Here is a 55,210-nt window from a genome sequence, read left to right on the forward strand (position 1 = left end):
TGGTAGCCCTGTTCGGCGCCTTCAACAAGCGGCTGGTGGAACACGGGGATCCGCTGACCGTGACCTGCATCGAGCTGGGCACCGGCACGCTGTTCCTGACCCTGCTCGCGCCGTTGCTACCCGGACCGGCCTTCGTGCTGCCCAGCCTGCATGACGGCATTTTGCTGCTGGTGCTGTCGTTCGGCTGCACGCTGTTGCCGTTCGCGCTGGCGCTGGTGGCGCTGCGCCACATGACGGCCTTCGGCACGCAGATGGTGACCAACCTGGAGCCGGTCTACGCCATCGTGCTGGCCATTCTGCTGCTGGGCGAACAGCGCCAGCTGGACGGCTGGTTTTACGGTGGCGTGGCGGTGATCCTCGCTGCCGTGTTCATCCATCCACTGCTGTCGCGCAAGCAGACCCCGCCCTCCCAGCCCGAATTGCTGGGCACCGCGGAAAGCCACAGTGTGATTGAATAAGCCACCGCCGCGACCGGGCACCATGCCCCGCGGCTTCGGCTGACTGATCCGCGACGGGATGCGTCGCTTCAGGATGGTTCGGGGAGGGACGGTCGATGACGTCGGGCGGTTTCCCAAGGCTCTTGCGGCGCGAATGGTTTCTTGCCATCAGCGTTGCCACGTCCATCGCATTCCTGCTGGCCGGTCCGCGCCTGCTTGAAGGCCTGGACCAGCCCGTATGGCTGACCATCCTGTTCGCGTGGCTGTTCGCGGTGATCCTGGGTTCCGCGCTTGCCGTGGTACGTCATGCGGAGCGCCTGGGCGAACGCCTGGGCGAGCCTTACGGCACGCTGGTGCTGACGCTGTCCATCACCGCCATCGAAGTGATCAGCATCACCGCGATCATGCTGCACGGTGACAACAACCCCACGCTGGCGCGCGACACGTTGTTCGCCGTCACCATGATCGTGCTCAACGGCATGGTCGGCCTCTCGCTGCTGGCCGGCGGCTGGCGGCATCGCGAGCAGAACTACAACCTGCAGGGCGCCAATGCGTACCTCGGCGTGGTGATTCCGCTGGGCATCCTCGCGCTGGTCATGCCCAATTTCGCCAGCCACGGGCTGAGCGTGCTCACCTTTGCGCAGGAAGTCTTCCTGGCGGTGATCTGCGCCGGGTTGTACGTCGCTTTCCTGGGATTGCAGACGCGACGTCACCGCGCCTATTTCGCCGCGGACGACAGCAGCGAGGACGAGGCCGCGCTGGTGGTGCGTGGCGGCACCGCGCGCAGCCTGCTGCACGCGGCACTGCTGCTGGCCTACATGGTGCCCGTGGTCTACCTGGCCGAAAAGCTCGCCCACCCGGTGGATTACGTGGTGGAGACGCTGCACAAGCCCGCCGCGCTGGCGGGACTGGTGATGGCCGTGCTGGTTGCCACGCCGGAAGGCATCGGCGCAGTGCGTGCAGCGCGCGGCAACCACATGCAGCGCTCGGTGAACATCTTCCTCGGTTCGGTACTGTCCACCATCGGGCTGACCATCCCGGCGATCCTGGTGATCAGCCATCTCACCGCACATCCCATTGAACTGGGGCTGCAGCACACCGACCTGGTGATGTTCCTGCTCACCCTCACGGTGAGCCTGGTGACGTTCTCCAGCGGCCACACCAACGTGCTGCAGGGTGGCGTGCACCTGATCCTGTTCGTGGCCTACCTGTTCTACATGTTCCAGGGCTGATGGCTCAGCCCTGCGCGGCGACCGTCGCGCGCATGTGGTCGATGAAGGCACGCACCTTGGCCGGCGGCTGGCGTCCCGGATACACCGCGTAAATCCCGCAGTCGGGCAGGCTGTACTGCGCCATCAGCACTACCAGTCGCCCCTCGCGGATATCGTCGGTCACCAGGTAATCCGGCAGCACGCTGACACCCGCGCCGTGCTGCACCAGCGCGTGCGTCGCCGTGACGTTGTTGGCCTGCGCAACCGGTCGCATGCGCACGGTGCGACGTGAACCATCAGGTGCCGTGAACGTCCAGCGCAATGGCGTCGCCAGCAAGGCCAGCGCCACCCAGTCGTGCGAGGCCAGATCGGTGATCACGCGCGGTGTTCCGCGGCGCGCCAGGTAATCGGGCGAGGCCACCATCAGCTGGCGAAAGCTCCCCAGCCGTGCCGAACGCAGATTGGAATCGCGCAGCCAGCCCATGCGGATGGCCATGTCGAACCGCTCGGCAATCAGGTCGCTCATGTGATCGGTGAGCACCAGATCGGCCTGGATGTCCGGATGCACGCGCAGGAACGCAGCGAGCGCCGGGGCCACCACCACCGTGCCGTAGTCGCCGGTGGCGGTAAGGCGCAGCGTGCCGCTGGGCTTTTCCTGGCCTTGCCCCACCTGCGCAATGGCCGCCTCCGCCTCCGCCAGGATGCGCACGCAGGCTGCGTGGAAAGTGGCACCGGCTTCGGTCAGCGTCATGCGTCGCGTACTGCGCGAGAGCAGCGTCACCCCCAGTTCGCTTTCCAGGCGCGCGATGTGCTGGCTCACCATCGCCTTGGTCATGCCCAGCACGTCGGCGGCCGCCGTGAACGAGCCCGCGCGCACCAGCGCCACGAACACGGACAAACGGTTGAGATTGACGTCGGCCATGCCGGTCCTCCTGACTGTCAAGTGAAACTTTACAGTGAATTACCTTTTGATGCGTTTATCCGCATCTATCGCAGGCGCATCATGGCGCCTGTTCCCACTGCAGGCGGATCGTTCACGCCCCGCGCGTCATCGTCCGCCGCACTCCCCTTTTCCCCGCTGGAGAGCACCATCCATGAAGATCGCCCTGTTCGGCGCGACCGGCCATGTCGGCCACGCCATCCTCGACGAAGCCCTGTCACGCGGCGACGACGTCACCGCCATCGTGCGCGACGCCTCGCGCCTGGCAAACCCCGACCCGCGCGTGAAGGTGGTGGTCGGCGACATCGCAGAGCCGAAAACCTGGCTGGATGCCGTGCGTGGCAGCGACGTTGTCGTGGTGAGCATCTCGGCCCGCCGCGACAATTCGAACGATGCCATCCCGGCCAAGGCCGCCGCCGTGCTCGAGGCACTGCCCCAGGCCGGCGTGAAGCGCCTGGTATGGGTGGGTGGCGCCGGTTCGCTGGAAGCCGCGCCGGGCGTGCTGGTGGTGGACGATCCGAACTTCCCCGAAGCGTGGAAGCCCGAAGCACTTGGCCAGGCCAAGGCACTGGACGTGTTCCGCCAGTACAAGGGTGACGTGGAGTGGACCTTCATCAGCCCGGCCGCCCTGCTCGAAGATGGCCCGCGCACCGGCAAGTATCGCGTGGGCGGCGACCAGCTGCTGGTGGACGCCAACGGCAAGAGCCACATCAGCGTGCCTGACTACGCCGTGGCCCTGCTCGACCGCGTCGCCAAGAACGATGCGCGCAAGCAGCGCATTACGGTGGCTTACTGATCGTCTGCGGCGGATGGCCTTGGGCTATCCGCCGTTCTTGTCGCGCTGTTCTGGTCGCGCTGTTCTTGTCGCGCTTTGGAGCTGCCAACAAAACACCGCTGGTCGGCGCTGGTCAGAGCCAGTTAGCGATCACCGTTCGGCTTCGCGGCAACGTGCGCTCATCCCTCACCGTCATCCCCGCGAAAGCGGGGATCCAGTGCCTTTGGGCACGCACAGGAAAGTCGAAAGTCGCTGGATCCCCGCTTTCGCGGGGATGACGGTGAGGTAGTTGCCATGCCGCCTCAAGATCGTGAGCAGCCTCTTGGATGTGCTCAGTGCATGTGCTCATGATCATGCTCGTCGGCGTGCTCATGATGATCGTCACCGCCCTGCGCGCCATCATCGTCATGGTGGTGCTCATGCCCACCATGACCATCATCCGCTGCCCTGCCCGCCGCAGCCTCGAACGCGGCCTGATCCATCGCCGGCAGCTTCCGCACGAAAGCCACCATGTCCCAGATGGCTGCATCGTCGTGGCTGCGGCCCCAGGCCGGCATGGCAGTGAGCTTCACGCCATGCTTGATCACCCAGAACGCTTCGGCGGGATCATGCACGCCGTGCTTCGACAGATCCGGCGGCTGCGGATAAAGCCCCTTGCGCAGCTCTGTCTGCGACAGGCCCGGCGCGAGATGGCAGGACGTGCACATCTCGGCGTAATGCTCCGCGCCTCGCTGGATACGCTGCGGATCATCCAGGTCGGGCACGCTGATGCCGTCGGCGTGACGCTCGATGGAGCGGTCACGCAAGGTGCCGATCACGCGCTCCGTCAACGCCCAATGGGGCTTGTCCGCCCCGATGTCGTAGCTACCCGACACCACGAAGGCCGCCAAACCCGCAAGAGCCAGAACCACCACCAGCACCACGATCGTCATGGTCTTTTTCATCGCCGTTTACCTCAAAGCCAGATGCGAACGCCAGCCACCCAGGTGGTTTCCCGCGCATGCACGTCAGGCACGCCAGGCTCGTTGTCGAAACTGCCGAAGCGGCGTGTCCAGTTCACGCCCACGTAGGGCGCGAACTTGCGGCTGATCTCGTAACGCAGACGCAGCCCTGCTTCCACGTTCGACAACCCGGAGGCAATGCCTCGCCGCGGGTCGTCCTTGCCGTAGAAGTTGAGCTCCACCTGGGGCGTCAGGATCAGGCGTTGCGTGAAGCGCATGTCGTAGCTGGTCTCCAGCCGCAGCGCGGTGCGCCCTTCTTCGCCAACATAGAACGTTGCCTGCGTTTCGAACCAGTAAGGCGCAAGCCCTTCCACTCCGGCAGCAAGCCACTGGCGATCCGGCCCCTGCCCGAAGTCGTGGCGCGCACCGAGCTGCCAGTCCCAGAAGCTCGCAAAGGCATGGCTCCACAGCGCCTCGACGCGCCCATCCTGCGTACCGCTGTCATCGCGCTCGCCTTCGGTCTTCAGCCACAGCCGGTTGATGGCATTGCCGTACCAGCCTTCGGCCTCCCAGCGGGTGGCGTAGTCGCCCGAGGTACTGCGGCTGCGCTCGAGCCGATCGAGCGTGAACATGCCCAGCGATGCGTTGTCGTCCATCTGCATCATGGCGTTCATCTGCGCCGGGGTCATGTCATGCGGCACCGATTGCGGCGGCGGTGGCGGCATGTGGTCGTTCGGCGGCAAGGCCTTTGCATCCATGCCTTGCATGTCATGCCCGGACATATCGTGGCCTTGCATGGCCTGCATGCCCGTCATGTCATGGCCCGTGTGATCCATGGCGGCAGGCTGCGCATCGGTTTTCTCCGGTGCGGCGACGTGATGCTGGTGCGCCGGTGCATGGCTGTCCTGTGGCGGTGACATCGCCATGCCCGGCATGTCCTGCATAGCCACGGCCTGCGCAAAGCCTGCCACCGGCAGCACGCCAAGGCTGGCGACAATCCAGCGCGAAAGTGTGCTGCTCATGCCACCACCACTTCGCGGAACATGCCCGCTTCCATGTGATAAAGCAGGTGGCAGTGGTAAGCCCAGCGTCCCACCGCATCTGCACTCACGCGATAGGCCAGGCGCTGCGCCGGCTGCACCATCACGGTGTGCTTGCGCACCTGGAACGTGCCATTGGGCGCTTCGAGTTCGCTCCACATGCCGTGCAAATGGATGGGATGCGTCATCATGGTGTCGTTCACCAGCACAATGCGCACATGCTCGCCATGGCGCAGGCGCAGCGGCTCCGCACCCGAGTAGCGCTTGCCGTCGAACGACCACAGATAGCGCTCCATGTTGCCGGTAAGGCGCAGGGTCAGCTCGCGATCCACACTGGGCGAGATGGGCGCGTCCACGGCATGCAGGTCGGCGTAGGTGAGCACGCGGCGGCCGTTATCGCGCAAGCCCACGCCAGGATCGTCGAGGTTGGTACGCGGCATTGGCACGCGCATGTCCACCTCGGGGCCGGTCTTCAATGACGGATCCTGCATGCCCGCATGCGACATCGCCATGCCGGGCATCGCCATCATGTCCATGCCGGCCATATCGTGCCCCATGCTGGCGTGATCCATGCCGCCATGATCCATCTGCCCCATCATGTCGCCCATGCTGAGCAGCGGACGGCGATCCAGCGCCGGTACGTCTGCCGTCATGCCGGCGCGCGGCGCCAGCGTGGCACGTGCATAACCGGTACGGTCCATGCTCTGCGCGAAGATGGTCCATGCGCGATCCGCCGACGGCTGCACGATCACGTCATAAGTTTCGGCCGTGCCGATGCGGAACTCGTCCACCGTAACCGGCTCGATGGCCTGACCGTCGGCGGCGACCACCGTCATCTTCAGGCCAGGAATGCGCACGTCGAAGAACGTCATGGACGAGCCGTTGATGAAACGCAGGCGGATCTTTTCCCCCGCGTTGAACAGGCCCGTCCAGTTGCCCGCGGGCGTGCAGCCATTCACCAGATGGGTATAGGCCACCGCCGAGACATCGGCCAGATCCGTGGGATCCATGCGCATCTGGTTCCACATGCGCCGGTCAGCCAGCGCCTTGGCGATGCCTTCGCTGCCGGCATCGTGCGCGAAATCGCCCACGGTGCGCTTGCCGACGTTGTAGTAGGCGCTCTGCTTCTTGAGATTGGCGTAGATGGTTTCCGGATCAAGATCGGTCCAGTCGTTGAGCATCACCACATAGTCGCGATCCGCCGGATGGCCCTCGCCGTCGCGCGGCTCGACCACGATGGGGCCATACAGGCCGGTCTGTTCCTGGAAGCGCGAATGACTGTGGTACCAGTAGGTGCCCGACTGGTTCACGGTGAACCGATAGGTGTACTCGCCGCCTGCCGGAATGCCATCGAAACTCAGGCCCGGCACGCCATCCATATCCGCCGGCAACACGATGCCGTGCCAGTGGATGGAGCTGGCCACCTTGAGGCGGTTGCGCACGCGCAACGTCACCGTGTCGCCCTGCTTCCAGCGCAACAGCGGCGCCGGCAGCTGGCCATTCACCACGGTCGCCACGCGACGCGTTCCGGTGAAATCCACCGGCAGCTCGCCGATCTCCAGGTCGAAGTGATTGCCGCGCAATTCCGCTCGCGGAGCGGCCGCTTGCGCCAGCGCATTGCCGCGCCACAAGCCCAACCCGGCAGCCACTCCGCCGAGCGCCAATCCTTGTACGAAACGCCGACGCGGCAGCTGAAAGCCGCGCGGTTCCTGCTTGTTCATTGCCTTGACTCCGTCAGGTGCGCCCACGACGCAGGCGCATCGAATCGGCCGGTACACGCCGGCCCGTTGCGATCAACGGGAGATCAGACGACCGGTGGCCGCAGCGGCGGCTCGTAGACGGGTTGCGGGGCAGCTTCGCGGCGCGCCTGCCAGAGGGAACCTGCCGCCTGCACGTGCAGCACGTGCGGCACCGCCGACGCGGGCACCGAGGCCGGCACGTGGGTGCAGCAGCTGTCGGAGGCGAGCGTCGACGCATGGCCTGCGGCGTGATCCGGCGCGACATGCTGCATGGCCATCACGCCCATGGCCCCTGACGAGGGACAGCAATCGTCATGCCGGGGCATGGCCCAGGCCACGCTGGACAGCGTCAGCCACGCGCACAGGGCCAGCACCAGCAAGGCGCGGCAACGGCGTAGATGACGGAACAGGTGGCGGGTCATGGGGCCGAGGATAGTCGCGCCGGAGCGGTGCCTCAACTCTGGAGCAGGCTCCAGGCGGCCTGACGCCGATGTCTCCTGCAGGAGCGCACTGGTGCGCGACCGCCATGCCTTGTGGCCGACGCTTTGCAGGATCTCGCGCACAAGTGCGCTCCTACAGGGGAATCGCCCCACCCGGTCACCTATAATGACCCACCCTACGGCGCGTCCCCTTGCCATGAACTATCGCCACGCCTATCACGCCGGCAACTTCGCCGATGTCCTCAAGCACACCGTGCTGCTCGCGTTGATCGAGGCGCTGCAGGCGAAGTCCACGCCGTTCGCCTTCGTCGACACGCACGCCGGCAGCGGCTGCTATGCGCTGGACAGCGCCGAGGCCGGCAAGACCGGCGAATACAAGGACGGCATCGCGCGCCTGCTGTTCCCCGACCTGCACCAGGGCAACGCCAACGCCGGCACCCTGCCCCCGCTGCTGCGGCGCTGGCTGGACGCCATCCTGCGCCTGCCCGGCAACGAACACGGCCTGAAGCTCTACCCCGGTTCGCCGCTGCAGGTGGCGAACGCCATGCGGGACACCGACAGCGCGCAGCTGTGCGAGCTGCACCCGGAAGAGGCAACGCGCCTGAAGGAACTGTTCCATCACGACCACCGCGTGCACGTGCATCATCGAAACGGTTACGAAGCGCTCAAGGCGCTGCTGCCGCCGAAGGAAAAGCGCGGTCTGGTGTTGATCGATCCGCCGTACGAGGCACAGGAATCCGAGTACCGCGTGATCGAGCAGTCGATCAAGGCCGCGCTGGAGCGCTGGCCCACCGGCGTTTACGCGGTGTGGTACCCGATCAAGCTGCGCAGCCAGGTGCAGCCGTTCCACCGCTGGCTGCAGCGCTGCGGCGCGCGTCGCGTGCTGCGTGCCGAGCTGCTGGTGCATCCGGATGACTCGCCGCTGCGCCTCAACGGTTCGGGCATGGTCATCCTCAATGCGCCTTGGAAGCTGGACGATGCCCTGCGTGACTCTCTGCGCGCCATGGCACCGCTGCTGTCGCAGGAACGTCCGGCGCAGTGGCGCCTGGACTGGCTGGTGGAAGAAAGCGCCAGCTGAACACCGCGGCCCGCGTCCACCTGCCGAACACCTTCTGCCCGGCCAGCCCGCTAAGGTGACACCGACCAGGGTTCGCCTTAGGCTCGAACCAACATTCGGGGAAACCGGCCATGAACCAGCACCTCACTCACATTCTCCTGCGCGGCGCCGCCGCCTTTGGCCTGCTGGCGCTGGCCGCCTGTGCGCCGGCACCGATCTACAAGCCTTCGCCCACCACGGTGGTCACCTCGCCGGACATCGTGTCGCAATCGCCCGGCCAGTTCGCCAACGCCGACGTGATCTGGGGCGGCCAGGTGGTGGAGGTGCACAACCTGGCCGACCACAGCGAAGTGGAAATCGTGGGCTACCCGCTGGACAGCTCGCAACGTCCCAAGGTGGCCAACCACGGTGGCTGGGGCCGTTTCATCGCCGTGTTGCCGGGCTACGTGGAATCGTTCGATTACCCGACCGGTTCGCTGGTCACCCTCACCGGCCACATCGCCGGCTCGCGTGACGGCAAGGTCGGCGAAGCCAACTACGTCTACCCGCTGGTCAGCGTGGCCCAGTCGCATCGCTGGACCCCCGACGAAATGAACGCCGGCAAGTCGAACGTGAGTTTCGGCGTGGGTGTGGGCGCCGTCATTCACTGAGGGAAATTGGCCGGCTAAACTGCTTTCCCTCGTCCAAAGGATGGAACGATGTCCGGCCAAGCCAATTCACTGAGGGCCATCCTGCTTGCCCTCGGCGCCAATTTCGCCATTTTCGTGAGCAAGCTCGTTGCCGCGTTGATCACCGGCTCGGGCGCCATGCTGGCCGAGGCCGTGCACTCACTGGCCGATTGCGGCAATCAGGGCTTGTTGCTGCTGGGCATGCGCCAGGCGCATCGTCCGGCCTCCGACGAATACCCGCTGGGCTGGGGCCGCGCCCTGTACTTCTGGTCGTTCCTCGTGGCCATACTGCTGTTCAGCGTGGGCGGCATGTTTTCGATCTACGAGGGCATCCACAAGCTCAACCACCCCGAGCCGCTGAAGTGGCCGTGGCTGGCCATCGGTGTGCTGGCCTTCGGCGTGGTGGCCGAATCCATTTCCATGCGCGGCTGCCTGACGGAAGTGAACAAGGCCCGGGACGGCCGCAGCCTGTGGCGCTGGTTCCATGAAACGCGCTCCAGCGAATTGCTGGTGATCTTCGGCGAAGACCTCGCCGCCTTGTTCGGCCTGTGCGTGGCGCTGGTGGCCGTGCTGGCCACGATGATCACCGGTAACCTGCTCTACGACGCCATCGGCACCATCGTCATCGGTGCACTGCTGATGGTGGTGTCCATCGCCGTGGCCAGCGAGGTGAAGGACCTGCTGATTGGCCAGGGCGTGGAACCCAAGCGCCGCGAAGCACTGATCGCCTTCATCAATGCGCGCCCGGAAGTGGATGTGGTGCTCAACCTGATCACCCTGCAGATGGGTCCGGACGTGATGGTGGCGGTGAAGGCGCGCATGGCACCCGCACCTGACCAGAGCTCGCTGATCCAGGCGATCAACAGCGTCGAACACGCCATGAAAACGCAGTTCCCCGATATCCGCTGGAGCTTCTTCGAGCCGGATATCGCTGACTGAAGCCGCCACTGATTTTCTGTAGGAGCGCACTGGTGCGCGACCAGCCAGCGAGGCGTGGAAGCCGCTGCGTTCCGGTCGCGCACCAGTGCGCTCCTGCAGTGGGAACTTCCGTATCAATCCTGCTTCAACTGCAGCAGATCCCACTTGTTGCCATACAGATCCTGGAACACCACCACCGTGCCGTAAGCCTCATCGCGCGGCGCTTCGCAGAAGGTGACGCCAGCGGCGTCCATGCGACGGTAGTCGCGCCAGAAGTCGTCGGTGTGCAGCAGCAGGAACACGCGACCGCCGGTCTGGTCACCCACTCGCGACGATTGCCCGGCGTTGGTGGCCTTGGCCAGCAACAGGCGCGTTTCGCTGGAGCCCGGCGGCGCCACCACCACCCAGCGCTTGCCGCCGCCCATGTCGGTGTCCTCCACCAGGGTGAAGCCGAGTACGCGGGTATACCAGTCGATGGCCTCGTCGTAGTCGGCCACGACGAGGGCGATGCTGCCGATGTATTGCTTCACGTGTGTTTTTCCTCAGGGAGCGGCCACTCGCCCAGCTCCGCCTGCAGCTTCTTGGTGAGCTTGCGGCGGATCAGTCCATAAGCCGTGCGGATGAGCTCGGACAGTTCCTTCGTGGCGAAACGCTGTGGCTCCACCACCTGGATCCAGCGGGCACGGGCGAGATAGGGGGCGGCGATCATACCCGGCTGGTCGCTGAGCTCGAGGAAACGTTCGTCCTCGACCTTGAAGGCCAGCCGGCCTCCGTTCTCGGGCATGACCAGGAACATCTTGCCGCCCACGCTGAAAACCAGCTCGGCGCCCCACTTGATGTCCGTGGTGACGCCCGGCCACGCGGCGCAAAGCCGCTCCGCCTGCCGAGGGGTGATGCCTTTGGACGCAGCTGCCATGGATTTCACCGTCCTTCAACGCCGCCCGATCCGGGAAGGCGCATTCTGCCCCGGCGCGGCGAGCCGTCCCAACCGGATCGGGTCGGAAAGCCGTGCGGTGCGACAAGACGCCACGAAAATCCTTTATGGATAAGACCCTTTGTTCATGTTGCGGTGCACACAATACGGTAAAGTACGGATATGAGCCCAGCCATCGACTACTTGAACAGCCGCCACGCACTGGTTCCCGCGCGGAGCAATGAGCGGTTCGTGCGCCCTCGTCTGGTGGAAGTGGCCAAGCCGAGGGGCGAGCGGGTGCAGGCCCACGATGGTCGCGAGCTGTACCTGCGCGGCATCGAACCCGACGACGTTGCCGCGCTCAAGCGCCAGTTCGCCCGGCTGTCACCGGAGGACATCCGTCGGCGTTTCCTCCATTCCATGGGGGAACTGCCTGATTCGCTGGCTTACCGCCTGACCCACATCGACCCCGCCCTGGAAACGGCCTACGTGCTGATGGACGAGACGGTGCGTCCGGCAGAATTGCGTGGCGTGGGCCGCATCTTCGTGGACCGCTCGGCCAACAACGCCGAGTTCTCGGTGCTGGTGGAGCCGGAATGGACCCGCCAGGGCCTGGGCGCCCTGCTCATGCAGCGTCTGGTGGACGACTGCCGCCGCCGTGGCCTGAGCGAGATCTGGGGCTACGTGCTGCTGGAAAACCGTCCCATGCTGCACCTGTGCAAGGAACTGGGCTTCGTGCGCCGCCTGTCGCCGGACGAACCCGGCACCACGCTGATCTCGCTGCAGCTCTGACCCCTGCTACGGTCGTTTCCCTGTGGAAGCGCACCCTGTGCGCGACTGCACACGGCGACACGGCCGATGCCCCCGAGGGGTTGTTGCGCACACGAGGCGCTCCCACATCGAAAGACATGAAACCGCCCCGGCCCTGTCCGGGGCGGCCGCGTTACACTTGCCCGCTTTCCGGGCGAGGCCGGACGCCACGCCATCGATAGCCGGGTTCGCATGACCAAGTCGATTCCCCACCCTTCCCTGCCCACCAGCCCCAAGCAACGCCGTTACTGGACGTCGCCGCACGGCTCATCGCGCGCCCTGCTGGTCGCCGAAGCCGCACGCACGCACCAGGGCCTGCTGGTGGCCGTCACGCGCGACACCCAGCGGGCAAGCGCACTGGAAGACGAGCTGCGCGTATTCGCGGGCAATCTCCCCGTGCTGCATTTCCCCGACTGGGAAACGCTGCCCTACGACGTGTTCAGCCCGCACCCGGAGATCGTCTCCCAGCGCATCTCCACGCTGTACCAGCTGCCCAACGTGCAGCGCGGCGTGCTGGTGGTGCCCATCGCCACGCTGATGCAGCGCATCGCCCCGCGCAGCCACATCACCGGCGCCGGCCTGGTGGTGAAGAAGGGACAGAAGCTCGACCTTGCCGCCGAACAACGACGCCTGGAAGCCGCCGGCTACCGCAACGTGCCGCAAGTGGGTGAACCGGGTGACTTCGCGGTGCGCGGTGCGTTGATCGACATTTTCCCGATGGGCTCGGTGGAACCGTACCGCATCGAGCTGTTCGACGACGAAGTGGAATCCATCCGCAGCTTCGACCCGGAAACGCAGCTCTCGCAACAGCAGGTGGAGCGCATCGAACTGCTGCCTGCGCGCGAGTTCCCGTTGACCGAGAACGCCGCCAAGGACTTCCGCACGCGCCTGCGCGAACGCTTCCCCATCGACGTGCGTCGCTGTCCGCTCTACCAGGACATGAAGGAAGGCGTGACGCCCGGAGGCATCGAGTACTACCTGCCGATGTTCTTCGAGCAGACCGCCACCTTGTTCGACTATCTCGCCGACAACGCCGTGTTCCTGCTGGGCGAAGGCTCGATGGAATCGGCCGACCAGTTCTGGACACAGACTGGCGAGCGCTACGACCAGCGTGCGCACGACATCGAACGCCCGGTGCTGCCGCCGGCAGAACTCTACCTGCCGCCGGATCTGCTGCGCGAGCAGCTCAACAAACGCCTGCGCGTGGAGCTGGTGGAAAGCGGCCACGAGCACGCCCTGCCCAGCGGCACGCAGCCCGCACCCGAGCTGCCGCTCAACCGCAAGGGCGAGGAACCCGGCACCTCGCTGCGCCATTTCCTGTCGAGCTACCCCGGGCGCGTACTGATCGCCGCGGATTCGGCCGGCCGTCGCGAGGCTCTGATTGAACAGCTCGCCAGCGCCGGCCTCAAGCCGGACACCGTGGACGGCTGGCAGGCATTCATCGGCGGCGCGGACAAGCTGCGCCTGGCCATCACCATCGCCGGTCTCGAGCAGGGCTTCGCGCTCAACGAACCCGCCTTCACCGTACTCACCGAACGCGAACTGTTCGGCGAGCGCGTGCGCACGGAACGCAAGCGTCGCCGTGGCGCGGCGCGCGATCCGGAAAGCATCATCCGTGACCTCACCGAGCTGACCATCGGTGCGCCCATCGTCCACGTCGACCACGGTGTAGGCCGCTACCAGGGCCTGGTCTCCATGGAACTGGGCGGCATGGAGGGCGAGTTCCTCACCATCGAGTACGCCAAGGGCGACAAGCTTTATGTGCCCGTGGCGCAGCTCGGCCTGGTCAGCCGCTACACCGGCACCGCACCCGAACTCGCGCCACTGCACTCGCTGGGCGGCGACGCCTGGGAGCGCGCGCGCCGCAAGGCGGCGGAAAAAGTGCGCGACGTGGCCGCCGAACTGCTGGCCATCTACGCACAGCGCGAGGCGCGTGGCGGCGAGTCCATGCCGATCGACCGCCAGATGGTGGAGGAATTCGGCGCCAGCTTCCCGTTCGAGGAAACACCCGACCAGGAACAGGCCATCGATTCGGTGCTGAAGGATCTGGCCGCGCCGCGCGCCATGGATCGTGTCATCTGCGGCGACGTGGGTTTCGGCAAGACCGAAGTCGCGCTGCGCGCCGCCTTTGCTGCCGCCACGGCGGGCAGGCAAGTGGCCGTGCTGGTGCCCACCACCCTGCTCGCCCAGCAGCACTATCGCAACTTCGCCGACCGTTTCGCCGACTGGCCGGTGAAAGTAGACGTACTTTCTCGCTTCAAGTCGTCCAAGGAAGTGAACGACGCGCTCAAGCGCCTGGGCGAAGGCCAGATCGACGTGATCGTCGGCACGCACAAACTGCTTGCGCCGGAGATCAAGTTCAAGAACCTCGGCCTGGTCATCGTGGACGAAGAGCAGCGCTTTGGCGTGCGCCAGAAGGAACAGCTGAAGAAGCTGCGCGCCGAAGTGGACCTGCTCACCATGACGGCCACGCCGATTCCGCGCACGCTCAACATGGCGATGAGCGGCCTGCGCGATCTATCCCTGATCGCCACGCCGCCGGCACATCGCATGGCCGTGCGCACCTTCATCGCGCAGTGGGAACCGGCGCTGGTCCGCGAGGCGTTCCAGCGCGAGCTGGCGCGTGGCGGCCAGGTCTACTTCCTGCACAACGAGGTGGACACCATCGAACGCGCCGCGCGCGAACTCGAAGAGTTGATCCCCGAAGCCCGTATCGGCGTCGCCCACGGCCAGATGGCCGAGCGCGAACTGGAACGCGTGATGGCGGATTTCCACCGCCAGCGTTTCAACGTGCTGGTGTGCACCACCATCATCGAAACCGGCATCGATATTCCGACCGCCAACACCATCATCATCAACCGCGCCGACCGCTTCGGCCTGGCGCAGTTGCACCAGCTGCGCGGTCGCGTGGGCCGTTCGCACCACCGCGCGTACGCGTACCTGGTGGTGCCGGATCGCAAGGCCATGACGGCCGACGCGGAAAAGCGCCTGGAAGCCATCGCCTCGCTGGAAGAGCTCGGCGCGGGCTTCACCCTGGCCACGCACGACCTTGAGATCCGAGGCGCGGGCGAGCTGTTGGGCGATGAGCAATCCGGCCAGATCCAGGAAATCGGTTTCGGCCTCTACACCGAACTGCTGGAACGCGCAGTGCGCGCACTGAAGTCCGGCAAGCTGCCCGACTTCGACCTCAGCAGCGAGCACGAGACGGAAGTCGAACTGCATCTCCCTGCGCTTATCCCAGACGATTACCTGCCCGACGTGCACACGCGACTGACGCTGTACAAGCGCATCGCCAGCGCACGCAACCACGACCATCTGCGTGACCTGCAGGTGGAAATGATCGACCGCTTCGGCCTGCTGCCTGATGCCGCCAAGCAGTTGTTCGCCGTGGCGCAGCTGAAGCTGATGGCCACGCCGCTGGGCATCCGCAAGCTCGACTTCGGCGCCAATGGCGGGCGCATCACTTTCCGCGACAAGCCGGAACTCGATCCGATGGCGATCATCCGCCTGATCCAGGGCCAGCCGCGCGTGTACAAGCTGGATGGGCAGGACAAGCTCAAGGTGAACCTGGAGTTGCCTGGGGCTTCGGAGAGGATTCGCGCGGCGCAGGAAGTGTTGGTGCAGTTGGGGGCGCGGCGGCCGGGGTGATCCTTCGCCTTGGATTTCCCCCTCTTCCCTTCGGGGGACGGGCTGGGGAGGCGCTCCGAAGAGGGGCGAAGGTCGTGGGATCGCCTCACCGCTTCGACATCGTCATCCCGGCGCAGGCCGGGATCCAGTGACTCGGTTGTTGGTTTTTTACCTCACCGTTCCATCGCTTTTGCCCGTCATCCCAGCGAAAGCTGGAGGCGCTTTTCAACAGCCGTAGGGCTGGTCATCCAGTGCCTTGGCTCTTGGCCTACGGTCTCGCGCGCTGCCGCGACCTGGCCGCTTACGCCGCGGGGGCGTTTCGACCTTCTGCCGAAGGCCGAGTCACTTTTCTTTGCTGGCCCAAAGAAAAGTAACCCAAAGAAATGGCCTTAAAGGCTGGCAGCATTCCGATGGGATAAGCCAGAACGGTTGAGGACCGTTGCTGCGTGGCAACCTCCGCCTCTACACAGCGGGTACTTCCAAGCGCTTCGCAACGCGCCGATGCGAAGAGGACTTAACGCGGAGCGTCGTGCCGCTGCGCGGCACATCCTTCCTTGCCACTCGGGTGTTCACATTGAACATCACCTGCCGCTCGTCCTCTCCCGTTCGGGAGAGGACTGGGGTGAGCACGGAGGTGAGAGAGAAACAGCCTTCACACGGTGCGAGACACCCCTGTAGGAGCGCACCTTGTGCGCGACCGCAGCGCCATGTCGATACCGCTCCGTCAGGTGGTCGCGCACAGGGTGCGCTCCTACAGACAAGCTAAGCCGGCGCTAAACAGGCCGTCGCCCTGCGACGCGATGTGCAGCGCAGCTGCACGAGCCGTCTGCTTTTGACCTACCCGCCCCCTTGAGCGGCAGTGAGGGGCGGACGAGAAGGCCCGCAGGGGGATCGGCAAGGATGCCGATCCCTTTTCGACAGGACACGGAGGTCCTGTCGAAAAGCCCGGCCGACCCTCACGCACTGGCCGGCTTCACCGGCCAGCGCTGCGATGGGGTGCCCCTTTCTTTTGGTTACTTTTGACGCGCAGCTAATCCCCGTGGGACTTTGGGCAAGCAAAGAAAAGTAACCCGGCCTCCGGCAGGAGGTCGGAACGCCCGCTGCGTAAGCGGCCAGGTAACGGGAACCTTTGAGGCGAAGACCCAAGGCAAAGTCACTGGATTCCTGCCTTCGCAGGAATGACGGCGCTTATGAAGCCATGAGGCGAGGTTGCCCCTCACCTTAACGCCCTCCCCGCCCATCAAAGCCGCCGCGATTCAGGGCGGCTCTCCGAGCACCCCGAAAGGGCCCGGTGGAAAAAGCAGCCCCCTACCCCCGTGACAACCAACATCACCCACCAAGCACACCCCAAGGCGCATCTTCCCGCCATTCCAAAGACACCACCGGCGATCCCCCATGATCACCAACCGCTCCATGCCCCCCGGCATCATCATCCCCGAGCTCGCCTACCCGGACGTCCTCGTGGCCTCTGCCTGGCTATGTCGCGCACTGGGCTTCCGCGAACGCCTGCGCATCGCCGATCACCGCGTCCAGCTCATCTACGAAGGCAGCTCCATCGTGGTCACTGAACTGATGCACGAGGATCGGTCAGTCGATCACGCACACGCGGTTATGATGCATGTCGACGATGTGGACCAGCACCATGCACGAGCCGTGGCGGCGGATGCAAAGGTGCTGCAGCCGCCCACCGATTACCCTTATGGTGAACGCCAGTATTCCCTCGAGGACATCGGCGGCCACCACTGGAAGTTTTCCCAATCCATCGCCGATGTCGACCCTGCGCAATGGGGTGGCGAGCTGATGACAGACACCCCCTGAGCCGGAGTAACCATGACCCTCGACTCACCGCGCCCCGAAGGGCAGCCGATGTTCAATCCCAGGATGTTGATACGTCCCGCCGCAGCGTGGGCCACGGTGGCGTTGTTCCTGATTTTCGGCTCGGACTGGATGGCGCACCTGAGTCGCCATGAGATCGGCCTGTCGCTGTTCGCCTGGTTGTTCTTCGTGATCGTCTGGGGTTCGTTCGGCGTAGTGCACGAGGCCGAAGAACTGGCCGGCCTGCTGGGCGAGCCGGTCGGCACGCTGGTGCTCACCTTGTCCATCGTACTCATCGAGGTGGTGCTGATCTCCGCGGTCATGCTCGGCGCGGGCGATACCGCCACGCTGGCGCGCGACACCATGTTCGCGGTGTTGATGATCGTGTTGAACGGCGTGGTGGGACTGGGCTTGTTGATCGGCGGCATCCGCCATCATGAGCAGGCCTATAACCTGCACGGCGCGTCGGCCTTCCTGGCGGTCATCATTCCGCTCGCCACCATCGCGCTGGTGCTGCCCAACTTCACCACCTCGACATCCGACGGCTCGCTCACCGCGGTGCAGGCGGTGGCCTTCTCCCTCCTCACCATCGGCCTGTACGGCCTGTTCCTGTGGCTGCAGACCGGACGCCACAAGGGTTATTTCGTCGAGCCGCGCTCCGATTCCGACGAGAACATCCCGGCCGATCCGCCGGCGCCGCCGCGTCGACCGCGCAAGGGTGAAATGCTGTTTCACCTGCTCATGTTGCTGATCAACATCCTGCCCATCGTGATCCTGTCCAAGAGCCTGGCCAAGGTGCTGGACTACGGCATCGCCGCCACCGGCGCGCCGCATTCGCTGGGCGGCATCATCATCGCCATGCTGGTGTTCACGCCGGAAGGCATTTCCGCGCTGATCGCCATCCGCCGCGACCAGCTCACCCGCGCGATCAACCTGTGTCTGGGTGGCGCGGCGTCCACCGTGGGCCTTACCGTACCTGCCGTGCTCGCCATCGGCCTGTTCACCGGCAAGCCGGTGGTGCTTGGGTTGCCGGCCGCCAGCATCGTGCTGCTCACCTCCACGCTGGTGCTGAGCACGCTGACGTTCTCGGGTTGGCGCACCACCATGCTCGAAGGCGCGGTGCACCTGTCGATGTTCGTGGTGTTCCTGGTGCTGGTGTTCAGCCCGTAGCGACGGGCACGGACGTCAGGCCGGCCGGGCGCCGGCCCTGACGAGGTAATACACGGCGAACATGCCGGCCGGGTCACGCCATCCCTGGGCCACGGCCAGGCCGGCCTTTCCGGCCAGCGCAGCGAAATCCTCCGGCGAATATTTGCAGCTGTATTCCACCTGCATGGCCTCTTCCGCCGCAAAGTTCACCTGCTGCTTGCCGACGCGCACCTTCTGGTCACGCGCACTGACCAGGAAGGTTTCGATGCGGCCGGCCATCGCGTTGTAGTGCGCGCGGTGGCGGAAGCCGGAGAGATCGAAATCGCTGCCGATTTCCCGATTGAGGCGCACCAGCATGTTGAGCGTGAACTCGGCGGTGACGCCGGCCTTGTCGTTGTAGGCCGCCTCGATGGTGGCGGTGTCCTTCTTCAGGTCGGCACCGATCAGGATGCCGCCGTTGTCGCCCATCTCGTTGCGCATCTTGCGCAGCAGCTCGGCCGCGTCGCGCGCCTCGAAGTTGCCGATGGTGGAGCCCGGGAAATAGATCACCGTACGACGCGGCGCGCGCGGCGGAATCGGCAGGCGCAAGGGACGGGTGAAGTCCGCATGCAAGGGCTGCACGGGAACGTTCGGGAAACGCTCGCTCAACACCTGCGTGCTGATGCGCAGCGGCTCGTGGGAAATCTCCACCGGCACATAGGACACCGGCGCATGGAGATGCTCCAGCAGCATGCGCGTCTTGATCGCGTTGCCGCTGCCGTATTCCACCAGGCGAACGTCCTCGCCCAGCACCTCGGCGATGTCACCGGCGTGCCCGTCCATCAGCGCGATCTCGCTGCGCGTGAGGTAATACTCGGGCTGTTCGCAGATCTCTTCGAACAGCCGTGAGCCGCGCTCGTCATAGAACAGCCATGAGGGCAGGCGCTTGGGTCGTGCGCGCAGGCCGCGCTGCACGATGCCGAGCAGATCGTCGACAGGTGGGCGGCGGTCGTCGTCGCGGATCTCGAAAGCTTGCACACTCATCGGTCTTGTCCCAAACGGATCCCCATGAACTGCCAGCGCGCATGGGGAGGAAAGAAATTCCGGTAGGTCGCGCGCAGATGCTCGCGTGGCGTCGCACAGGAACCACCGCGCAACACCCACTGCCCGCACATGAATTTGCCGTTGTACTCGCCCAGGGCGCCGGCCAGCGGCTTGAAGCCCGGGTAGCTGACGTAGGGCGAAGCCGTCCACTCCCACACGTCACCGAACATCTGCAGCATGCCGGCGCCTGTCGCCGCGGCCTGCGGATGCAGGGTCATCGCGTCGAGCAGGTTGCCCTGCACCGGCAAGGCCGCGGCCGCGCTCTCCCACTCCGCTTCGGTGGGCAGGCGCGCGCCGGCCCAGCGGGCAAACGCGTCGGCTTCGAAGTAGCTCACGTGGCTTACCGGCGCATCCGGATGGATCGGTTGCACGCCGGCGAGGGTGAATTCGCTGGCGAGATCGTCCTGCCAGTAGAACGGCCGCCGCCACTGCTCACGGCACACGGTGTCCCAGCCTTCGGACAGCCACAGCGATGGCTCTTCGTATCCGCCGTCGTGCACGAAGGCGGCAAACTCGGCGTTGGTAACCAGTCGGTTCGCCAACGCATGCGGCTGCAGCAGCGTGCGGTGACGCGGCGACTCGTTGTCGAACGAGAAGCCGCTGCCCTGATGTCCGATCGCCACGATGCCTTCGCGGCCCGTGACGAACGTCATCGGCACGGGCGCCGCGGCAGGCGACGACGCCAGCACATCGGTATACACCGGCAGCAACGGGTTGCTGAAGAACGCATGCTTGATGTCGGTGAGCAACAGCTCCTGATGCTGCTGCTCATGCTCCAGGCCCAGTTCGATGATGTTCGCCGTGGTGGCATCGACGCCACGCGACAACCACTCGCAGATTTCCTCATCCACCTGTTCGCGGTAGCCGCGGATCTGCGCGACGCTCGGACGCGAGAGCAACCCGCGTCGCGGACGCGAATGCATCGGTCCTACCGTCTGGTAGTAAGAGTTGAGCAGGAAGTGCCATTCCGGATGCGCCGGGCGGTACGCCGCGTTGCGCTCCAGCACGAAGCGTTCGAAGAACCAGGTGGTGTGCGCAAGATGCCACTTGGCCGGACTTGCGTCCGGCATCGACTGCACCATCATGTCTTCCGGTGTCAGCGGTGCGCACAGGGCCATGCTGCGGGAGCGGATCCTCCGGAATCGCAGCATCAGCGCCTCAGCCTGCACGGCCGTTTGCGCCAGCGTCACTGCCGCCCCCAACGTGGGTTCGCGGGGTCGGCCAGACTGTTCCATTCGTAGTGACTCATACCGCGATCAGTGCGCCATGACATTCACGCACCATGCCGGAGCATGCGTTCAAAAGGTGTGATGCGAAGATGGCGAATGGCTGACAACGCCAACGCCGTCACGTGCTGCAGCGCAGCATCCACCGCGCAAAAACAAAGCCCGGCACAAGGCCGGGCTTTGTCATTGCCACAAGGGCAAGGGTTTGCTTAGTGACCGTAGTGACGGTAACCATCGCGATAGTAGTAACCGCCGCCGTGGCGGTAGTAGCCCGGATGGCCGCCAACGATGACCGTGGCACCCACCGCAGCCGGATAGACCACCGGGGCCGGCGCGTAATAGACCGGCGGCGGGGGCGGGGCGTACACCACGGGTGCCGGTGCATAGACCACCGGGGCCGGCGCGTAATAACCGCCAACCACCGGCAGACCCACGCCGATGTTCAAGCTCACGTGGCCCGCGAACGCCGGTGCGACGGCTGCACAGCCGATCAGCATGACGGAGGCCAGGGCTGCGCGCTTGATGATGGAGGTCTTGTTCGTGTTCATGTGTTTGTCTCCCAAGGGAGGCTTGATTCCGACGGAAGGACTCAGGCTGCCTTCCATCGCTCTTTGCCGTGGTTAATGCTCTGACTTTCGCGCTGAATCCGGACTGAGTAGAAAGCGTGAAAAGCCTTAACGACGACCCTGATTCCGGACGTGGTTCACACTGCCGCCCCAGGGCGACTCCCCGGTCGATTCGGTCGTGTGCAGGCGCAGCAGCCAGCACCCGTGGATATCTGACCGGCGGGTAAAGTCGAAGGGGATGCTGGGTGCGCTCCAGTCCTCGATCCTGAACCGTTCGGCCAGCGCCTCATGGTCCAGTTTGAAGCGGCGGAAGTTGTTGGAGAACACGATGACGCCGTCGCTGTTGAGACGCTCCGCGCAGGCCAGCAGCAGTTGGACATGGTCGCGCTGGACGTCGAAATCCTCCGCCCGCTTGGAATTGGAGAACGTCGGCGGGTCGACGTAGATCAGCCCGTAGCGGTCGCGCTCCTGGCGCAGGAAGGCCATGGCATCGGCCTGCATCAGCCGGTGCTTGCCGCCGGTGAAGCCGTTAAGCGACAGGTTGCGCGAAGCCCAGTCCAGGTAGGTACCCGACAGGTCGACGCTGGTGGTGTCTCGGGCGCCACCGGCGGCGGCATAGACGCTGGCCGTGGCCGTATAGGCGAACAGGTTCAGGAAGCGCTTGCCCGACGCCAGCTCGCGCACCTTGGCGCGCACCAGGCGATGGTCGATGAACAGGCCGGTGTCGAGGTAATCGGTGAGGTTCACCAGGAAGCGCAGACCGCCCTCGTCCACCTCGACGAACTCGCCGCGCTGGTCGAACTGTCCATACTTGGAGCCACCCTTGCCGCGTTCGCGCGTCTTCAGGGCGATGCGGTCGCGGGGCACGCCGAGCACCTCGCCCGCCACGCGCACGATCTCGCGAAGACGCACGCGAGCCGTCTCCACCGGAATGTCGGCGGGAGCGCGGTACTCCTGGATATGCAGCCACTGCTTGCCGCCTTCGTCGCCGTAGACATCCACGGCGGCGGCGTACTCGGGCAAGTCCTGGTCGTAGGCGCGCCAGCAATGGATGCCTTCGCGCTCAAGCCGCTTGCGCAGATGGCGCAGGTTCTTCTCCAGCCGGTTGCGCAGCATCTGCGCGCCTTCGGAGAGCGGCTTGGCTTCGCGCGGGGTTTCGCTACGCGCATGAAGCTCGAAGACCAGCAGCACGGTTTCCAGTGCGCCGTTATAGAGGGCGTATTTCTTTTCCGCACGCAGCGGGATCGCCTGGCCCAGCTCGGCATCGCCCGCCAGCACGGCGGCGCGCCAGCCAGCGAAGCGTTCGCGCAGGGTTTCGCCGATCGCGCGATAGAGCTTGGGCATCTCCACGCGATCACCCAGACGCTCGCCGTACGGCGGATTGGTGATCACCAGGCCACGGGTGTAACCCGGCGGCGGGGCCACGTGCGTGGCGTCGTGCTTGTCCAGCGTCAGGAAGCCGGAGACGCCGGCTTCCTGCGCGTTGCGCTTGGCCGTCTGCACCATGCGCGGGTCGGCATCGCTGCCGAAGAAGCAGGCGCGCAAGGCGCGCAGGCCGGTTTCCGCACGCTGGCGCGCTTCGTCCAGCAGGCTGCGCCACAGCGCGATGTCGTGCTGTGCCCAGCCCAGGAAACCGTAGTACTCGCGATGCAGGCCGGGGGCGACATCCGCCGCCATCCAGGCGCCTTCGATCAGCAAAGTGCCGGAACCGCACATGGGATCGAGCAGCGCGCCACCTTCGGCGTAGATCTCCGGCCAGCGCGCACGCAACAGCATGGCGGCGGCCAGGTTTTCCTTCAGCGGGGCCTCGCCCTGCAGCTCACGCCAGCCGCGGCGATGCAGCGGTGCGCCGGCCAGGTCGATGGACAGCGTGGCGCGGTCGCGGCGCAGGCGCAGGTTGATGCGTACATCCGGCTCATCGGTATCCACGTCCGGGCGCGAACCATCGCGCTGGCGGAACTGATCAACCACGGCATCCTTCACGCGCTGGGCGATGTACTGGCTGTGGGTGAGCTTGCTCTGCGCCGAGTTGGCGTCCACCGCCAGCGTGGCGCGGGCGCCCAGGTGCGTCGACCAGTCGATGGATTGCACGCCGGCGTAAAGCGCGTCGTCGGTGGCGGCGTCGAACTCGGCCAGCGGCATCAGCACGCGGCTGGCCAGGCGGGACCACAGGCAGGCGCGGTAGGCGGTTTCCAGCGAACCGGAGAAATGCACGCCGGCCAGCGCCTCGCGCACATCGGCGGCGCCCAGGGCCACCAGTTCGTCGCGCAGCAGATATTCCAGGCCCTTCGGGCAAGTGGCGAAGAACGTGCTCATGCGGAAAGCCCCGCAAGGAACAGGCCGAACTGCTCCACGATGCGGTCCACGCTGTCGCTCAGCCGATGGTCATCGTCCACTACCACCAGCGGCAGGCGGCGGCGACCGGCGAAGGCCAGCACGCCCGCCGGCGGGCAGATGTCGTCGCGCCAGCCGTGATAGAGCAGCGTGGGCACGCCCTCGGCCACGTCGAAGGCCTGGCGGTAACCCGGGATCTCGCTGGGCGTGGCGAGCAGGAACAGCCCCGCCACCGGGCGTTGCAGGGAGGCCAGGCCGGACACGAACGAACCCATGCTGGAGCCGACCAGTACCGGCGGTGCGTCCAGCGTGTCGATGGCGGCCAGCAGGCGCTGGATGCGCGGATCCACCGAGCCGGCGTAGCCCGGCAGGTCGTCCGACCGGTAATCCGGGCGCTGGGTTTTCCAGCCCAGCGATTCGGCGAAAGCAGCCAGCACGCTGACCTTGGTGGCGTCCGGACCGGAGTCCGAGCCATGCGAAAGAATGATCTGGCCGCGCATCGCGGTCTCCGAAACAACGTCTGTATGGCTGCGAATGGTAACAGGCGACGTCTCAAGGCATCCGGGAATACACTCCCGGACATGCCCCTGACCATCGTCGACCAGCCCCTGCCCTACGTCTCCCTCCTGCCGGAGCGACCCGCCAGCGCGGTGGAAATGGTGGTGATCCACTGCACCGAGCTGCCGGATCTGGCCGTAGCCCGCGAATACGGCGAGCGCGTGCTTTATGACAGCGGCGCCGGCGCCAGCGGGCATTTCTATATCGACCGCGACGGCAGCATCCATCAGTACGTGCCGGGCACCCGGGTGGCCAACCACGTGCGCGGGCACAACCCCCATTCCATCGGTATCGAGCTGGTGAACCTGGGGCGTTACCCGCACTGGTGGGATTCCCGCCACCAGACCATGACCGAGCCCTATGCCCCGGCCCAGCTTGCCGCCCTGCGCGCCCTGCTGGCCCAGCTGAGGCTCCAATACCCGAACCTGCGCCAGATCGCCGGCCATGAGGACCTGGACACGGCCCGGCTGCCCGCCAGCAATGATCCGTCGCTGGAGGTTGCGCGCAAGCTGGATCCGGGCCCGCTGTTCCCCTGGCCCGAGGTACTGGAAGACAGCGGGCTGGAACGCATCACCACCCCCGGCCGCTGAAGCCGGGCCGGGGCGCCGGCTATAATCGCCGGCCTCTTACCTTCTCCGCCGAGCTTTTCTCCCATGACGGAAACCAACGTCCGCGAACTCGTCGATCTGCTCGAACTCGAGCGACTCGAGGACAACCTTTTCCGCGGCCAGAGCCGCGACATCGGGACCCATTTCGTCTTCGGCGGACAGGTACTTGGCCAGGCGTTGTCGGCGGCCCAGCGCACGGTGGATTCCGAGCGTGAAGCTCATTCGCTGCACGCCTACTTCCTGCGTGCTGGCGATATCAACGCCCCCATCGTCTACAGCGTGGAGCGCACGCGTGACGGCGGTACGTTCTCTTCGCGCCGGGTGGTCGCCATCCAGCACGGCCAGCCCATCCTCAACGGCTCCATTTCTTTCCAGGTGCCGGAGACCGGCTTCGAGCACCAGTCCTCGATGCCTGACGTACCGATGCCCGAGGACATCGAGCCGATGCAGCCGTTGCCGCCGGAACAGCTGGCCAAGCTGCCGGAAAAGCTGCAGCGCTGGCTGGGCGTGGACGCCCCGTTCGAGTTCCGCCATGTGTGGCCGCAGGACAAGCTCCACCCGGTGAAGCGCCCGCCGCTCCAGCACATCTGGTTCCGGCTGACCGCGCCTGTGGGCGACTCGCCTGAACTGCACCGCTCGCTGCTGGCCTACGCCTCCGACTTCAACCTGATCGGCACGGCCACCCTGCCGCACGGCATCTCGTACTACACGCACAACGTGCAGATGGCGAGCCTGGATCATGCGCTGTGGTTCCACCGTCCGTTCCGCACCGACGAATGGCTGCTGTACTCCTTTGACAGTCCGACGGCGCAGGGCGCCCGCGGCCTGGCCCGTGGCCAGATCTTCACCCGCGACGGCCGCCTGGTGGCCTCGACCGCCCAGGAAGGCCTGATCCGCCTGCGCGGCTGACCCGCCCGGACCACGTAGTACCATCCGGGCAGGCCGGCCCCACGGCCCGCCCCGTGCTCGCCCGCCCCGGCGACGAACCAAGGTTGCTCCATGCGTCAGCTCTATACCTCGCCCCGCCAGGAAAACATCGACCGCGTCGCGACCATGCTCACCGAGCAGGGTATCGAGTGCACCATCGAGAACCGCTCCAATTACCGGCGCCCCAGCTACCAGCGCTTCAGCTATACGCAGCGCAACGAGGACCGTGACAGCTGGGCCCAGGTCTGGGTGACCCGGGCGGACGATTACACCCGCGCCCGTGCCCTGCTGAAGGAACTGGGCATCGAGCCGGTGATCCGTCACGGCGAGGAGTTGGCCCTGGCCCGCAACCCCACCCCGGACATGCGACGCCAGAGCACCGCCACCCGCATCCGCAGGATCGTGCTGCTGGCCGTGGCCGGTGCCTTCGTGGTGCTGATGCTGCGGTATATGGGCGTCATCTGAACGGCCGAGGGCCGGATCAGCCCTAGCAGATCTGGCCTATCGACACAGTGAGCCAGACCAGACATAGAATCAGGCCATGCGCTCTGACCGTGTCCGCCTCTTCCAAACCCTGCCGCACGCCTGCGGCTACTTTGCCGAGCGCACGGCACAGAACCTGGTGATCGATCCGGCGGCCCCGCAGCTGGACCAGTTGTACGGTCCGGCGCTGGAACGCGGCTTCCGACGCGCCGGCGGGCACCTCTACTATCCCTATTGCACCAGCTGCCGGGCCTGCACGCCCTGCCGCATCGACGTGCAGCGCTTCGAGCCGGACCGCAGCCAGCGCCGTTGCCTGAAGCGCAACGATGACCTGCAGGTCATCGAATCCATGGCCGGCTACAACGCCGAGCGCCATGCGCTGTATGAACGCTACCTGCGCCAGCGCCACCCCGGCGGTGGCATGGACGAGGCCGACGCCAGTGACTTCCGCCGGTTCCTGACCGCACCGTGGAGCCCCACGATGTTCCTGGAGTTCCGCAAGGGCTCGCGCCTGCTCGGCGTGGCGGTCACCGATGTCTGCCTGCAGGGGCTTTCGGCCGTCTATACGTTCTACGACCCGGACGAAACGGCACGCGGCCTGGGCACGTTCGCCATTCTCCAGCAGGTGGCCCTGGCCAAGCGCCGCGGCCTGCCGTGGATCTACCTGGGCTTCTGGATCGCCGGTCACCCGAAGATGGATTACAAGCGCAAGTTCCGACCGATGCAGATCCGCACCAGCGAAGGCTGGGTGGAGATGACCGAGCCCTGAGGCTCGGCGGCCAAACCCTGGGCTCCCCACCAGGGCATGACCAAAGAACATGATTCAGGGCGTGCCGATATCCAGCACCACGCGCCCCTGGATGTTTCCATCGCGCAATCCCTGCAGCACGTCGTTCACGTCTTCCAGTTTGCGCCGCTCGATGGTCGGCACGATCTTCCCTTCCGTTGCGAAAGCCACGGCTTCGGCAAGATCCTTGCGCGTGCCCACGATGGAGCCGCGGATGGTGAGTCGTTTCAGCACTACGTCGAAAATCGGCGTGGCGAAATCACCGGGCGGCAGTCCCACCAGGCTCATGGTTCCGCGTCGGCGGGTAAAGCCCAGCGCCTGCGAGAACGCCGGCGGCGATACGGCCGTCACCAGCACGCCGTGCGCACCGCCGCCGGTGACGTCGAGCACCTCCTCCACCGCCTTGGGCTGGCGCGCATCCACCGTTGCGGATGCACCCAGCTTGCGCGCAAGGGCGAGCTTGTCTTCGGCCACATCCACCGCGACCACCTGCAGGCCCATCGCCGTCGCATATTGGATGGCCAGATGGCCCAGGCCACCGATGCCGGAGATGGCGAGCCATTCGCCCGGCCGCGCCTCCGTTTCACGGATGCCCTTGTAGGTCGTCACGCCGGCACAGAGGATCGGCGCCATCGCCGCGAAGTCCACGTCCTGGGGAAGGCGCGCCACATAGGCGGCATTGCCGATGGCGTATTCGGCGAAGCTGCCGTCCACGCTGTAGCCACTGTCGTGCTGCGTTTCGCACAGCGTTTCCCAACCGGTGATGCAGTACTCGCAGTGACCGCAGGCGTCGTGCAGCCAGGCGATGCCCACGGCGTCGCCCACCTTGAGGTTCTCCACGCCCTCGCCCAGCGCCGCCACCACACCGACGCCCTCATGACCAGGGATGAAAGGAGGGTTCGGCTTGGCTGGCCAATCGCCATCGACCGCGTGCACGTCGGTATGGCAGACGCCAGTGCAAACGATCTTCACCAGCACCTCGCCGCGCGACGGCACCGGCACGGGCACTTCCTCGATGCGCAAGGGTTCACCGAAGCGGTGCGCCACGGCAGCTTTCATCGTCCTGGGGGTCATGCAGTGCTCCTCGAGTCGTGAGACGCCACGGCCGTGCCACTTCGTGTAGCCAACGTCGCCGTGCACATCGGGTGTGACCTCGAAAAGATGCCGTGCGCAGCGTGATGGCAGGGTGACCAGCATGCGGGCCAGTGCGGCATGGTGGCGCTGCGCTTCGGCGCACGCGTACGGTCAATGACGAAGCACTCTGCCGGCTTTTGCGTGCCTGGCACGATTCGCAGCATGGCGGCGTGCACCAAAAAAAAGCCGGCATGATGCCGGCCTTTTTCCGATACGGATGACGATCAGCCCCGTGGCGACGGCGCCTGTGGCACTACCGGATACGGATACAGTTTCACCAACGGCACCGACAGGCCATCGTCGCCCACCACGCGGCAGTGCGTGCGGTTGAGCTGGCGTGGCTCGTCCACGCCACAGCTGTGCGCGATGATGCCCACTTCCTTCATCACGTTGGTGGCGTAGTGCGCCACGCGCTCGCTCTTGTCCGCCACCACCAGGCCGCGCTGCAACTTGGGATTCTGCGTGGTGATGCCGGTGGGACAGGTGTTGCGGTTGCACTGCAACGACTGGATGCACCCCAGCGCCAGCATGAAGCCGCGCGCCGAGTTGACGAAATCCGCGCCCATCGAAAGTGCCCATGCCACGTCGTAGGCGGTGATGCACTTGCCGGAGCAGATCACCTTGACGCGATCGCGCAGGCCCTGCACCACCAGCATGTCGACCAGCGCCGGCAAGGCCTCGTGCAGCGGCAGGCCCACGCCTTCCATGAGCGTTTGCGGGGCCGCGCCCGTGCCGCCTTCCGAACCGTCCACGATGATGAAGTCGGGAGCGCTTTCGATGCCGCGCTTCTTCACTTCCTGGCAAAGGTCGGCGATCCAGTCGACACCACCGAATACCGCCTTGAAGCCCACCGGCTTGCCGGTGAGTTCGCGGATGTGATGGATGGAATCCATCAGCTCCTGCACGTTGCCGATATCCAGGTGACGGTTGGGGCTCTGCGAATCCTCACCCACGGGAATGCCGCGGATGGCGGCGATTTCCGGCGTGACCTTGGCCGCCGGCAGCAGCCCGCCCATGCCGGGCTTGGCGCCCTGGCCGAGCTTGATGCTGACCATCTTCACCTGCTCATGCGCGCAGATGGCGAGCAGCTTGTTGTCATCCAGCTTGCCATCGGGCGTGCGCACGCCGTACTTGGCAGTGCCGATCTCGAAAATGATGTCGCAGCCGCCTTCGAGGTGGTACGGCGCCAGGCCGCCCTCACCCGTATCCATCCAGATACCGGCCTTTTTCGCGCCGTGCGACAACGCGCGCACCGCCGGCGCGGACAGCGCGCCGAAGCTCATTGCCGAGATGTTGAAGAAAGCGGAATGCGTGTAGGGCTGACGCGAGTACGGGCCCAGCGTCACCGGCAACGGCGTCACATGCTTCTCGCCCAGTGCGGGGAACGGCGCATTGACGAAGAACGGCACGCCTTCGCCACGCAGGTCGCGGGTGGAACCGAACGCGTTGGTGTTCTCTGCGTTCTTCGCCGCGCGGTAAACCCACATGCGCTGCGCACGGTTGAACGGCAGCTCTTCACGGTCGCTGGAATACAAGTACTGGCGAAAGAATTCGCCCAGGTGCAGGAACCAGTAACGGAAGTGGCCGATGACCGGAAAGTTGCGCAGCACGGAGTTGCTGGTCTGGTTGCGGTCGACCAGCCAGACCACGCCCACTACCACCACCAGCAGGGCCAGCAACAACAGGAACAGGGCGGCGAACGTCTCGACGACGACGACCAGCCAATGCGCGAATCCCGATGATTCCATCACTCTCTCCGGTGGTTAGCTGTGTACTCCGCCCCTCCGGGCGGATGATTGATTCTGCGACGATGCCGTTTCAAATGCAGCGGCACGCGTCCATGCCCCAACCAGGGGGTGGGGCATCCGCCCTCAGAGCTCGATGCGCAGTGCCTTGGCCGCGCGGATCGCCTTGGCCTTGGCCGCTTCGATAGTCTCGTCGCGCGCCAGAGTGACGGCCATGCGGCGGCGGCCCTTCACCGTCGGCTTGCCGAAGATGCGCAACTGCGTATCTGCTTCCAGCAATGCATCGGCAACGCCATGGTAACGGGGCGCAGTACCCTCGCCTTCCACCAATACCGCGCAGGACGCCGACGGTCCCCACTGGCGGATCACGGGAATCGGCAGGCCCAGGATGGCGCGCGCGTGCAGCGCGAATTCCGAAAGGTCCTGCGACACCAGCGTCACCAGGCCAGTGTCATGCGGGCGCGGGCTCACTTCCGAGAAGATCACGGCGTCGCCTTTCACGAAGAACTCCACGCCAAACACGCCCCAGCCGCCCAGCGCACCGGTGATGGCCTCCGCCTGGCGCTGTGCCTCGGCCCATGCCACCGGGCTCATCGGCTGCGGCTGCCATGATTCGCGATAGTCGCCGTCTTCCTGGCGATGACCGATCGGCGCGCAGAAGCTGACACCGTCCTTGTGGCGCACGGTAAGCAGGGTGATCTCGTAATCGAAATCGACGAAACCTTCGACGATCACCCGGCCCTTGCCGGCACGACCGCCGGACTGTGCGTAGTCCCAGGCATGCCGCAATTCGCCTTCGTCCCGGACCACGCTTTGCCCCTTGCCGGACGAGCTCATCACCGGCTTGATGACGAACGGCAGGCCGATCGATGCGGCCGCGTCACGGTACTCCGCTTCGGTATCGCAGAAGCGGTAGCGTGAGGTCGGCAGGTTCAGCTCTTCAGCAGCCAGGCGGCGGATGCCTTCGCGATCCATGGTCAGCCACGCCGCGCGGGCGGTAGGGATCACGCGCAGGCCCGCCTTTTCCAGCTCCACCAGCGTGGGCGTGTGGATGGCCTCGATCTCCGGCACCACCAGATCCGGCTGCTCCTTCTCGATCACCGCGCGCAGGGCCGCGCCGTCCAGCATGTCGATGACATGGCTGCGATGCGCCACCTGCATGGCCGGCGCGTCCGGGTAGCGGTCCACCGCGATGACTTCCACGGCATAGCGCTGCAGCTCGATGGCCACCTCTTTGCCCAGCTCCCCCGACCCCAGCAGCAGCACGCGCAACGCATGGTCGGAATAAGGCGTGCCAAAGGGCTTCATGGGTCTCTCCGGAGGTGACAAAGCGCCATTGTAAGCGGGCCATTGATGGATCGCGCCACACGCGCCCGGTCATCACGCAGATTCCATTGACGAACGTCACGGACCGGCGTTCACTGCAACCGTCGCCGTCCCCACGGATAGACCCATGCGCAAGTGGCTTGCCACGCTGCCATTGGTGCTCGCACTGAGCCCTGCCCCCGCGGTTCTTGCACGGGCCGTGGAAGCTGCGCCCGGAACCACCACCACGTGGATGACGGTGATGCTGGCCGGCCAGCGCATCGGCCACCTGCGCCTGGACCGCAGCCTGGGCGGAAACGTGGTGACCACCACGCAGGACCTGAAGATTGAGCTCAACCGTAACGGCAGCGTCGTGCCCATGGAGGTGCTGACGCGCAGCGTGGAAACGCTGGACGGCCAACCGCTGGGCTTCTATTCCCGCAGCACTCTTTCAAATGCCGACAGCATCGTCGATGGCCAACGCCAGGCTGACGGCAGCTATGCAGTCACTTCCACCGTTGCCGGACTGGCCACCCACACCTCCCTGGTGTGGCCAACGGGCGCATTGCTCAGTGACGGCCAACGAAAGGCCATGGCCAGCGCCATCGACCGCACCGGACAGTACACGCTGAGCCTGTTCGACCCTTCCACCCGGGCCGTAGCCTCGGTGGAGGTGGAAGTGCTCGGCAACGAGTGGATCACCCTTCCGGACGGCCCGGAGTGGCTCAACCACCAGCGCGAGGTGTTGCAGACCTCGCGCGACGTGCAGCGCATGGACCTGTGGATCAACGCACGCGGCGAAACCCGCAAGGGCGAGCTGCAGATGCTCGGCCACCAGTTGGATATGCTGGCTTGCAGCGAGACGTGCGCGCTGGCCCCGGTGCAGGAGATCGACATGCTCCGTGCCGCCATGGTGGATTCGCCCTCTCCCGTCACGGCATCCATGCGCCGTGGTGGACTGCGCTATCTCATCCACAGCGGGGACGAGAACATCCAGCCGCTGATCGCCACGGACGAGCAGCGCATCACGCCCCTTGGGCATGGCGACTGGCTGGTGGAGGTGGGTGATGCTTTGCCCGGCGGGCAACCACCACCGAGTGCGGAGGACGCCCTTCCAAACGCCTGGCTGCAATCCGATGCGCCGGAAGTGCGCGTGCTGGCGGTCAGGGCGGCAGGCCGTGACGGCAGCGACCTGCAGAAGATGGCCCGGCTGCGCGATTTCGTCAGCAGCTACATCATCGAACGCGGCAAGGATGTCGGGTATGCCTCCGCCGTCGAGGTCGTGCGGACGCGCAAGGGCGACTGCAAGGAATCAGCGGTGCTGCTGGCTGCGCTGGCCCGGGCCGAGGGCATTCCGGCCCGCGTGGTGTCCGGCATGGTCTACGCCAACCGCTACGGCGGCAGCTCGCAGGTTTTCGTGCCACACGCCTGGGTGCAGGCCTGGGTCGATGGTCGCTGGCAGAGCTATGACGCCGCCCTTGGCCATTTCGACAGCAGCCACATCGCCCTGGACAGCGGTGACGGTAATCCGTGGCACTTCACCAACCTGGCCAACCTGTTCGGCCAGATGCACATCGCCCAGATCAGCCCGGCGCCGGAGTTGGCCCACTCCGTGCCGCGAGGCGCTGCGGTGGCCACCCGTGACTGGTGACCCCCCTCCCTTGAAATTAGATATCACTTTGATATCTAATTCAGTCCTCCCAGGGAGGACTCCCCATGAACGAACAGCAAGGCTTTTCGACCGCCGGCATTCCGACCGTCTTCGTTGTCTTTGTTCTTTTCCTGCTCGGCCTGGCCTGCGAGGGCTATGGCCTGGCGAGCCAGCATCTGGGCTATGCCGGACTGGGTGTCTTCATCCACGTCATCGCCGTGTTCATGACCAAGGGCTTCTTCCAGGTGGCGCCCAATGAAGGCCAGGTGCTGCAACTGTTCGGCAAGTACCACGGCACCGTTCGCGAGGAAGGCCTGCGCTGGACCAACCCCTTCTGCAGCCGTCGCCGCGTATCGCTGCGCGTGCGCAATTTCGAAAGCAGCAAACTCAAGGTCAACGACAGCGACGGCAACCCCATCGAGATCGCCGCGGTGGTGGTGTGGCAGGTCATCGACACTGCAGAAGCGGTGTTCTGCGTGGACGACTACGAGAACTTCGTGACCATCCAGAGCGAGTCGGCCGTACGCCAGATGGCGCAGAACTACCCTTATGACGCCCACGACGACGGCAAGCCTGCACTGCGCAGCCACGGCGAAGTGATCAACAATCACATGCGCGACGAGATCCAGGCGCGACTGGACAAGGCCGGCGTGCGCGTCGTCGAAGCCCGCATCAGTCACCTCGCCTACGCGCAGGAAATCGCCCAGGCGATGCTGCAGCGCCAGCAGGCAAGCGCCATCGTGGCGGCGCGCGAGCGCATCGTGGACGGCGCGGTGGGCATGGTGGCCATGGCGCTTGATCGTCTGAAGACGCAGGGCGTGGTGGAGCTGGACGAAGAGCGCAAGGCCGCCATGGTCAGCAACCTGCTGGTGGTGCTGTGCGGCGACCGTTCCACACAACCGGTGGTGAACGCCGGCACGCTCTATGGCGGCTGAGAAGAAGGCCTACCCCTTACGCATCAGCGCTGCCGTGCTCGAAGCCATGCAGCGCTGGGCCGACGACGATCTGCGCAGCGTCAACGCGCAGATCGAGTTCGTTCTGCGCGAGGCGTTGCGCAAGCAGGGGCGGCTCAAGCGCGAGACCTCAGACCCGGTGCCCGACGACAACACCGACTGACGCCCCGGCGGGACCGCGTTGACTCCGATTCGACGCGACTTGCACGACGCGGGGACTAGCTTTTTCCACCGCCCGTCACGCCTGCGGAGAACGCCATGACCAGCAACGAAACCTATCCCGCGCTGCCGGAAGGCCCCGTATTTTGCGAAGACTGTTCGCGGCCCGGCGCCAAGGTAGAGATGGAACCCCATCGCACGCTGCCCCGGGAAGCCCGCCAGTGGGCCGAGGAACAGGGTGTGGAACTGCGGAGTTACCGCTGCCCCGATTGCGAAGCCATCCAGGTGTTCCGCGTCAGCTGACGGCGGCGCAAGAACCGGATATTCACCGCAGGTATCAGGCGCCACGATGGGATCATCAACCCCACGGAGTACCTGCCATGCGCTTTCGCATTTCCGGCCTGCCGGCCGAACCGTTTGCCGAACTGTTCGCGCTTTCCGATGAAGCCCTGGCGGAGCGTCGCGCTGTGCGCGTGATCGCCGACACCGCCCACGGTTATCCCTGCCGCATCAGCCTCACCGACGCCCAGGCCGGGCAAGCACTGATCCTGCTCAACTACGAGCACCAGCCGGCGAATTCTCCTTTCCGCTCAACTCACGCCATCTACATCCGCCAAGGCGAAGAGCAGTTCGATCGCGTGGACGAGGTACCTGAGCAGTTGCGTCGACGCCTGTTGTCCGTGCGCGGGTTCGATGCCCAGGGCATGCTGCGGGATGCGGATGTCGCCCAGGGCACGGCATTGGAACCGCTGATCGAGCGCCTGTTCGCGGACGAAAAGGTGGCCTACCTGCACATCCACATGGCCAGGCCCGGTTGCTACGCTGCTCGCGTGGACCGCGCCTGACAGCCGTCAGCGCGCAGTGCGATCCACCCTGGCCGCCAGCGCCATGCCAAGGGCGATCCAGCCGACGATGAAGGCCACGCCGCCCAGCGGCGTGATTGCCCCGAACCAGCGCGGCGCACCCAGCGCGAGCGCGTAGAGGCTGCCACTGAAAAGCACGATGCCGATGGCATACGCAGCCGTGGCGACGCGAGCCGCGCGCCCTGTTGGCGCCGTCGCGGCGAACACCAGCGCGAGCGCGTGCCAGAAGTGGTAGTTCACCGCCGTGTGCCACAGCTCCACGCCGCGATCGTCCAGCACGCCGCGCAGCGCGTGTGCGCCAAACGCGCCGAGGACCACGGCACTGGCGCCGGCCAGGCCGACCAGCAGCCCTGTCGGGAAGGCAGGTTGTCGCATGGTTGTCGCTCCTGGGCGTGCCGGGCTCCGGCAAGGCGGGCAGTGTCGTATGCTGGCGAAATGATTCCCATCGATTCTCGCATGAAGCTTTGTCGCACCCGTCGCTGGCTGATGCTGTTGATGCTGGCCTTTGGCGTCGTGATCCTTGCCGGCTGCCATCGCGACAACGGGATCGACTGGCGACTCACCAATGTCACCGGCCACATGCCCGACCTGGACTTCCGCCTGCTCGACGACCACGGCAAGAACGTCAGTGGCCAGGACTATCGCGGCAAGGTGGTGCTGCTCTACTTCGGCTACACGCACTGCCCGGATGTGTGCCCGCTGACCCTCGCCCAACTGCATGTGGTGATGCAGCGACTGGGGCCACTTGCCGATGGCGCGCGCATCCTGTTCGTCAGCGTCGATCCGGCGCGTGACACGCCAGAAGTCATGCACGCCTACGTCAATGCCTTCGATCCGCGAGCGGTCGGGTTGTCGGGCTCGCCCCGTGACGTCGAGGCGCTGAGCAAGCGCTACCGTTCCGCATTCACGCGGGAACCCGATCGCGCGGGCGGCCAGTACGAAGTGACCCACAGCTCCGCCATCTATCTGTTCGACGGCGAAGGCAAGGCACGCCTGCTCGCCACGCCCAACAACTCGCAGGACGACCTGGTCCACGACCTGCACCTGCTGCTGAGCCTGGGAACCCAGTCATGAGTCTTCGCACTGCCCTCGCCCTGCCCCTGCTTGCTGCAGGCCTGATGTTTGGCACCACGGCGCAGGCCAGCGAGGCCGACCATATCCGTGCCAGCCAGGCGTGGATACGCGTGCTGCCTGGCGATCTTCCGGCGGGCGCCTACGTCACCCTGGAGAACACCGGTGACCAGCCCGCGAGCCTGCGCGGCGCGCACACCGCGAGCTACGCAGGCGCCATGCTGCACCAGAGCAGCGGCGAAGGCGGTGTCAGTCGCATGTCGATGGTCGATGCGCTGGCCATTCCCGCGCACGGCAAGGCGGAACTCTCGCCCGGCGCGTATCACCTGATGCTGATGAACGCCAAAACGCCGGTCAAGGTGGGCGACAAGATCAAGGTGACGCTCAGCTTCGGCGACGGCAGCACGCTCGATGCCGACTTCATCGCCCGGCCAGCCAACGCCACTGGCGCCAGCGGCTAACCCGCCAGCGACCCGCCCCACTGTAGGAGCGCACTGGTGCGCGACCGCAGCGTTGCGGGTCAATGCCAGGGGTCGGCTTTAGCGATACGCATCAAGGCATGGTCGATGCAAACGCCTTAGCCTCGGCAAGGCGGCAACGCTGCGGTCGCGCACCAGTGCGCTCCTACAGCTGGTTGCAGGTCTATTGCCGTGCTGTCGCCGGCGCGCGCCGCGTCGGCCACGGCTTGCGGCGGATGCGGCCGCTGCGCGACAGGCGCAACCACTGGCGCATGGCCAGCAGACCGCCCACCGATTCGATCAGCGCCGCGGGTACCCACATGATCACGCCGCCCACCAGCTGCGCGGTGAGCACGTTGAAGGTGAAGGCGCGACCGCAGATCTCGAAGATGGGATAGAGGTCTGCCTTGGAGAACGTGACGATGGCACCGGCGATGATCTGCGGTGTCATGGTAATGCCCGGCGACAACACGCGGACGCCCGGCGTCATGCGACCAGGCGGACGCGGACGGTGGTCCAGCACCAGCCACCAGTAGGTGAAGCCACTGGCTAGCATCGACCAGTTCATGAAGCGATAGATGCGCCAGTCCAGCATGGCGAGCGTCTGCATGGACGGCACCAGCCACATCAGGATGAAGGCGACGAACACCACCGTGGCCACGGCCGGGTTGCACCATACGGCGCTGGCGGCGCGCCACGGCCATGAACGTCGCACGGGCCGCAGCAGGCGCAGGCGCCAGCGGAACGGCAGCCCCTTGTGCAGCACGGTGCCGGGATACGAGGCGATGATCAGCAGCGGCGCCAGGTGATGCAGCAGGATCTGCTGGATGCGATGCATGAAGAACTCATGCTCGAAGTAGTAATCCAGATAGGTATGCAGCGATGCGTAGATCAGCAGCATGCCGAGCCAGAATGACAGGCGGCGCCCCACACTCACATGCAAACGACGGCAACCGCGCACGTAGAGCACGGCGGTGGCGACGAAGGCCAGCAGGAAAACCCAGGAGAACTCCCAGGGCACGATCCACTTGAGCACGCTTGCCATCATCGATCGAACCCGGCCCTGATCAGCGGCGACCCGGCATCATACGCCCGGCCACCGCATCCACGGCACGAGGCTGCGACACATCGCCGCCAGCACTCATGCGCGCCACCGGCGACTGCGCCGCGAACGGCGCCAGCCATAAAGCAGGCCGAACAGCGTGACCAGGGCCGGGATCAGCACGATGTTGAGGAATTTCAAGCGCAGCCCAAGCGCATCGATCTCTGCATTGAACTGATGCTGCACGTCACGCAGCTGCTTGTTGATGGCCAGCTGGCGCTGCAGGAACTGTTCGATCTCCGCGCGCTGCTCCGGCGTGGTGGTGTCACCACGCCCGGCCGATTTGGCCGGCTGCAACTCGCTGAGGCGCGAGCGCGTCACCGCCAGTTCGCGCTGCAGCTCCTGCTTCTTGGCCAGGAACTTCTGGTCGGCCGCGCTCTGCAATGCCAGCACGCGGGTAAACGGACGCTGCGAGCTGACCCGCCCATGGATCGACAGCAGTGCCGACGAACCACTCAGGTTGTCAGCAATATTGGTGATCAGGTCGCCGTTGTTGGCGATGGCACTCAGCTGCTGCTGGCCCAGCAGGCTCTGCGCGTACGACACCCACAGGCGATCACTGAGCAGGTCGGTGTCGCCCACGAGGATCACCTCCGCACTGCCCTTGGCGGCCGCCAGATGGCCCTGCCCGCTCGAGCGCTCCGGGAAGGCGCTGGCAAACGTGCCGCGCACGCGGGCCGCGATGACGTAATGGATGTTGTCGGGCTTGTAGTTGTCCAGCAGCGCGGCCGGGTTGTTGAGCGATTCGCGCACGCGCTGGCTCGACACCACTTCGGCATCGGTGGTGGATTGCATCAGCGGCACCAGCCGCGACGTGGTGCCCGGCTCCAGGTCGAAGTAACCCACGCTGGATACGTTGATGCGCTGCAGACTCGCCGTGGTGACGTCATCGTGGTTGAGCTCCTGCTGGCCCAGGCCAAGCATGGCCGGATGGCTCATGGAGCTGTTGTCGGCCAGCTCGATGCGCAGCGCGCGTGAGCGATCCAGCACGACCTTCTGCGGGTCGTACTGCACGCCCCACGCGGTGAACAGGCGCGACAAGTTGGAGTTGTGGTCGTCGGTGACGCCGTTGCTGTCGACGAACGGAGTGCTATCCATCTCCGCCACGGGGTCGACAAACACCACCAGGTGCCCACCGTTCAGCACGTACTGGTCGATGGCGTACAGCGCATCGGCCGGCAGGTGCTTGGGATGGATCACCAGCAGGGCCTTGATGTCACTGTCGACGCTCTTGATTTTCGCCGGGTCCAGCATCTTCACGTCGAACTGCTGCGCCAGCTGGCGCATCACCGTCCACGGCTCTTCGCCGATCACCGGATTACCCTGTACCGGCAGGCTGCTGATCAGGCCGACATGCGGCTTGGACGGCTGGTCCAGTTCGTACAACAGCTTGGCAATGTCGTACTCGAGGAAGGTTTCACGCGACGGATCGAACAGCGGAATGGCCTGCACTTTCCTGGGCAAGCGATCCTCGCCTTCGACATCGAAATCGCCATCAGCGCCCTTCGACACGGTGCTGCCCACCAGACCGAAGAACACGCGCTCGCCATTGGTGCCGCCGTTGATCGGCGACAGGCCGTAGCCCTCGGCGCTGGCCTCGTCATCCGAGTACGGCACGGGGTCGACGATCTGCAGGCGGATCCGGCCACGCGAGCGCGCCACCATCTCCTGCAGCATTTCGGCCACGCGTTGCTCGTAACTGCGCAGCTGCGGCAGGTCGCGGGTGGCGTGGCTGGAGAAGTAAAGCCGCAGGCGCAGCGGCGCATGCAGGCCTTCCACGATGTGCACGGTGCCCGGCGTCAGCGTGTAGAGCTTGTCGGAGGTAAGGTCCACGCGTCCCATGCGCCAGCGGCTGCTGGCAAGCACGAACACCACGAACAGAATGGCCAGCAGCGCCAGGGCGACGAGCAGCGCGGCACGACGACTGAAGTAAAGACGCCTCATGTTCAAGGCGTCCGCTTCAGGTCGAGCGTAAGTACGCCCGCAGTGAGCCAGGCGGCCATGCTCGCCACGAAGTACAGCAGGTCACGCAGGTCCAGCACGCCGCGCGAAATCGCCTCGAAGTGACGCACCATGCTCAGGTGCGCCAGGGCATTCACCAGCTTACGCGGCATCGCGCCCTGGAAGAACTCCATCACCTGCGGCTGGCCTACCAGGATCAGCAGGAAGCACACCACCAGGGTGAGCACGAATGCCACCACCTGGCTCTGCGTCACCGCCGACAGGCAGGCGCCGATGGCGAGGAAGGCGCCGGCCATCAGCCAGCTGCCGATATAACCGGCGAGGATCACGCCGTTGTCGGGCGAGCCGAGGTAGTTCACCGTGATCCAGATCGGGAAGGTCAGTACCAGGGCCAGCCCGATGAAGATCCACGCCGCCAGGAATTTACCGAGCATGGCCTGGGCCAGGGTGAGCGGCAGGCTCATCAGCAGCTCCAGGGTGCCGCCCTTGGCCTCTTCCGCCCACATGCGCATGGACACCGCCGGCACCAACACCAGGTAGAGCCAGGGGTGCATCACGAAGAATGGCTGCAGGTCCGCCTGTTTGCGCTCGTAGAAATCGCCCGCGTAGAACGTGAGGATGCCCGACAACACCAGGAAGATCACCAGGAACACGTACGCCACCGGCGTCACGAAGTAGCTGCGCAGTTCGCGGCGCGTCACCGCGGCAATGGGGCTCATTCCCGGTTCTCCGCGCCCGCGGTGATCTGGCGGAACACTTCGTCCAGGCGTCCGCGTTCCAGCTGGATTTCCGACACTTCAAGCCCCTGTTGGCGCAGCAAGGTTTCCACCGGCTCCAGGATGCGCTCGCCCGGTCGTGGGAATACCGTGATGCGACCGTCCATCGGATCCACCTCGATCGATGCCACCTGCGGCAGTCGGCCCAGCATTTCCTGCGACACGCCACTGCCCGGCGCACTGAACGACACCGCGCCGTGGTAACGCGAACGCGACTCCAGTTCTGCAGGCGTGGCATCGACCAGCAGGCGTCCGTTGGCAATGATCACCACGCGGTTGCACAGCGCGTGCACTTCTTCCAGCAGATGCGTGGAAATGAGGATGGTGCGGTCGCGCGCCATCTGGTCGATCAGCTGGCGCACCGTGTGTTTCTGGTTCGGATCGAGACCATCGGTGGGCTCATCGAGCATCAGCACCTGGGGGTTGTGCACGATGGCCTGCGCCAGGCCCACGCGGCGCTTGAGGCCTTTCGACAAGGTATCGATACACTGGTCGAGCACACCTTCCAGTTGCAGCCCGCCAACGACGCGCTCAAAGCGCCGGTAACCCTCGTCACGCTGCAGGCCACGCATGCGCATGATGAAGGTAAGGAATTCACGCACCGTCAATTCGCCGTAGCTCGGCGCACCTTCAGGCAGATATCCCAGCGCGCGCTTGGCCTTCAGCGGCTCCTTGCGCACGTCGTAGCCGCAAACGCGGGCGGTGCCCGAACTGGGCGCCAGGAAGCCGGCAATCATGCGCATGGCGGTGGTCTTGCCGGCGCCATTGGGCCCCAACAGACCCAGCACCTGGCCGGGCTCGGCGCGGAAACTCAGCGAGTCCACTGCGGTAAGGGTGCCGTAGCGGCGTGTGAGCTGTTCGGTTTCGATCATGTCCTGAGTCGTCAGTGGCGTGCGTCTGCCGCACGCGTGTCGCGGGCCCCACCAGCGACGTCGACCCGCAATGTACCTGAAAAGTTCTCGGGAACCGGAGCCTGTGCGCCACGAAAATGAAAAGGCCCTCCACCAGGGAGGGCCTCTTCAATGCTTTACAGCGACGGCGACTTACTTGCCGGTGCTGGAGTCGCTGGCCGGAGCGGCAGCGGTGCTGGACGAGGCCGGAGCCTGGTCGGCGCTGTCGTCAAGCGACGGCGGCTTGATGCCGGCAGCCTGTTCCGGGGTCTGGTCCGGAGCCCAGCTCAGCGGCAGGTACACGTCGTATTCGGCGTACTGCTTCACGTCGTCGCCCTGCTTCACTTCCGGCTTGGCTTCGATGTCATAGAAGCGGTTGACCACTTCGTCGAACTTGTAGCCGTGCGTCTGGGCATAGGCCTTCATCAGGTCGCGGGTCTGCGGCACGCCAGCGGCGGTACCGTTCCACACGGCCTTGAGGGCCGGGCCGCCGAAGGCGAGGTAAGCACGCACGTCGTTGTCGACGATCAGGCGACCGAAGCGGTCATGGCCACCCGGGGTGGTGTCGCCACCGGCGTTGGCATCGGCAGCGGTGCTGGCGGTTGCCGGGTTCAGGTCGGGCGACTTGGCAGCGGTCAGTTCCACCGTCTGGCCGGCAACGTTCAGGCTGGTCGCGCTGATCGGCATGGCCACGTCGAAGGTGTAGTTCTGGTCGCCGTAGTTGGTCGTGTAGATGATGCGCGGACCGGTGGTGGTCACGCCCAGCTTCTTGGCAGCCGCCTGGATCTGGCCGATGGCCTTGTTGGTGGCGTCATCAAGGGCCTCGAGGCCGCCCTTGCGCTCGATCGAGGTCGACACCGCCAGCACGGCCGTCGGCTGGGTCTGCTCGATGTACGGGATCAGCTTGGTGTAGTCGACGTTCTGGACCGAAGCCAGCACGTTCTGCAGGTTGTTCAGGGTGGACTGGACGAACACGTCCGGGTCACCGTGAATGTACAGGCTGGAGTAACGGTTGATCAGGTTGAAGCCGTAGTCGACGTCATACGACCAGGTCACCTTGGTCAGCTGACCGCGGCTGCCGTTGCGTTCCAGGTCAAGCGTGAAGTGCTTGTCGTTGCCGCGCCAGTCGTTGTCGATGTTCCAGATCACGGTGGCCTTCTTGGCGGTACCGTCGACCTTGTCGAAACTCGGGTCGGCCGAAGCAATGGTGAACTTGCCATTGCCGATCTTGCCGTCTTCGCTGGCCCAGCTGATCTCGGCGCCCGGACCATAGGCCTTGCCGGAGAAGTCGAACTTGATGTTGCGGTCAGCATCGCGCTGCTCGGAGTACTCCGGGAAGCGGCGGAAGTTGTTCAGCACGTCATAGACCTGACGCATGTCCTTGCCGATCACCAGCTGTCGTTCGATATGACCACTGCTGGGCATCACCACACCCACCACCACCGCCGCGACGACGACAATGATCAGGGCCACAATAAATTCAAGAACACGCATCATTCCGGGGTTCTCCGCACGTCACTCTGTATCTGTATACGGCACACAAGGGCAGTCGCCGGAGACCGGCCCGCCACGGGCGATTCCCGAGGAATCACTGCATGAACGAGGGGTCGGCCAGCGCCGAAGCCACCGATACTACTTGCTCGCGCGCCTGAACGCCATCCGGCCGTAAAGACTGCCCGACAGGGGCCCTCCGGACGCCCGCGAATGGCGTCAGACCGGGCCCCGCGAGGGGTCGGGCGATCAGACGATCCCCAGCTCCAGCGCCTTCAGCACGGCACGGGTGCGGTCGCGCACCCCCAGCTTGGAGAGGATGTTGGAAACGTGGTTCTTCACCGTTCCCTCCGCCACCTTCAGGGAGTTGGCGATCTCCTTGTTGCTGTAGCCACCGGACAGCAGGCGCAGGATTTCCGTCTCGCGCTCGGTCAGAGGATCGGGCTGCTCCAGGCTGGTGAACTGGTTCTGCATGCGGCCCACGCCGGCCAGCAGGCGCTGGGTGACCATGGGTGCCACCAGCGAGCCACCGGCGGCGACGGTGCGCACGGCCTCCACCAGCTGCTCCAGCGACACGTCCTTCAGCAGGTAGCCGCGGGCGCCGGCCTTCAGGCCCTGCAGCACGAGCTGATCGTCGTCGAAGGTGGTGAGGATGATGGTGGGCGGCAGTTCGTTGCGGGCGGACAGCGCCTGCAACACTTCCAGGCCACTCATGTTGGGCATGCGCAGGTCCAGCAACACCACGTCGGGCTTTACCCGCGGGATGTCCTGCACGGCCTGGGCGCCGTCGGCGCATTCGGCCACCACGCGGATGTCCTCCGCCAGGTCCAGCAGTGAACGGACGCCCTGTCGAACAAGGTTCTGGTCGTCAACGAGACAGACGGAAATCATCGCGAATCCTCGAAACGTTTGTGGTCGGCGTGCGATGCCCGCGACCAACGGGGAAGAACGATGCTGCTATCCAAGCAGCACATTTTGGCACGACCTTCACACAAGGCTACAGCATGCCCAGCGCGGGAGGCTCGAACCGTGACGGCGTGTGCGCCAGCTCCGGGACTTCGCCCAACGGCAGCCTGACGGTCAACGCAAACCCTTGATTCAATGCGGTGTCCACCGTGACGCTGCCATCGAACTCCACCAGCCGCTCACGCATGCCCGACATGCCGTTGCCCGGCCGGAAATTCGCCACGCCGCGGCCATCGTCCCGCGCATAGAGCTCCAGCAGGTTGGCGTTGACGTAGTCAAAGCGCAGCCACAGGTTGCGCGCGCCGGCATGGCGCGCCGTATTGGTGATGATTTCCTGCGCACAGCGCAGCAGCACCTGGGCGCGGCGCGGGTCTTCCACGCTGAAACGCGGCGGCGTCTGCATGTGCACGCTGAGGCCGGGCACGCCCTCGGTGAGGCTGCGCAAAGCCACGGTCAGGTCGATGGCGTCGTCCTGACGCAGTTCGCTCACCACCTCGCGCACGTCCGACAACAGGTGCTTGGCCGTGACCTGGGCCTTCTGCACATGCTCGGCCGCCTGCGCGTTCACCAGGTGGCTGGCCACTTCCAGGTTCAGGCTCAGCGCGGTCAGGTGATGGCCCACCAGGTCGTGCAGGTCGCGGGCAATGCGCATGCGCTCGGCGATGCGGGTGGATTCGGCCAGCAAGGCGCGGGTGGCGCGCAGTTCGGAATTGAGCCGGCGCTGCACCTCGCGCTCCTCGGCCTGCAGGCTGGCGATCATCGAGGTGAAGAACACCAGCGCCGAGATGCCCAGGTACATGACCACCTGCAGCAGCGCCGTCACGATGGTCCAGCCCATGTAGCTGGCAATGATGGGGATCAGCATCAGGTTCTGCAGCAGCATCCAGGCCAGCCCTGCCCCCACCGGCAGCTGCCAGGGCAGCACCACCGCGATCACCAGCATGAGCATGGCGGACAGGCCACTCTGGCTGAACCAGCCCATGGCCACCGCCGAGCCGGTGAGCACCACCAGCCCCAGCAGCTGGATCACCGACGGGTAGCCGGTCTGCCGGGTCATGGCCGACCGCCGGGTCAGCAGCAGGTAGGTCACGCCGAAGATCAGGTAGGAAAGGATCCAGCCCGTGATGTTCGGGTTGCTCCACCACGCACTGACCTCCGCCAGGCCACCGGGGCCCGACAGCAGCGGCAGCGCGATGCACAGGTACGTGAACAGACCAGCGTACCGGAGCAGCCGGATGTGATTAATGTTTGACCAGGCCATGTACGCATCATCAGCTGCGGGCAGGCGTGGTGCAATGCGTGAGAAGTCACTCCCCCACCCCTGCCATAAGGCACGACCGCTCGGGCTTTACAAAGGTTTTACATGGTGCGCCGTGTTATGTGCGGCCGCCGAACGCATGTCATAATGCGCGCCGATAACGGGGGCCGATCCAACGGTCTTATCACTCGAACCACATAGAGCGGAGCAACGAATGGCCCTTGCCATCCGCGACGTGCGCGAGCACGACCTGGATGCCGTACTGGCGCTCAACAACGCCGCCGGCCGCACCATCCTCGCCCTTGACGCGGCTCAGCTGCGCTACTTCTACGAACACGCGGATTATTTCCGCGTGGCCGAGATCGATGGCCACCTGGCCGGGTTCCTGATCGCCCTGCGCGAAGGTCGCAACTACGACAGCCCGAACTATCTGTGGTTTGCCGAGCATTACCCGCAGTTCGCCTACATCGATCGCATCGTCATCGCCAACGCCTACCGTCGCCACGGCCTGGGTCGCATCTTCTATTGCGACGTGACCAGCTTTGCCGAGGTGCGCGTGCCGCTGCTGACCTGCGAGGTGTTCCTGGAGCCGCGCGACGACGTGGTGGTGCTGTTCCACGGCACCTATGGCTTCCAGGAAGTGGGCCAGCAACGCATGGGCGAAGACGGTCCGCAGGTGAGCCTGCTCGCCAAGGACCTGCCGAGCTATGCTTTCGTGCGTGAAACCTACCTGGACCACGACGGCCTGCCCGATGTGCCGTGGCTGGCCGAGCGCCAGCGCCCCGTCCATCCCGATACCCCCCAGCGCCGCCTCGCGGGAGAGCGGCGCCCGTGAATGCAAGAATGGATACTCAAGACGCCTGTGACCTGCGCTTTGGCCAGGTCGGCATAGCCAATGTGCGCATCAAGCGCGTGGACGCCGCTGCACTCTGCGAAGAGCTGGAACGCCGCGTTCGCACCGCCCCCCAGTTGTTCGCCCGCGCCGCCGTGGTGCTGGACCTTAGCCACCTGCTGAACCTGCCCGATGACGGCACGGTCGACGCCCTGCTGGAAGCCGTGCGCAGCGCCGGCATGCTGCCGGTGGGCCTGGCTTACGGCACCAGCGAAGTCGACGCGCTGGCCCAGCGCATGGGCCTGCCCCTGATCGCCAAGTTCCGCGCCGCCTATGAGCCGGCCGACGGCGGCAGCATCGCCCCGCCGGCGCCTGCCGCCGTGGCGCCGGAACCGCCGCGCCGCGCCGAACCCGTGCGGCACGAACCGGAGCCGGTACCGGCCGGCCCCGTGCTCGGGGCGCAGCATGTCGACGGCACCGTGCGTTCGGGCCAGCAGGTCTACGCGCGCGATCGCGACCTGGTCGTTACCGGCACCATCGCCAACGCCGCAGAAGTGATTGCCGACGGCAGCATCCACATCTACGGCAGCCTGCGCGGCCGTGCGATGGCCGGCGCACAGGGCGATGAGAAAGCACGCATATACATTTCGAACTTCCACGCGGAACTGGTGGCCATTGCCGGCCACTACCGCGTGTTCGAACAAATTCCCAAGGACCTGGAAGGCCAGTCTGTGCGATGCTGGCTCGAAGGTGAAAAACTGCTGATCGCCAAGCTGTGACGATCACTACTACTACAACAAAGCATTACGCGGAGATGAGCCTTGACTGCTGAGATTATCGTTGTCACCTCGGGCAAGGGCGGCGTGGGCAAGACCACGACCAGCGCCTCGCTTGCCACGGGCCTTGCCATGTCCGGCAAGAAAGTCGCGGTGATCGATTTCGACGTCGGCCTGCGCAACCTCGACCTGATCATGGGCTGCGAGCGTCGCGTGGTGTACGACTTCGTCAACGTCGTGCACGGCGAAGCCACGCTCAAGCAGGCGCTGATCAAGGACAAGCGCTACGAGAGCCTGTACGTGCTGGCCGCCAGCCAGACGCGTGACAAGGACGCCCTCACCCAGGAAGGCGTCGAGAAGGTGCTCGAAGAGCTGGGCAAGGAAGGCTTCGATTACGTCGTCTGCGATTCGCCGGCCGGTATCGAAAAGGGTGCACACCTGGCGATGTACTTCGCCGACCACGCCGTGGTGGTGGTGAACCCGGAAGTGTCTTCCGTGCGCGACTCGGACCGCATCCTGGGCCTGCTTTCCAGCAAGACCCGCCGCGCCGAACGTGGCGACGGCGCCATCAAGCAGCACCTGCTGCTGACCCGTTACAACCCGGCTCGCGTGGCCGTGGGCGAGATGCTGAGCGTGAAGGACGTCGAGGAAATCCTCGGCATCAACGTGGTCGGCGTCATCCCCGAATCCGAGAACGTGCTGGCCGCGTCGAATGCGGGCGTGCCGGTGATCCTGGACGACAACTCCTTCGCCGGTCAGGCCTATAGCGACACGGTGGCCCGCATCCTCGGCGAGGAACGCGTCATGCGCTTCCTCGACGCGCCCAAGAAGGGCTTCTTCCAGCGCGTATTCGGAGGCTGATCTCGATGGGTATTCTTGATTTCCTGAAGCGCAAGCCGGAACCCACCGCTGCCGTCGCCAAGGAGCGTCTTCGCATCATCGTGGCCCAGGAGCGCTCCACCCGTGGCGCGCCTGACTACCTGCCGTTGCTGCGCAACGAGCTGCTCGAAGTGATCAAGAAATACGTCCACGTCGACCTCGAAGCCATCAACATCAACGTCGAGCGCGACAGCGGACACGAGATCCTCGAGCTTTCGGTAGCACTGCCCGAACACGCCGAAGCCAAGTCCGGCTGATGTCGTGGCGCGGCCTGGCCGCGCCACCTTGCCATGCCATCGCCGCCGCGAACCGGCGGCGATTTTTATTCCCATGTCAGCACCCTCCTCTCCCAACGAAGCAAGCGTGATGCGCCTGGCCGAAATCGGCTTCGAGGCACCTGCCCGCCTGCTCGCCCGCTACGGGCTCACGCTGGAGCGCGTGGCCGCCGGCACGGCCATTCCCGGCAGTTTCTGGGGGGACGAGGAAGCCGGCATCATCGGCAGCACGGTGTATGCCCGCGACGACACGCCGGTGCACTCGCTGTTGCACGAGGCCGGCCACCTGATCGTGCTGCCGCCCGAGCGGCGCGCCTTCGTGCATACCGACGCCACCGATTCCATCGCCGAAGAAGACGCCACCTGCTATCTGGAGATCGTCCTTGCCGACGAACTGCCGGGGGTCGGACGCAGGCGCCTGATGACCGACATGGATGCCTGGGGCTATACGTTCCGGCTCGGCTCGGCGCAGGCATGGTTCGAACAGGATGCGGACAACGCGCGACAGTGGCTGGTCGAACACGGTTTGCTGGATCAGGACGGGCAGCCGGTTTACAGCTGAGCCGCGGCCTGGGCACGGCCGCGGTAGCCTGGCTGCGCCACACCTCACGCCAACAGAACATCCTCCGGCGCAATGTGTCCGCGCGCCCTCCAAGGAGGCATGGCGTGACACGAACGCTCGCGATATGGGCCAGCGCGCTGTTGACGATCATGTTGGCCGCCAGCACGACGGCGCAGGACGCCGCCGGCAACGTGCCGCGCTCCAACGACTTCGTGGCGCGCATCGATCTATCCGGCCCCATCGGCCCGGCCGCGGCGGAATACGTTGACGACAGCCTGCGCCGCGCCACCCGTGACGGCGCAACCGCCATCGTGCTGCAGCTGGATACCCCGGGCGGCCTGTCCGACTCGATGCGAGAGATCATCGCCAGCATCCTGGCCAGTCCGCGGCCGGTGATCGGTTATGTCGCGCCCAGTGGTGCGCGCGCTGCCTCCGCTGGCACGTACATCCTCTATGCCTGCCCGGTGGCGGCGATGGCACCGGCTACGCATGTCGGCGCGGCAACGCCAGTGTCGCTGGACGGCAGCGGTTCGCTGCCGTCGATGAACCCGCCAGCCACACCGGGCAGCACCACGCCGCCGCCCTCTTCCGACGCCGAATCGACCAAGGTGCTCAACGACGCCGTCGCCTCGATCCGCTCGCTGGCGCAGCTCAACGGCCGCAATGCCGACTGGGCGGCCAAGGCCGTGCAGGGCGCAGCCACGCTGACCGCCGACGAAGCCGTGCAGCTGCACGTGGCCGATCTGATCGCACCGGACGTTGCCACCCTGTTGTTGCGGCTTCAGGGACGGCACGTGCATGTCGGTGGGCAGGACCTGACCCTGCACCTCGCCGGCCTTTCCGTGCGCGATTACGCGCCCAACTGGCGCACCCATCTGCTCGCCCTGGTGACCCATCCCACCATCGCTTACCTGCTGCTGCTCGCCGGCATGTACGGCCTGGTGCTGGAAGCCTTCCATCCCGGCGTGTTCGTGCCGGGCGTGGCGGGAGCCATCTGCCTGCTGGTCGGTCTGTATGCGCTGCAATTGCTGCCGGTCAATTACGCAGGCCTTGCGCTGATGCTGCTGGGCATCGGGCTGGTGCTTGCCGAGGCGTTGATGCCCTCGGTAGGCGCCATCGGTATCGGCGGCGTCATCGCCTTCGTCATCGGCTCGATCATGTTGTTCGATACCGGCGTGCCCGGTTATTCGGTGAATCTCGGTGTGATCGCCGGCATGGCACTGGGCGCGGTAGCGGTGCTGGCGGTGCTGCTGCGGCTGGTGGCGCGGTCGCGGCGCACGCGCACCTTCAACGGCGACGCGCAGATGCTGCTCGCCACCGGCGAACTGACCCAGCCCACGGACGCGCACGGCGACGGCTGGGCGCGCATCAGTGGCGAACAATGGCGCGTGCATAGCGAAACCGCCCTGCCGGCGGGAACGCGTGTACGCGTGGTGGGACGCGAAGGCCTGCTGCTGCGGGTCACCCGCGCCTGATCCTGACAACCCAAGGAGATGCACATGTTCGGCTTTGTCGGCGTCATCGTGATCTGGTGCATAGCGTTGCTGTTCCTTTCCATCAAGGTACTGCCCGAATACCAGCGTGGCGTGGTGCTGACGCTGGGCCGCTACACGGGCACCAAGGGGCCGGGACTGTTCGTGCTGGTGCCCATGGTGCAGCGGATGATCCGCGTGGACCTGCGCGTGACGGTGATGGATGTGCCGCCGCAGGATGTGATTTCGCGCGACAACGTTTCCGTGCGGGTGAACGCCGTGGTCTATTTCCGCGTGGTGGAACCGGACAAGGCGATCCTGCAGGTGGCCGACTTCTTCCAGGCCACCAGCCAACTGGCGCAGACGCGACTGCGCTCCGTGCTTGGCCAGCACGAGCTGGACGACATCCTCTCGCAGCGCGATTCGATCAACCACAGCCTGCAGCAGATCCTGGACGAGGCCACCGACCCGTGGGGCATCAAGGTCAGCAACGTCGAGATCAAGGACGTGGACCTCAATGAAACCATGGTGCGCGCCATCGCTCGGCAGGCCGAGGCCGAACGCGAACGCCGCGCCAAGGTGATCCATGCCGACGGCGAACTGCAGGCCGCCGAAAAGTTGCGTGACGCTGCCGCGTTGCTGGCACAGCAGCCGCAGGCGCTGCAGCTGCGCTACATGCAGACGGCGGCCGACATGGCCAGCGGCGGCAAGGCATCCACCGTGTTTTTCCCGCTGCCGCTGGATCTGGTGAAGCCCTTGCTGGACAGGATGAGCTGAGCGCCCCCAACCCTGTAGGAGCGCACTTGGGCGCGACCGCGGCGTAATGACGTGCCGCTCAAGTCGGTCTTCGCAAAGTCTCCATGAGGCCCTGCCGTGCTCAACTGACCTGACGCCCGCGGTCGCACCCAAGTGCGCTCCTACAAAGATCAGAAAGGCCCGGCCGGGGCAGCCTGTACAATGGCCCGCCAATCGCCAAGCCTGCCTCCATGTCCGCCACCCCCACCCACGTCAGCCTCGCCATCATCGGCGGTGGCCCTGCCGGCCTGATGGCGGCTGAAGCCGCGCATGCGGCGGGTGTATCGGTGGATGTGTTCGATGCCAAGGGTTCGGTGGGCCGCAAGTTCCTTATTGCCGGCAAGGGCGGCATGAATCTCACCCACGGCGAACCCAAGCCGGATTTCATCCAGCGCTACGGCAAGCGTGCCCGGGAAGTCGGCGAGTGGCTGGCCAGCTTCGATGCCGACGACCTGCGCGCATGGGCCCGCGGTCTTGGCGTGGAAACCTTCGTGGGCACCTCGGGGCGTGTGTTTCCCAGCGACCTGAAAGCCGCTCCACTGCTGCGCGGCTGGGTACGCCGGCTGCGCGAAGACGGCGTGCGCTTCCACGTGCACCATCGCTGGCTGGGCTGGTCCGACGATGGCGCCCTGCGCTTCGCCACGCCCGAGGGCGAACAACATGTGCGCGCCGATGCCGTGGTGCTGGCCATGGGTGGCGGCAGCTGGCCGGAGCTGGGTTCGGATGGCCAGTGGCAGGAACCGCTCGCCGCACGCGGCGTGGACGTCGCCCCGCTGGTGCCCTCCAACTGCGGCTTCGATATCGGCTGGAGCGAACACCTGGCCACCCGTTTTGCCGGCGCGCCACTCAAGCCGGTGACCATCCACCTGCGCGACAAGGACGGCCTGGAACACTCGCGCCAGGGTGAATGCGTCATCACCGCCGACGGCATCGAAGGCAGCCTGATCTATGCCTGGTCAGCGATCCTGCGCGATGCCATCGCCACGCATGGCAGCATCACCATCGAGCTGGACCTGGCACCGGACCGCCCCGTGGAACGTCTGCGCTCCGATCTGGCCAAGCCCCGCGGCAGCCGTTCAATGAGCGAACACTTGCGGCGGCAGACCGGGCTCAGCGGCGTCAAGGCGGCCCTGCTGCACGAAGTGCTCGACCGCGAGCAGTTCCACGATGCCGGCACACTCGCCCGCACCATCAAGCGCCTGCCGTTGCGCCTGCTGCGCGCGCGCCCCATCGACGAGGCCATCAGCAGCGGTGGCGGCGTGCGGCTGGAAGTGCTGGACCCGACCCTGATGCTCGACTTGCTGCCCGGCGTGTTCTGCGCCGGCGAAATGCTCGACTGGGAAGCGCCCACCGGGGGCTATCTGCTCACCGCCTGCTTCGCCAGCGGGCTTCGCGCCGGCCAGGGCGCGGCCGACTGGATCAAGCAAAACCCGGTTGCGGCCGATAACTGAGCATCGCGTCGCAATGCGGCGACGCCGCATTACATTATTTCCGCCAGCGGCCGATATACAGCCAAGCGGGTGCCATTCGAGGGAGCTGGCAGCACGATGATGGGGAACTGGTGGCGAGTATTCGGACGTGAACGCACGGCGGATTTACCGACGGCGCGCCCGGCTGCCCCCAGTGCCGGGCTGGCCGCGGACGCCGTGCCGGTTCAACCCGCCATTCCCTGCGACGAGATCGCCGAGCGTTTCTTCCGCTTCATCCTCAGCCAGCCGGTGAGCGCGGGCGACAACCCCAACAAGGTGCGCGAGCAGGCGATCCTGCAGCGCCTGCGGGACCAGTGCGAGAGCGGACGCTTCGACGTGCGTAGCCTGCCCCGCATGCCCACCGTGCTGCCGCAGCTGATGCGTGCCATGAAGAACGACCAGCTCAGCGGCTCGCAACTGGCCGACCTCATCAAGCGCGATCCCGTGCTGGTGGGCGAAGTCATGCGCGTCACCGGCAGCGTGACCTATCGCACCGCCCACCCCATCGGCAGCCTGCAGCACGCCGTGGTACTGCTGGGCCAGATCGGCCTGCGCCACGTGGTGACGTCCTATGTGATGAAACCCATCCTGATGGCCAGTGCCGGCACCAACGGCCAGCTCGTGGGCCAGCGCCTGTGGGATCACGCCGAACGTTGTGGCCATGCCGCGGTGTACCTCAGCAAGGGCCAGTGCGATGCCTTCGAGGCGTACCTGGTGGCCCTGATGGGCTACAGCGGCCTGGGCGCCGTGGGGCGCATGCTGGACCGGGAACTGCAACTCACTGAACTGCCCGCGAGCTCACCCGCCTTCATCGACGAATGCGTGCGGCTGGCCGCGCAACTCACCGTGCAGGCCGGACAGCACTGGGAACTTCCGCCGCCCGTACTGGAGGCGCTGGTTGAACATGCGGACCACGGCAGCGCCGCACTCGCGCTGCCGATGAGCCGCGTGCTGCACGTGGCCCAACGTCTGGCGATGTATCAGCTGCTCTCCGAGCAGGGCCTGCTCGACCGCGATTCCGGCTACGGCAACGACCCCATCGCCACCTTCCCGCCGCAGCTGCTGGCGCGTTGCCAGCAGGATCTGCGCAAGAGTTTCGACGCAGCCTGATTCGCCGTCGCGTCAGCGACCGGCGACGATGCGCTCGCGCACCTCGGCGGCGATGGCGAACGAACGGCAGCGCGCCTCGTGGTCGAACACGTTGGCGGTGACCATCAGTTCATCCGGACGATGGCGTGCGATGAACGCTTCCACGCCCTCTTTCACCGTGTCGGCATGGCCCACCACGGCACAGGCCAGTGCGCGCTCCACGCCGAATTTCTCGGTGGGCGTCCAGTAAGTCTCGATATCGTCGATGGGCGGCGGAATCAGGCCCGGCCGTCCGCGCCGCAGATTGATGAAGCTCTGCTGCTGCGTGGTGAACAGGCGCTTGGCCTCGGCATCGCTTTCCGCCGCGACGATATTGATGCCCAGCATCGCGTACGGCGCCTGCAGGCGTTTGGACGGCCGGAAATCGCGCCGATACAGCGCCAGCGCCTCGTCCATCGCATCGGGCGCGAAGTGCGAGGCAAACGCAAACGGCAGGCCCATCGCAGCGGCGAGCCGCGCACTGAACAGGCTTGATCCCAGCAACCACACCGGCACCGGTATGCCTGCGCCTGGTACGGCGCGCACGGCCTGCTCCGGCGTGGCCGGTTCGAAATAGGCGAGCAGCTCGGCCACGTCCTGCGGGAACGCGTCGGCGCTGTCGAAGTAGCGACGCAATGCGCGCGCCGTGGGTTGGTCCGTGCCCGGCGCGCGCCCCAGCCCCAGGTCGATGCGCCCCGGATAGAGCGATTCCAGCGTACCGAACTGCTCGGCCACCTGCAGCGGCGCGTGGTTCGGCAACATGATGCCGCCGGCGCCCACGCGGATGGTCGATGTACCACCTGCCACGTGACCGATCAGCACCGCCGTGGCGGCGCTGGCGATACCGGGCATGTTGTGGTGCTCCGCCAGCCAGTAGCGCTGGTAACCCAGCCGCTCGGCGCGACGCGCCAGGTCCAGCGTGTTGGCGAATGCCTGGGTGGTGTTGCTGCCCTCGGTAACGGGCGCCAGATCGAGTACGGAAAACGGAATCATGGGGATTCCTCGACGGGGAAGCCCAAGACGTGGGGTCTCGGGCGGTGAATACCAGCCCCTCCCCCGCCCCATGCGCACGCCCCGGACATCCCTCACCGCCACAGCCGCGCCTGACCCGGCAGGCGATGGCGCATGAAAAAGGCGGCCCGATGAGGCCGCCTTTTTCGTTCAACGCCGACGCAAGGGCTTAGCGCATGATGCCCGTATGGCCCAGCGAGTAGCGACCCGGCTGCGGCCACACCGCCAGACCGTGCGGCTCCTGGCCCACCTTGATGCTGCGCACCTGGCCGGTGGTGGTGTCGAAGGCGTAGACAACGTCATCGAAACGGCCCGACAGCCACAGGGTCTTGCCGTCCGCGCTCACGTTGCCCATGTCCGGGCTGCCGCCGCCGGGAATGCCCCAGTTGGCGACGACCTTCTGCGTGGCGAAGTCGACCACCGACACGCTGCCCTTGCCGCCGCGCGGACCGTGCACCTTGTTGGAGCCACGGTTGGCCACGTACAGCTTGGTGCCGTCACGGCTCGGGTACAGGCCGTGCGTGCCCACGCCGGTCTTGATGAAGCCGACCTGCTTGAAGCTGTAGGGATCGATCAGGTACAGGCCATCAGCCATCATGTCGGCGACGTAGAACGTCTTGCCGTCCGGGGACGAGCGGATGTCCTGCGGCATGCCCTTCTTGGACAGGTCCAGGTAACCCACCACCTTGCGGTTCACCATGTCGATCTTCGCCAGCTTGCCGGTGAATTCGCAGGTGAAGATGGCGAAGCTGCCGTCGATGGAAAACTCGGCGTGGTTGATGCCCTTGCACTCCGGCGCCTGCAGGCTGGAATGCAGCACCTGGGTGTGCGCATCACGGAAGTCCAGGCGTGCGAAGGCCTCGGCCACCACGATGGATTCCTTGCCGTCCGGCGTGAAGTACATGTTGTACGGGTCATCCACCGGCACCGCGGTGCCCGGCTTGCCGGTGGCGGCGTTGATCGGCGTGAGGCTGCCGGTCTTCTTGCGCTCGGCGTTGTTGGTGACCCACAGCGTGCGCAAGTCATAGGACGGCACCACGTGCTGCGGGCCCTCGCCCACCTTGAACTTGTCCACCACCTTGTAGGTGGTCGGATCGATCACGTACACGTCGTTCGAACGCAGGTTCGGCACGTAGATGCGCGCGGGGTCGTTCTTCACCACCGGGCTCAGCTTG

The 55,210-nt window shown here is 65.7% G+C and carries 55 protein-coding genes (2 of these 55 only partly in view); 30 read left to right on the forward strand and 25 right to left on the reverse strand.

Annotation, left to right across the window (positions count from 1 at the left end):
- Together H8F01_RS02470 and H8F01_RS02475 are read left to right on the forward strand one after the other, a co-directional pair.
- Positions 1 to 458, forward strand: the 3' portion of a protein-coding gene (locus H8F01_RS02470) for a DMT family transporter (protein WP_187057506.1). It extends 466 nt beyond the left edge of the window; only the last 458 of its 924 coding nucleotides appear in the window; the start codon falls outside the window, past its left edge; it ends in the stop codon at positions 456 to 458.
- A gap of 95 nt (positions 459 to 553) precedes the next feature.
- Positions 554 to 1,669, forward strand: coding sequence for a calcium:cation antiporter (locus H8F01_RS02475; protein ID WP_187057507.1), 1,116 nt, complete (start codon positions 554 to 556; stop codon positions 1,667 to 1,669).
- A 4-nt stretch (positions 1,670 to 1,673) separates the two neighbouring features.
- On the opposite strand, the gene H8F01_RS02480 is transcribed toward H8F01_RS02475, so the two are convergent.
- Positions 1,674 to 2,570, reverse strand: a complete 897-nt coding sequence (locus tag H8F01_RS02480; RefSeq protein ID WP_187057508.1) for a LysR family transcriptional regulator — start codon at positions 2,568 to 2,570, stop codon at positions 1,674 to 1,676.
- A 172-nt stretch (positions 2,571 to 2,742) separates the two neighbouring features.
- On the opposite strand from H8F01_RS02480, the gene H8F01_RS02485 reads away from it, so the two are divergent.
- Positions 2,743 to 3,384 carry an NAD(P)-dependent oxidoreductase gene (locus H8F01_RS02485; RefSeq protein ID WP_187057509.1) on the forward strand — a complete coding sequence of 214 codons (642 nt, stop codon included), beginning with the start codon at positions 2,743 to 2,745 and terminating at the stop codon, positions 3,382 to 3,384.
- 311 nt (positions 3,385 to 3,695) lie between these two features.
- Here H8F01_RS02485 and H8F01_RS02490 read toward each other — a convergent pair whose 3' ends face one another.
- The 4 genes from H8F01_RS02490 to H8F01_RS02505 form a co-directional block, all read right to left on the reverse strand.
- The gene (locus tag H8F01_RS02490) at positions 3,696 to 4,307 is read right to left on the reverse strand and encodes a c-type cytochrome (RefSeq protein ID WP_187057510.1); all 612 of its coding nucleotides are present in this window, start codon (positions 4,305 to 4,307) and stop codon (positions 3,696 to 3,698) included.
- Positions 4,308 to 4,318: 11 nt separating this feature from the next.
- Positions 4,319 to 5,326, reverse strand: a complete 1,008-nt coding sequence (locus tag H8F01_RS02495; protein WP_187057511.1) for a copper resistance protein B — start codon at positions 5,324 to 5,326, stop codon at positions 4,319 to 4,321.
- On the reverse strand, positions 5,323 to 7,065 hold the full coding sequence (locus tag H8F01_RS02500; RefSeq protein ID WP_187057512.1) for a copper resistance system multicopper oxidase: 1,743 nt from the start codon (positions 7,063 to 7,065) through the stop codon (positions 5,323 to 5,325). The genes H8F01_RS02495 and H8F01_RS02500 overlap by 4 nt, the downstream gene beginning before the upstream one ends.
- A gap of 83 nt (positions 7,066 to 7,148) precedes the next feature.
- Positions 7,149 to 7,505 carry a hypothetical protein gene (locus tag H8F01_RS02505; RefSeq protein ID WP_187057513.1) on the reverse strand — a complete coding sequence of 119 codons (357 nt, stop codon included), beginning with the start codon at positions 7,503 to 7,505 and terminating at the stop codon, positions 7,149 to 7,151.
- A 214-nt stretch (positions 7,506 to 7,719) separates the two neighbouring features.
- Here H8F01_RS02505 and H8F01_RS02510 point away from each other — a divergent pair, with 214 nt between their 5' ends.
- The 3 genes from H8F01_RS02510 (at position 7,720) to H8F01_RS02520 (ending at position 10,187) form a co-directional block, all read left to right on the forward strand.
- On the forward strand, positions 7,720 to 8,601 hold the full coding sequence (locus tag H8F01_RS02510) for a 23S rRNA (adenine(2030)-N(6))-methyltransferase RlmJ (RefSeq protein ID WP_187059116.1): 882 nt from the start codon (positions 7,720 to 7,722) through the stop codon (positions 8,599 to 8,601).
- A gap of 110 nt (positions 8,602 to 8,711) precedes the next feature.
- Positions 8,712 to 9,230 carry a Slp family lipoprotein gene (locus H8F01_RS02515; RefSeq protein WP_187057514.1) on the forward strand — a complete coding sequence of 173 codons (519 nt, stop codon included), beginning with the start codon at positions 8,712 to 8,714 and terminating at the stop codon, positions 9,228 to 9,230.
- 48 nt (positions 9,231 to 9,278) lie between these two features.
- Positions 9,279 to 10,187, forward strand: a complete 909-nt coding sequence (locus H8F01_RS02520) for a cation diffusion facilitator family transporter (protein WP_187057515.1) — start codon at positions 9,279 to 9,281, stop codon at positions 10,185 to 10,187.
- Positions 10,188 to 10,300: 113 nt separating this feature from the next.
- On the opposite strand, the gene H8F01_RS02525 is transcribed toward H8F01_RS02520, so the two are convergent.
- Both H8F01_RS02525 and H8F01_RS02530 read right to left on the reverse strand, forming a co-directional pair.
- Complete coding sequence (locus tag H8F01_RS02525) at positions 10,301 to 10,696, reverse strand: VOC family protein (RefSeq protein ID WP_187057516.1); 396 nt, start codon at positions 10,694 to 10,696, stop codon at positions 10,301 to 10,303.
- The gene (locus H8F01_RS02530) at positions 10,693 to 11,082 is read right to left on the reverse strand and encodes an MmcQ/YjbR family DNA-binding protein (RefSeq protein ID WP_187057517.1); all 390 of its coding nucleotides are present in this window, start codon (positions 11,080 to 11,082) and stop codon (positions 10,693 to 10,695) included. The genes H8F01_RS02525 and H8F01_RS02530 overlap by 4 nt, the downstream gene beginning before the upstream one ends.
- Before the next feature lie 180 nt (positions 11,083 to 11,262).
- On the opposite strand from H8F01_RS02530, the gene H8F01_RS02535 reads away from it, so the two are divergent.
- The 4 genes from H8F01_RS02535 to H8F01_RS02550 all read left to right on the forward strand — a co-directional run bounded on the left by H8F01_RS02535 (position 11,263) and on the right by H8F01_RS02550 (position 18,501).
- Positions 11,263 to 11,871 (forward strand): GNAT family N-acetyltransferase, encoded by a 609-nt coding sequence (locus H8F01_RS02535; RefSeq protein ID WP_187057518.1) that lies wholly within the window; start codon positions 11,263 to 11,265, stop codon positions 11,869 to 11,871.
- Between the two features lie 210 nt (positions 11,872 to 12,081).
- Positions 12,082 to 15,537: a transcription-repair coupling factor gene (mfd, locus tag H8F01_RS02540; RefSeq protein WP_187057519.1), complete on the forward strand. Its 3,456-nt coding sequence runs from the start codon at positions 12,082 to 12,084 to the stop codon at positions 15,535 to 15,537.
- A gap of 1,374 nt (positions 15,538 to 16,911) precedes the next feature.
- A complete protein-coding gene (locus H8F01_RS02545; protein ID WP_187057520.1) occupies positions 16,912 to 17,334 on the forward strand; it encodes a VOC family protein in 423 nt (140 codons plus the stop codon).
- A 12-nt stretch (positions 17,335 to 17,346) separates the two neighbouring features.
- Positions 17,347 to 18,501 carry a calcium:cation antiporter gene (locus tag H8F01_RS02550; protein ID WP_187057521.1) on the forward strand — a complete coding sequence of 385 codons (1,155 nt, stop codon included), beginning with the start codon at positions 17,347 to 17,349 and terminating at the stop codon, positions 18,499 to 18,501.
- Between the two features lie 15 nt (positions 18,502 to 18,516).
- Here H8F01_RS02550 and egtD read toward each other — a convergent pair whose 3' ends face one another.
- From egtD to H8F01_RS02575, 5 genes are all read right to left on the reverse strand, one after another.
- On the reverse strand, positions 18,517 to 19,503 hold the full coding sequence (gene egtD, locus H8F01_RS02555; RefSeq protein WP_187057522.1) for an L-histidine N(alpha)-methyltransferase: 987 nt from the start codon (positions 19,501 to 19,503) through the stop codon (positions 18,517 to 18,519).
- Positions 19,500 to 20,714, reverse strand: a complete 1,215-nt coding sequence (egtB, locus tag H8F01_RS02560; protein WP_187059117.1) for an ergothioneine biosynthesis protein EgtB — start codon at positions 20,712 to 20,714, stop codon at positions 19,500 to 19,502. The genes egtD and egtB overlap by 4 nt, the downstream gene beginning before the upstream one ends.
- Positions 20,715 to 20,998: 284 nt before the next feature.
- Positions 20,999 to 21,337 carry a hypothetical protein gene (locus tag H8F01_RS02565; RefSeq protein ID WP_187057523.1) on the reverse strand — a complete coding sequence of 113 codons (339 nt, stop codon included), beginning with the start codon at positions 21,335 to 21,337 and terminating at the stop codon, positions 20,999 to 21,001.
- Between the two features lie 126 nt (positions 21,338 to 21,463).
- Complete coding sequence (rlmKL, locus tag H8F01_RS02570) at positions 21,464 to 23,671, reverse strand: bifunctional 23S rRNA (guanine(2069)-N(7))-methyltransferase RlmK/23S rRNA (guanine(2445)-N(2))-methyltransferase RlmL (protein ID WP_187057524.1); 2,208 nt, start codon at positions 23,669 to 23,671, stop codon at positions 21,464 to 21,466.
- Positions 23,668 to 24,189: an alpha/beta hydrolase gene (locus tag H8F01_RS02575; RefSeq protein WP_187057525.1), complete on the reverse strand. Its 522-nt coding sequence runs from the start codon at positions 24,187 to 24,189 to the stop codon at positions 23,668 to 23,670. The genes rlmKL and H8F01_RS02575 overlap by 4 nt, the downstream gene beginning before the upstream one ends.
- Before the next feature lie 81 nt (positions 24,190 to 24,270).
- Here H8F01_RS02575 and H8F01_RS02580 point away from each other — a divergent pair, with 81 nt between their 5' ends.
- The 4 genes from H8F01_RS02580 (at position 24,271) to H8F01_RS02595 (ending at position 27,034) form a co-directional block, all read left to right on the forward strand.
- Positions 24,271 to 24,837 (forward strand): N-acetylmuramoyl-L-alanine amidase, encoded by a 567-nt coding sequence (locus H8F01_RS02580; RefSeq protein WP_187057526.1) that lies wholly within the window; start codon positions 24,271 to 24,273, stop codon positions 24,835 to 24,837.
- Between the two features lie 63 nt (positions 24,838 to 24,900).
- Positions 24,901 to 25,764, forward strand: coding sequence for an acyl-CoA thioesterase II (gene tesB / locus H8F01_RS02585; protein WP_187057527.1), 864 nt, complete (start codon positions 24,901 to 24,903; stop codon positions 25,762 to 25,764).
- Positions 25,765 to 25,854: 90 nt separating this feature from the next.
- On the forward strand, positions 25,855 to 26,247 hold the full coding sequence (locus H8F01_RS02590; protein WP_187057528.1) for a putative signal transducing protein: 393 nt from the start codon (positions 25,855 to 25,857) through the stop codon (positions 26,245 to 26,247).
- A gap of 76 nt (positions 26,248 to 26,323) precedes the next feature.
- On the forward strand, positions 26,324 to 27,034 hold the full coding sequence (locus H8F01_RS02595) for an arginyltransferase (protein ID WP_187057529.1): 711 nt from the start codon (positions 26,324 to 26,326) through the stop codon (positions 27,032 to 27,034).
- A gap of 54 nt (positions 27,035 to 27,088) precedes the next feature.
- On the opposite strand, the gene adhP is transcribed toward H8F01_RS02595, so the two are convergent.
- The 3 genes from adhP to purT all read right to left on the reverse strand — a co-directional run bounded on the left by adhP (position 27,089) and on the right by purT (position 31,239).
- Complete coding sequence (gene adhP / locus H8F01_RS02600) at positions 27,089 to 28,126, reverse strand: alcohol dehydrogenase AdhP (protein ID WP_187057530.1); 1,038 nt, start codon at positions 28,124 to 28,126, stop codon at positions 27,089 to 27,091.
- Between the two features lie 284 nt (positions 28,127 to 28,410).
- Complete coding sequence (locus H8F01_RS02605) at positions 28,411 to 29,934, reverse strand: FMN-binding glutamate synthase family protein (RefSeq protein WP_187057531.1); 1,524 nt, start codon at positions 29,932 to 29,934, stop codon at positions 28,411 to 28,413.
- A gap of 123 nt (positions 29,935 to 30,057) precedes the next feature.
- Positions 30,058 to 31,239 carry a formate-dependent phosphoribosylglycinamide formyltransferase gene (gene purT / locus H8F01_RS02610; RefSeq protein ID WP_187057532.1) on the reverse strand — a complete coding sequence of 394 codons (1,182 nt, stop codon included), beginning with the start codon at positions 31,237 to 31,239 and terminating at the stop codon, positions 30,058 to 30,060.
- Between the two features lie 145 nt (positions 31,240 to 31,384).
- Between purT and H8F01_RS02615 the strand changes: the two genes are divergently transcribed.
- The 5 genes from H8F01_RS02615 (at position 31,385) to H8F01_RS02635 (ending at position 34,844) form a co-directional block, all read left to right on the forward strand.
- Positions 31,385 to 32,887 carry a transglutaminase-like domain-containing protein gene (locus H8F01_RS02615; protein ID WP_187057533.1) on the forward strand — a complete coding sequence of 501 codons (1,503 nt, stop codon included), beginning with the start codon at positions 31,385 to 31,387 and terminating at the stop codon, positions 32,885 to 32,887.
- 65 nt (positions 32,888 to 32,952) lie between these two features.
- Positions 32,953 to 33,822 carry an SPFH domain-containing protein gene (locus H8F01_RS02620; protein WP_187057534.1) on the forward strand — a complete coding sequence of 290 codons (870 nt, stop codon included), beginning with the start codon at positions 32,953 to 32,955 and terminating at the stop codon, positions 33,820 to 33,822.
- Positions 33,812 to 34,003: a type II toxin-antitoxin system antitoxin gene (locus H8F01_RS02625; protein ID WP_187057535.1), complete on the forward strand. Its 192-nt coding sequence runs from the start codon at positions 33,812 to 33,814 to the stop codon at positions 34,001 to 34,003. Before H8F01_RS02620 ends, H8F01_RS02625 begins: the two co-directional genes overlap by 11 nt.
- A 95-nt stretch (positions 34,004 to 34,098) precedes the next feature.
- Positions 34,099 to 34,302 carry a hypothetical protein gene (locus tag H8F01_RS02630; protein ID WP_187057536.1) on the forward strand — a complete coding sequence of 68 codons (204 nt, stop codon included), beginning with the start codon at positions 34,099 to 34,101 and terminating at the stop codon, positions 34,300 to 34,302.
- Positions 34,303 to 34,379: 77 nt separating this feature from the next.
- Positions 34,380 to 34,844, forward strand: a complete 465-nt coding sequence (locus H8F01_RS02635) for a DUF1203 domain-containing protein (RefSeq protein ID WP_187057537.1) — start codon at positions 34,380 to 34,382, stop codon at positions 34,842 to 34,844.
- Positions 34,845 to 34,850: 6 nt separating this feature from the next.
- On the opposite strand, the gene H8F01_RS02640 is transcribed toward H8F01_RS02635, so the two are convergent.
- Complete coding sequence (locus H8F01_RS02640) at positions 34,851 to 35,237, reverse strand: DUF423 domain-containing protein (RefSeq protein WP_187057538.1); 387 nt, start codon at positions 35,235 to 35,237, stop codon at positions 34,851 to 34,853.
- An 81-nt stretch (positions 35,238 to 35,318) separates the two neighbouring features.
- Between H8F01_RS02640 and H8F01_RS02645 the strand changes: the two genes are divergently transcribed.
- Positions 35,319 to 35,936: an SCO family protein gene (locus H8F01_RS02645; RefSeq protein WP_187057539.1), complete on the forward strand. Its 618-nt coding sequence runs from the start codon at positions 35,319 to 35,321 to the stop codon at positions 35,934 to 35,936.
- Positions 35,933 to 36,394, forward strand: coding sequence for a copper chaperone PCu(A)C (locus H8F01_RS02650; RefSeq protein ID WP_187057540.1), 462 nt, complete (start codon positions 35,933 to 35,935; stop codon positions 36,392 to 36,394). Before H8F01_RS02645 ends, H8F01_RS02650 begins: the two co-directional genes overlap by 4 nt.
- Positions 36,395 to 36,575: 181 nt before the next feature.
- On the opposite strand, the gene H8F01_RS02655 is transcribed toward H8F01_RS02650, so the two are convergent.
- The 7 genes from H8F01_RS02655 to H8F01_RS02685 all read right to left on the reverse strand — a co-directional run bounded on the left by H8F01_RS02655 (position 36,576) and on the right by H8F01_RS02685 (position 44,839).
- Complete coding sequence (locus H8F01_RS02655; protein WP_187057541.1) at positions 36,576 to 37,439, reverse strand: cytochrome c oxidase assembly protein; 864 nt, start codon at positions 37,437 to 37,439, stop codon at positions 36,576 to 36,578.
- Positions 37,440 to 37,532: 93 nt separating this feature from the next.
- Positions 37,533 to 39,437 carry a GldG family protein gene (locus tag H8F01_RS02660; protein ID WP_187057542.1) on the reverse strand — a complete coding sequence of 635 codons (1,905 nt, stop codon included), beginning with the start codon at positions 39,435 to 39,437 and terminating at the stop codon, positions 37,533 to 37,535.
- A gap of 2 nt (positions 39,438 to 39,439) precedes the next feature.
- Positions 39,440 to 40,174, reverse strand: coding sequence for an ABC transporter permease subunit (locus tag H8F01_RS02665; protein ID WP_187057543.1), 735 nt, complete (start codon positions 40,172 to 40,174; stop codon positions 39,440 to 39,442).
- A complete protein-coding gene (locus H8F01_RS02670; RefSeq protein ID WP_187057544.1) occupies positions 40,171 to 41,103 on the reverse strand; it encodes an ABC transporter ATP-binding protein in 933 nt (310 codons plus the stop codon). The genes H8F01_RS02665 and H8F01_RS02670 overlap by 4 nt, the downstream gene beginning before the upstream one ends.
- A 171-nt stretch (positions 41,104 to 41,274) precedes the next feature.
- A complete protein-coding gene (locus H8F01_RS02675; RefSeq protein WP_187057545.1) occupies positions 41,275 to 42,618 on the reverse strand; it encodes an SRPBCC family protein in 1,344 nt (447 codons plus the stop codon).
- Between the two features lie 243 nt (positions 42,619 to 42,861).
- Positions 42,862 to 43,503, reverse strand: coding sequence for a response regulator (locus H8F01_RS02680; protein ID WP_019464490.1), 642 nt, complete (start codon positions 43,501 to 43,503; stop codon positions 42,862 to 42,864).
- Between the two features lie 106 nt (positions 43,504 to 43,609).
- Positions 43,610 to 44,839 (reverse strand): sensor histidine kinase, encoded by a 1,230-nt coding sequence (locus H8F01_RS02685; protein WP_187057546.1) that lies wholly within the window; start codon positions 44,837 to 44,839, stop codon positions 43,610 to 43,612.
- A gap of 211 nt (positions 44,840 to 45,050) precedes the next feature.
- On the opposite strand from H8F01_RS02685, the gene H8F01_RS02690 reads away from it, so the two are divergent.
- The 9 genes from H8F01_RS02690 to H8F01_RS02730 all read left to right on the forward strand — a co-directional run bounded on the left by H8F01_RS02690 (position 45,051) and on the right by H8F01_RS02730 (position 53,006).
- Entirely contained in the window at positions 45,051 to 45,671 is a 621-nt protein-coding gene (locus H8F01_RS02690; protein ID WP_187057547.1) for a GNAT family N-acetyltransferase, read from the forward strand.
- Between the two features lie 8 nt (positions 45,672 to 45,679).
- On the forward strand, positions 45,680 to 46,447 hold the full coding sequence (gene minC / locus H8F01_RS02695) for a septum site-determining protein MinC (RefSeq protein ID WP_425490063.1): 768 nt from the start codon (positions 45,680 to 45,682) through the stop codon (positions 46,445 to 46,447).
- A gap of 42 nt (positions 46,448 to 46,489) precedes the next feature.
- The gene (gene minD, locus H8F01_RS02700; RefSeq protein ID WP_187057549.1) at positions 46,490 to 47,305 is read left to right on the forward strand and encodes a septum site-determining protein MinD; all 816 of its coding nucleotides are present in this window, start codon (positions 46,490 to 46,492) and stop codon (positions 47,303 to 47,305) included.
- Positions 47,306 to 47,310: 5 nt separating this feature from the next.
- Complete coding sequence (gene minE / locus H8F01_RS02705) at positions 47,311 to 47,580, forward strand: cell division topological specificity factor MinE (protein WP_187057550.1); 270 nt, start codon at positions 47,311 to 47,313, stop codon at positions 47,578 to 47,580.
- Between the two features lie 73 nt (positions 47,581 to 47,653).
- Positions 47,654 to 48,160 (forward strand): hypothetical protein, encoded by a 507-nt coding sequence (locus H8F01_RS02710; RefSeq protein WP_187057551.1) that lies wholly within the window; start codon positions 47,654 to 47,656, stop codon positions 48,158 to 48,160.
- Positions 48,161 to 48,264: 104 nt separating this feature from the next.
- On the forward strand, positions 48,265 to 49,635 hold the full coding sequence (locus H8F01_RS02715) for an NfeD family protein (RefSeq protein ID WP_238481122.1): 1,371 nt from the start codon (positions 48,265 to 48,267) through the stop codon (positions 49,633 to 49,635).
- Between the two features lie 24 nt (positions 49,636 to 49,659).
- On the forward strand, positions 49,660 to 50,409 hold the full coding sequence (locus H8F01_RS02720) for a slipin family protein (protein ID WP_187057552.1): 750 nt from the start codon (positions 49,660 to 49,662) through the stop codon (positions 50,407 to 50,409).
- Positions 50,410 to 50,618: 209 nt separating this feature from the next.
- Positions 50,619 to 51,878 (forward strand): TIGR03862 family flavoprotein, encoded by a 1,260-nt coding sequence (locus H8F01_RS02725; RefSeq protein ID WP_187057553.1) that lies wholly within the window; start codon positions 50,619 to 50,621, stop codon positions 51,876 to 51,878.
- Between the two features lie 96 nt (positions 51,879 to 51,974).
- Positions 51,975 to 53,006: an HDOD domain-containing protein gene (locus H8F01_RS02730; protein ID WP_187057554.1), complete on the forward strand. Its 1,032-nt coding sequence runs from the start codon at positions 51,975 to 51,977 to the stop codon at positions 53,004 to 53,006.
- A gap of 12 nt (positions 53,007 to 53,018) precedes the next feature.
- Here the strand turns inward: H8F01_RS02730 and H8F01_RS02735 are convergent, their stop codons facing one another.
- The gene (locus H8F01_RS02735) at positions 53,019 to 54,017 is read right to left on the reverse strand and encodes an LLM class flavin-dependent oxidoreductase (protein ID WP_187057555.1); all 999 of its coding nucleotides are present in this window, start codon (positions 54,015 to 54,017) and stop codon (positions 53,019 to 53,021) included.
- Positions 54,018 to 54,204: 187 nt separating this feature from the next.
- Positions 54,205 to 55,210 carry the 3' portion of a YncE family protein gene (locus H8F01_RS02740; protein WP_187057556.1) on the reverse strand. It continues 170 nt past the right edge of the window, so only the last 1,006 of its 1,176 coding nucleotides appear in the window; its start codon lies off the right edge, out of view; the stop codon is at positions 54,205 to 54,207.

This window comes from Dyella telluris (assembly GCF_014297575.1).
Lineage (GTDB): Bacteria > Pseudomonadota > Gammaproteobacteria > Xanthomonadales > Rhodanobacteraceae > Dyella > Dyella telluris.

What these genes read in the sequence shown, in the direction of transcription:
- H8F01_RS02475 (WP_187057507.1), top strand. Translation starts at nt 554, where the DNA reads ATGACGTCGGGCGGTTTCCCAAGGCTCTTGCGGCGCGAATGGTTTCTT.
- H8F01_RS02480 (WP_187057508.1), bottom strand. Translation starts at nt 2,570, where the DNA reads ATGGCCGACGTCAATCTCAACCGTTTGTCCGTGTTCGTGGCGCTGGTG.
- H8F01_RS02485 (WP_187057509.1), top strand. Translation starts at nt 2,743, where the DNA reads ATGAAGATCGCCCTGTTCGGCGCGACCGGCCATGTCGGCCACGCCATC.
- H8F01_RS02490 (WP_187057510.1), bottom strand. Translation starts at nt 4,307, where the DNA reads ATGAAAAAGACCATGACGATCGTGGTGCTGGTGGTGGTTCTGGCTCTT.
- H8F01_RS02495 (WP_187057511.1), bottom strand. Translation starts at nt 5,326, where the DNA reads ATGAGCAGCACACTTTCGCGCTGGATTGTCGCCAGCCTTGGCGTGCTG.
- H8F01_RS02500 (WP_187057512.1), bottom strand. Translation starts at nt 7,065, where the DNA reads ATGAACAAGCAGGAACCGCGCGGCTTTCAGCTGCCGCGTCGGCGTTTC.
- H8F01_RS02505 (WP_187057513.1), bottom strand. Translation starts at nt 7,505, where the DNA reads ATGACCCGCCACCTGTTCCGTCATCTACGCCGTTGCCGCGCCTTGCTG.
- H8F01_RS02510 (WP_187059116.1), top strand. Translation starts at nt 7,720, where the DNA reads ATGAACTATCGCCACGCCTATCACGCCGGCAACTTCGCCGATGTCCTC.
- H8F01_RS02515 (WP_187057514.1), top strand. Translation starts at nt 8,712, where the DNA reads ATGAACCAGCACCTCACTCACATTCTCCTGCGCGGCGCCGCCGCCTTT.
- H8F01_RS02520 (WP_187057515.1), top strand. Translation starts at nt 9,279, where the DNA reads ATGTCCGGCCAAGCCAATTCACTGAGGGCCATCCTGCTTGCCCTCGGC.
- H8F01_RS02530 (WP_187057517.1), bottom strand. Translation starts at nt 11,082, where the DNA reads ATGGCAGCTGCGTCCAAAGGCATCACCCCTCGGCAGGCGGAGCGGCTT.
- H8F01_RS02535 (WP_187057518.1), top strand. Translation starts at nt 11,263, where the DNA reads ATGAGCCCAGCCATCGACTACTTGAACAGCCGCCACGCACTGGTTCCC.
- mfd (WP_187057519.1), top strand. Translation starts at nt 12,082, where the DNA reads ATGACCAAGTCGATTCCCCACCCTTCCCTGCCCACCAGCCCCAAGCAA.
- H8F01_RS02545 (WP_187057520.1), top strand. Translation starts at nt 16,912, where the DNA reads ATGATCACCAACCGCTCCATGCCCCCCGGCATCATCATCCCCGAGCTC.
- H8F01_RS02550 (WP_187057521.1), top strand. Translation starts at nt 17,347, where the DNA reads ATGACCCTCGACTCACCGCGCCCCGAAGGGCAGCCGATGTTCAATCCC.
- egtD (WP_187057522.1), bottom strand. Translation starts at nt 19,503, where the DNA reads ATGAGTGTGCAAGCTTTCGAGATCCGCGACGACGACCGCCGCCCACCT.
- egtB (WP_187059117.1), bottom strand. Translation starts at nt 20,714, where the DNA reads ATGCTGCGATTCCGGAGGATCCGCTCCCGCAGCATGGCCCTGTGCGCA.
- H8F01_RS02565 (WP_187057523.1), bottom strand. Translation starts at nt 21,337, where the DNA reads ATGAACACGAACAAGACCTCCATCATCAAGCGCGCAGCCCTGGCCTCC.
- rlmKL (WP_187057524.1), bottom strand. Translation starts at nt 23,671, where the DNA reads ATGAGCACGTTCTTCGCCACTTGCCCGAAGGGCCTGGAATATCTGCTG.
- H8F01_RS02575 (WP_187057525.1), bottom strand. Translation starts at nt 24,189, where the DNA reads ATGCGCGGCCAGATCATTCTTTCGCATGGCTCGGACTCCGGTCCGGAC.
- H8F01_RS02580 (WP_187057526.1), top strand. Translation starts at nt 24,271, where the DNA reads ATGCCCCTGACCATCGTCGACCAGCCCCTGCCCTACGTCTCCCTCCTG.
- tesB (WP_187057527.1), top strand. Translation starts at nt 24,901, where the DNA reads ATGACGGAAACCAACGTCCGCGAACTCGTCGATCTGCTCGAACTCGAG.
- H8F01_RS02590 (WP_187057528.1), top strand. Translation starts at nt 25,855, where the DNA reads ATGCGTCAGCTCTATACCTCGCCCCGCCAGGAAAACATCGACCGCGTC.
- H8F01_RS02595 (WP_187057529.1), top strand. Translation starts at nt 26,324, where the DNA reads ATGCGCTCTGACCGTGTCCGCCTCTTCCAAACCCTGCCGCACGCCTGC.
- adhP (WP_187057530.1), bottom strand. Translation starts at nt 28,126, where the DNA reads ATGACCCCCAGGACGATGAAAGCTGCCGTGGCGCACCGCTTCGGTGAA.
- H8F01_RS02605 (WP_187057531.1), bottom strand. Translation starts at nt 29,934, where the DNA reads ATGGAATCATCGGGATTCGCGCATTGGCTGGTCGTCGTCGTCGAGACG.
- purT (WP_187057532.1), bottom strand. Translation starts at nt 31,239, where the DNA reads ATGAAGCCCTTTGGCACGCCTTATTCCGACCATGCGTTGCGCGTGCTG.
- H8F01_RS02615 (WP_187057533.1), top strand. Translation starts at nt 31,385, where the DNA reads ATGCGCAAGTGGCTTGCCACGCTGCCATTGGTGCTCGCACTGAGCCCT.
- H8F01_RS02620 (WP_187057534.1), top strand. Translation starts at nt 32,953, where the DNA reads ATGAACGAACAGCAAGGCTTTTCGACCGCCGGCATTCCGACCGTCTTC.
- H8F01_RS02625 (WP_187057535.1), top strand. Translation starts at nt 33,812, where the DNA reads ATGGCGGCTGAGAAGAAGGCCTACCCCTTACGCATCAGCGCTGCCGTG.
- H8F01_RS02630 (WP_187057536.1), top strand. Translation starts at nt 34,099, where the DNA reads ATGACCAGCAACGAAACCTATCCCGCGCTGCCGGAAGGCCCCGTATTT.
- H8F01_RS02635 (WP_187057537.1), top strand. Translation starts at nt 34,380, where the DNA reads ATGCGCTTTCGCATTTCCGGCCTGCCGGCCGAACCGTTTGCCGAACTG.
- H8F01_RS02640 (WP_187057538.1), bottom strand. Translation starts at nt 35,237, where the DNA reads ATGCGACAACCTGCCTTCCCGACAGGGCTGCTGGTCGGCCTGGCCGGC.
- H8F01_RS02645 (WP_187057539.1), top strand. Translation starts at nt 35,319, where the DNA reads ATGAAGCTTTGTCGCACCCGTCGCTGGCTGATGCTGTTGATGCTGGCC.
- H8F01_RS02650 (WP_187057540.1), top strand. Translation starts at nt 35,933, where the DNA reads ATGAGTCTTCGCACTGCCCTCGCCCTGCCCCTGCTTGCTGCAGGCCTG.
- H8F01_RS02655 (WP_187057541.1), bottom strand. Translation starts at nt 37,439, where the DNA reads ATGATGGCAAGCGTGCTCAAGTGGATCGTGCCCTGGGAGTTCTCCTGG.
- H8F01_RS02660 (WP_187057542.1), bottom strand. Translation starts at nt 39,437, where the DNA reads ATGAGGCGTCTTTACTTCAGTCGTCGTGCCGCGCTGCTCGTCGCCCTG.
- H8F01_RS02665 (WP_187057543.1), bottom strand. Translation starts at nt 40,174, where the DNA reads ATGAGCCCCATTGCCGCGGTGACGCGCCGCGAACTGCGCAGCTACTTC.
- H8F01_RS02670 (WP_187057544.1), bottom strand. Translation starts at nt 41,103, where the DNA reads ATGATCGAAACCGAACAGCTCACACGCCGCTACGGCACCCTTACCGCA.
- H8F01_RS02675 (WP_187057545.1), bottom strand. Translation starts at nt 42,618, where the DNA reads ATGATGCGTGTTCTTGAATTTATTGTGGCCCTGATCATTGTCGTCGTC.
- H8F01_RS02680 (WP_019464490.1), bottom strand. Translation starts at nt 43,503, where the DNA reads ATGATTTCCGTCTGTCTCGTTGACGACCAGAACCTTGTTCGACAGGGC.
- H8F01_RS02685 (WP_187057546.1), bottom strand. Translation starts at nt 44,839, where the DNA reads ATGGCCTGGTCAAACATTAATCACATCCGGCTGCTCCGGTACGCTGGT.
- H8F01_RS02690 (WP_187057547.1), top strand. Translation starts at nt 45,051, where the DNA reads ATGGCCCTTGCCATCCGCGACGTGCGCGAGCACGACCTGGATGCCGTA.
- minC (WP_425490063.1), top strand. Translation starts at nt 45,680, where the DNA reads ATGGATACTCAAGACGCCTGTGACCTGCGCTTTGGCCAGGTCGGCATA.
- minE (WP_187057550.1), top strand. Translation starts at nt 47,311, where the DNA reads ATGGGTATTCTTGATTTCCTGAAGCGCAAGCCGGAACCCACCGCTGCC.
- H8F01_RS02710 (WP_187057551.1), top strand. Translation starts at nt 47,654, where the DNA reads ATGTCAGCACCCTCCTCTCCCAACGAAGCAAGCGTGATGCGCCTGGCC.
- H8F01_RS02720 (WP_187057552.1), top strand. Translation starts at nt 49,660, where the DNA reads ATGTTCGGCTTTGTCGGCGTCATCGTGATCTGGTGCATAGCGTTGCTG.
- H8F01_RS02725 (WP_187057553.1), top strand. Translation starts at nt 50,619, where the DNA reads ATGTCCGCCACCCCCACCCACGTCAGCCTCGCCATCATCGGCGGTGGC.
- H8F01_RS02730 (WP_187057554.1), top strand. Translation starts at nt 51,975, where the DNA reads ATGATGGGGAACTGGTGGCGAGTATTCGGACGTGAACGCACGGCGGAT.
- H8F01_RS02735 (WP_187057555.1), bottom strand. Translation starts at nt 54,017, where the DNA reads ATGATTCCGTTTTCCGTACTCGATCTGGCGCCCGTTACCGAGGGCAGC.